The organism is Dubosiella muris (genome assembly GCF_004793885.1).
Classification (GTDB): domain Bacteria; phylum Bacillota_I; class Bacilli_A; order Erysipelotrichales; family Erysipelotrichaceae; genus Dubosiella; species Dubosiella muris.
In genome coordinates, this window is the sequence record NZ_SRYG01000020.1 from 1 (window position 1) to 52,897 (window position 52,897).

The window sequence follows — 52,897 nt, forward strand, 5'->3', positions numbered from 1 at the left end:
TTTTGTCTAAAGTTACATTCCGTGTGGTACACCTCGGAGTATGGAGATTTTTTATAAAAAACGATAACAAAAAGTAAAAAAAGGATTTCACGATGAAATCCCTTTTCAAGTTTATGAAGTTTATTTTTAGCCTTTGATTAACCAACTGTCCAAGGAACCGGAACAAATGGTTTATAAGTTCCAGACCAAATTCCAAAAATAGCCCCTACAATTCCCATCACAAGAATCAAACCGATACATTTAACCGGCGTCCAGCCTTTTTTCTTAATGAGGAAATACATCAGCAAAGTAATCAATAGCGGAAGCATGCAAGGAAGAATCATATTTAAATAGTCTTGAATGACAATCGGTGACTCCCCATTCGCAATCGTCATCCCTAACGTCGTTCCGCCGCCATAGTTAGCAATCAAGGCCCCGACCACAAATACGCCAAGAACTGCAGCCGCATGCGTAAACTCATCCGCATACTCCGTCATCATCGACACGGCCTTCATGCCTAAGTTATACGACCAATACATCAACCCATAGCGAAGCGCCATCTCGCATCCAAACAAAATAATGAAATAAAGGATCGGACCGAGTATTGAACCATTGATTGCCATATTGGCCGTCAAACCCGCGGTAATTGGAACTAGCGTATACCAGAACAAAGCGTCGCCAATTCCTCCAAGTGGCGCAGCCACAGAAATACGAACTGAACGAATCGTCTGTACATCCGTTTTCATCTGCTCCATCGAGAGCACGATCCCCATAACAAACGTAACCGCGAACGGGTGCGTGTTGATGAAGTCCAAGTTCTGAATCATAGACGTTGACAAGTCTTCCTTGTTCGTGTGTACTTCTTCCAATCCTGGCAACATAGCCCACAACCAGCCACCTGACTGCATTCGCTCATAGTTGAACGACGCCTGAAGCATAGTCGATAGCCAAACCATTTTATTCAATGTCTTTTTGCTGACACGTGGTGCCGGTGTCGTGTCGATATATCGCAACTCTTTATTATTAGATGCCATCACTAAAACCTCCTTCTTCGACTTGTTTCTTCAAACCATTTACCCGGAAATCATTGATTGCTACCGCCACACCAAGGAATGCGACAAGCAGCAGACAAGCCGAAGCCGTCGCCTCGATATTTCCAATGACGAGCGCGCAAACAAAACCAGCAAACAAATAACCCCACATATCGTTGGCCAGCATGATTTTCAATAAAATCGCGAAACCGACAAAGCGCATCATTCCTCCGGCCGCGCTCAATCCGCCCATGAACCAAGACGCCTTCTCGGAAAGTTGTTCCAATGTTCCAGACATGGCAACACCACCCACATAAGCGATCACAGCAATCAAGGCAAACAGCGAACCAAGAATCAAACAAGAAATCAAATTCACTTTCACAATTCCTGCCGGACTTGCTTTGATCGCCGCCTCGTCGGCTTTTGCCATCAATCCGGACATCACCGTAAATGTCAAAGTCACCACATATTGTCCAAATGTTGCGAAAATCATGCACGCCCCCAAAGCTGCGTCGATATTCATTCGCGCTTTGATGGCGAAGATCATCGCAACCACACTTCCCAGTACCGCGTTTGGCGGCTGCGCCCCGCCGACTGGCATATTACCAATCATCATCAATTCGTACGTTCCACCCACGACAAGTCCTGTATGCAAGTCGCCAAGAACAAGCCCGATAATCGGACAAGCGATAATTGGTCGATAAATGATTTCTGTCAAAGAGAACTGGTCGATTGCGAAAATAAATGTGACAACCGCCAAAAGAATAATCTCAACAATATTCATATTTTTCTCACCTTCCTATCCAAACAATTTATTGACATCTTCTGCCGCCAAATCCGGTACTCGCCGGATTTCTAATTCCACACCAAGATCCTGCAATTTTCTAAACGCGGCGACATCGTCATCGTCTACCGCAACAGAAGTTGCCACCTGCCGTTTTCCTTCCGACATGTGCATGTTTCCAATATTGACTTTTTGAATTGGAACTCCTCCTTCAACCAACTTCAGCACATCTTGGGGCGTTTCACAAATAATCGCGATCATTTGTCTTGGACTTGCCTTGTCGATGACCGCGATGGTCTTAGCCAAGCTAAAAAATCTCGTTTGAGCATAGCCTGGAGCGGCCATTTTTAATAATCCTTGCCGCATTTTATCTCCCGCGACCGCGTCGTTCGCAACCAAAAGTAAATTCGCTCCTACTGAGCCACACCACTGCGTGGCAACCTGCCCATGGATCAGACGATTGTCGATCCGGGTCAATACAATATTAGGCATCTTTTCCCTCCTTCTAAGCCTTCGCTTTTTGTAACATCATTCTAAATTTAAAAAGATTTAAAATCTTTGCATTTTTTGCGCTTGTGTTTATAACTTTTGACAGATTTTTAATAAAACATTTTTCATTTTTTTGTCATAATTGCTATAATGAAACCATACAAAAGGTTAAGGTGATCTTATATGTTTAATAAAACTTCCAGTGTCGATTTTTTAAAGTACGGTGAAGTCTTCAGTATTTTCTCGGAAAACAACGAAATCCACGACAACAATTACATTTTTACAATTCAAAACGATAAAATCGTTTATTTTTACGTCGCCAACACCGATATTTATTTAAAATCCACCGAAGGAATCTGCATGCTCGTCGTGGCAAATTCTCTGGATCAGGAAACTTTCGACCGATTCGTGATTCATCGCGTCGTGAAAATTAATCAAGGCGTATTGTTCAATTTTATTTCCCTAGGCAATGAAGCCAAAGTTGAAATCGCCTTTTCAAGGACAACCGTCCTTCAAAACCGCTTTATTCCCAATCCTTACGGCTATTCCCGCATCAAGCCCGCGGTCCGAATTAACGAATTGATTGCCTACTACTACAATGTTCGCTCATCCAACTATTTCTTTCCGGGTGAAAAAGATCAATATTGGGAAATCACTTTCGTTGACAGTGGCACACTCCATACGACCATAGAAGATCACAAATACCAGCTGACAAGCAATCAAATGATTTTATACGCTCCCGGACAGTTCCATCGGCAAAATACAACAAACGAAGCCTGTTCCTACTTGACCATCATCATTGACTTGGAAACAAATCTTGACAACCAGAAAAAGCTTGTCAACACCGTCTTTGAAATTGATCGCGATTCCCGGGCCGCTATAGAAACCTTTGTAAAATCCAACGATCAAAAGTCCGCTTATGATCGCGATCTCATGATCATCGCTTTGGAAAAGATCATCATCAATCTGCTGAAAAAAGGGGAGAAGTCACTCAGTAAAGTAGCCAGCACGCCGATGCAGCAGCGCTTTGAAAACGAACTGCTTAACGAAATTCTGCTCTATATCAATGAAAACATTTATACCGCTTTTAACATTGAGGAGCTTTGCGCGCAATTTGGGATTTCCCGCAGCTCACTTCAATCCCTATTCCGAAACAATCTATCCATCGCACCCAAAGAATACGTCAGCAGCTTAAAGCTAGAAAAAAGCAAACTACTGATCAAAGAAAGCAAATTCACTATTTCCGAAATCGCCACCATGCTCGGTTTTTCAACCATCCATTACTTTTCCCGCCGATTCAAGCAGGAATTTGGATTGACTCCGACAGAATACGCAAACAAGATTTTATAAAGGCAAAACGCAAAGATGTTTTGTCTTTTTAAATGCCGTCTTCCTCGATGATTTCTTCTTCTTCTTCGAATAAAACAGAAAAATCAAACCGCGTCATCATTTCTTTACCGGTTTGGATGGCTGTCGCTGCCAGCGTATCCAAATCCATTCCAAAATTTCTAGCCAGCACAACTTCCGCCAGCATTGGCATGTTCACACCCGCCAAAATTTCAATATCCGATCGGTTCATCGAAAGCTCGACGATCGTTTTAAATGGCGAGCCACCTTGCAAGTCGGTAAAAACAAGCACCCCTTCGCAATCCTGTAACTCGTTTAATGCTTTGGTCAAGTCTTGCTCCAGCTCTTTGACTTCCTTTTCAAAGTTTACGGCAATAAATTTCCGTTGTTCTCCGGCAATCACTTCAATTGCGCTTTTCAACCCTTGAGCAAACCGGCCATGACCCGTCACAATAATTCCAATCATAATTTCCTCCTTATTTTGTATATGGATAAATGTTTACACCCTTTACCACGCGGTTGACTTCCCCGCTCGGACACGGATTGTCCGGACCCAAATGGCAACGAAGCGATTTAAACAAAGCTAAGGTTTGCGCAAACGTAATGTATTCCAAACCAAGCAGTGCGTTAGGAATCGTTTGGGGATTGTCAAAAGAAAGAAAATAATCCACTTCCTTTTTTATCGCGTCTTCCCCGCCTGACAACACACAAATCTTGTTTCCTTTCCGCTGTTCACTCATTTCGCGAATCAAATCATATTCGTACTGACGCGTATACGGATCATCGCTCAAATAAACAATCGTTAAAGTTGAATCGTTAATCACCGATTTTGGTCCATGACGGAATCCAAGTGGTGAGTCGAAAACCGTATCAACCGTACCGCCTGTTAGCTCGCAAATCTTTAAAGCGGATTCTTGCGCAAAGCCTTTTAAGCTGTTGCTTCCTAAATAGACGATTCGATTAAAGTCGTAGGTATCCACGATTTCTTGGGCAAGCTCCCATTTTTGTTCAAAAAACAACTCGTCCATTTTCGCCGTCAAAGCGGCTTCAACTGACAGCGTTTCAAAATCTTTGCTAAAAGCAAGCAAAGTAGCCAAAACCATATTGGAAAAAGAAGACGTCATCGCAAAGCTTTGATCACATGTTTCCGGCGTTAAATTAATGACAAGACAATTCGCTTTTCCGATCGCGAATTTCGACAACGCTCCCTTTTCGTTGCATGTAATCATTAAATGCTGTATGGTTTCACAAACCGAGTTTGCAGCTTCTACCGCGCCCACCGACTCCGGTGAATTTCCACTTCTTCCATAACTCACTAAAAGCGTCGGTTTTGTTTTAGATAAATAACACTCTGGATCTGCCACGATATCCGTCGTCGCGTATGACTTTACTTTATGGTCGTACGTTTTTTCCAAAAAAGGGAAGACAGAATTGCCGACAAACTCGCTCGTTCCCGCCCCGGTTAAAATGATATCGTAATCCGCACAATTCGTAATTCGCGCGATAAAATCCATAATCGCCTTTTTTTCTTTTGCGATTTGAGCAATCGTTTTATTCCAAGTTTCCGGCTGCTGCCGAATTTCCGATGCTGTCCAAAAACCGTTCAATTGTTTCCAGTCGACCTGTTCTTTTTTTAAAAGCATATTCATCAAACCTCCTTCGTCCGGTTCACGGTTCTAATTATATTTTTGAAAGGCCTCATTTCAACACGACTGCTAAAATGTGAAAAAACATCGTTAATAAGTGGTAGGAAATAAATCGCGTTCTTTTTATAATAAATACGGAGGAATTTATATGAGAAATAACTTTGCAAACATATTGGCAAGCGGCTCCAATCTTTTTGAACAGTCCAATGGAACCTTGCTGTATTTCAACCCAAAAGCGAATGTTTCCTATACGATCAGTCCGGTTCACCGGAAAACATTCAATACCTTGCGAATGCGTGTTGTTCTAACCGTGATTTCTTTAATCTTTTTTTACTTGTTGTTTCAGCTGAATCTTTTTTTGTCGATCAGCTTAAGCGCCGTGATTTTCATCTTTTTGGAATATCGCTACCACAGCTTCTTAAAAAAAATGCCCAGAACCGTCGGTTTTCCGAAGAAAGCGCGTGCTACAGCCGTCAATGAAGAAATCAAAGTTTCCAAAGAAGGATTGATTCTTCGCTTGACGCTCTACTGCCTGCTGGCGATTTTACTTGTCGTCAATACATTTGTACCCGGAGCAGTTCATGGACATCCGGCTCTGGAAAGCGCAAGCTACTGCCTTGCCGTCTTTGCGTTGTACATGGCGTATCAATACGGAATGCTACTTGCGCATAAAGAAAAGAAAGGAAAAAGATAAGCATGCAGACGATTGCTGTTGTCGTTGTCACCGCTTTAATTCTTTATACATTAGTCGGTGGCATCAAACGCTCTATCTACAAACAACTCGTTACTTTTCTCCAAAACGGCCACTATGCGTCGTTTGACCAAAAAGTGGATGCACTGCTGGTAAAACTTTTGTTTTCGAAACAAAGCCTGCTGGATCTTCGCCTGAATGCCGCCATCCTTCAAAACCAGAAACGAAAAGCGCTACGATATTTGGAAGAGCTGGAAAGAATCCCAATGCCAAAAAGCGAAAAAGACACATACATGATGAAAGGATTCAATTATTTTATTGGGCTCAACGATGCTAAAAACGCCAAAAAGTATTTAACAAAAGTGGACTGCTCCAGCAACGAGCAAATGAAGCAGGAAGCCCATCGAGTCTACAACATTTACATTTTAAAAAACGACCACGACCTTCCTGCCCTTCTCGAAGAAATTGAAGGGATGGAAGACTCGCAGCGTGGCGTCCACGAATTTCTCATCTCGCGTATTTATAAAAACAAGAACGACTGGGAAAACGCACAAAAATACGAACACCTCAGCAAAACTCATTTTGCTTTCGTCGATCAACAAACAAGCCAAAAACTAAAAAAGCACGTATAAAAAAAGATCCAGATCAAAAGCCGATCTGGATCTTTTTTTAAAACAATTCTTTTTGATACGTCGCGTACAAATATTCGTCGATAGTATGCTGAATATAATTTAAAATCAGCTCCTTTGGTTCATTTTTTATCCGTCCCTCACGCACAGCCGTGTATTGTCTTGGCATAAACTGACTGAGAAGGTTCAAAGGAACCCCGTCTTTAAAATGCGCCAGCATCACCGTTTCCGCGGCCTGTACGCGCGCATCAGGCATATAATAGCGGCTCCGATCTGAAAACGAGTATTTACGCTGGATTCGCGTTTGTTCTGGCGTGCCGATATAATGCTTCTCCCAGTACTTCGAATCGTCAAGCATCGCCTGGTCAAGCACATCCATCCAGTGGCTGCCTTGCGCGCCAAACAACTCTTCTTCCGCGAACGCAAGCGCGAACAACGCTTCTCGCATCGCAAAAGTCAGGGCCGGCCCAACCTTTAAAATGGCGACACCATCTTCTACAAGTTCCCGCAGTTTGATTTTCGTCTGATAATCCGTCGAATGGCCTTCGAAAACGATTTGATCATACGCTTGAATCGCCTGGCAAAGCTTCTCGGCTTTCTTTCGATCATACTCCACACAGCCCGCGTCTTTTTCTTCGACGCCTGGCTGCACGACAATGCCGATCACATTGTTCCAAGCCTGATCCAATCCACGCTGTAAAAACGCGTTTTGAAAAGCTTTCAAAGTCGCTTGAAAGTCTTCTGGCTTCGTCACTTCCATTTCTGATGCCGCTTCCGTTCCTTGCTGCCCGCCAGGAATAGGGACTTCGCTTCCAATCACATACACCGGCTCTATCGCGTTAGGATGCGCCTGCTTGTATTCTTCAAACGCTTTTTCCGCCGCCTGCGCCAATATCGCGCCGCGACGGGCAATCGTTTCATCGCTTAAACGTGTATTCGGGTCATCATCTGCCACTTTCATACTCGTGTCGATATGGATTTTCGAAAACCCCGCCTTCACATACGCTTGAATAAGGTCTTTTGATTTTTTCATCGCTTCGGTCTCGTTTTCATTTGCGAACGTCAATGGTCCTAAATGATCCCCTCCCAAAAACAACTTTGAAGCGTCAAAACCAACTTCGTCCGCCTTTTTCAACACAAACTGCTTGAAATCGGCTGGAGTCATCCCGGTATATCCACCAAATTGATCTACCTGATTGGCTGTGCTCTCAATTAGAACGCACGAATCCTCTTCCTTCCCTTTTCTAAGTACCGCTTCTATCACATATTCATTCGCGCTACAACAAGAATAAATGCCAAGAGCCTTCCCCGCTTTTTGCGCTTTTACGATTTGTTTCAATGGATTTTTCATAGTATATCCTCCTGTTCGTTTGAATTATATTCATGGAACAAACAGGAAAAAATAGGGTTGCTATTTATTATAATATTCTCGCTAAAAAGTAAACCATAAAGAAAATCCGCTCTTTTTTACCACCTAATTTCAATCAAATGGCTTCTTGGAACCCCCTTTCAGGGATATAATAGAAATTACAAGAAAAGAGGAATACACATGAAACATAAAATCGTATTTATCGACATGGACGGCACTCTTTATCAAACCGAAAACGATGTCATTCAAGAATCGAGCATCGCGGCCATTCAATCCCTGAAAAACGCAGGATACATCGTTGCCGCCGCCACAGGCCGTCCTCTCAATCAAATGAAACTCATCCTGGAACGAGTGAAATTCGACTATTATGTCTTGATCAACGGAGGATACGTCCTCGATGCCGACTTCAATGAAATCGGCTCCGACCCAATCCAAAAAGAAACCGTCGAAGAACTCGTCGAGCTAGCCCGCGCCAATGAATACGGGCTGATGTTCCATTTCGGGGATGCGACGTACATCTACAACGACTTTTATCCGATGTACTATTTCTGCAAATACTGCAACGTCCTCGACTCTTTGTTCTACGATCCGAACCAGGCCTATCATAAACGTCACCGGGCGTTCAACGCCGTCGTGCTCACGAAAGACTCCACCAAGCTGCAAAGCTTCATGGACGAGCACCCCGATCTTCGCTCCGATCTAATCAATGTCAAAACCGAAGGCTTTTGCTACGATATTTTCAACGCCGACAACGACAAGGCGCACGGCATTGATATGATTCTGGAACGGGAAGGGCTGACCTGGGATGATGTAATCGCCTTTGGCGACAGCACCAACGACACGAAAATGCTTGAGCAGGCCCACATCGGCGTGGCGATGGGCAGCGCAAACGACTACGTCAAAAGCTTTGCCGACTTCTCCACCACCGACGTGTTCCACCACGGCTTATTCAACGGCTTGAAAAAGATCATGGCCGAAGAAGTCCAAGATTAAAACAACGCAAAAAAGAGGAAATTCCGTTCATTCCGTCGAATTTCCTCTTTTTCTATTCCTTTTTTTCTTCATGAATGTATACGATGGGATCCTCTCCCGCATCTTCTTTCTTTGAATACACATAAAACGGCTCCCCCTGCCATGTGCCTAAATGCAGGAAACCGTCAAGATACGCGAATTGCCGAATCGGCTTCCACCCATGAATCGCCTGCGCCCCTTCATCCACTTCAAACGAACAGCACTCAACCGGTACCAGCTGTCCTTTCCAAACATTGACACCCAAAAGCGACAGCGAAGAAGCCACATCGAGCGAGACGGGATGGCTTCGGATTTGCGAAGGTGCCCCTTCCTGAATCAGTTTTCCGTCCTGCATGACAAGAATGTGGTTTCCAAGCAAACCAGCTTCCTGAAAATCATGGCACACACTCACCAGTGTGATGTTCAACTCATCCACCCACGCCAGAACATCAAAAATAAGGGAGCGCTTCAATGCCGGATCCAAATGATTGAATGCTTCGTCCAGCAGCAAAACATCCGGGCCGGAAACAAGCGCGCGGGCAATCGCCACGCGCTGACGCTGGCCACCAGACAAAGCGCTTGCCTTTTGTGCCAAAGACGACTCGATTCGCGTCAAAGCCGCGATCCTTTTCACCCGTCTTTCAATTTCTTCTTCGGCAAACGCGTGATGATCCAAGCCAAATGCGATGTTGTCAAACACCGACAGATGAGAAAACAGCCGATCTTCCTGAAAAACCACCGAAACTTTGGATGCTTGGACTTCCACAACGCCCACTGTCGGTTTTTCCAAGCCGGCAATCAGAGATACAATCGTTGTTTTTCCAGAACCCGACGGTCCATATAGCACCACCCTTTCCCCAGGCGGCAAATGAAACGAAACGTTCCGAAGCGCGCAAACCCCGGAAGGGTACGTTTTATTGACATGACGAAACTGAATCATCCACATTCTCCTCCTGACCAAAGCCCAATGAATTGAAAAAAAAGTCCCGCAAAACAGGACTTTTGATTTTACTTGGTTCGATTACTTAATTTCAACAGTTGCGCCAGCAGCCATCAGTTTTTCTTTAATCTGATCTGCTTCTTCTGGAGCAATGTTTTCTTTGATTGCAGCTGGAGCGGAGTCAACCAGTTTCTTCGCGTCTACCAGTCCAAGACCAGTGATTTCACGAACGGCTTTGATGACAGCAACTTTCGTTCCACCAACAGAAGTCAACGTAACAGTTACTTCCGTAGGACCTGTTGCAGCTTCTTCAGCAGCGGCTGGAGCAGCTACGGCAGCAGCGGCTACAACACCGAATTTTTCTTCGATTGCGCTTACTAAATCATTAAGTTCTAAAATTGTCGCTTCTTCCAAGTAAGAAAGAATTTCTTCCTGAGTTAATTTAGCCATTTTCTTTTCCTCCTAATATTGTATTACGCGGCAGCTTCTTCAGCTGGGGCGCTTCCGTTTTCCTTTGCTTCCGCCAACGCTTTGATCGTCATTGCGAATTTAACAACCGGCGCGTTCAATACAGACGCAAATTTGGCGAGCATGCCTTCCTTGTTCGGCAATGCAGACAGTGTTTTGATCATTTCTTCATCGACCACGTCACCGTCAACGATACCAGTTTTCAAAATCAGTTTATCGTGTCCTTTCGCAAATTTTGCGAGTACACGAGCTGGAGCAACTGGATCCTTACCAAACGCCAATGCGTTCGGTCCTTTTAAAGTTTCTGCGAACTTTTCATATCCCAGATTTTCAGCCGCACGACGTGCTGTCGTGTTTTTGTACACTTTGAAATCCACGTCTTCCGCACGCAGAGCGCGACGAAGTTCCGTCAATTCCTTCACAGTCAATCCACGGTATTCCACCATGACGATCGAGCTGGAGCCCTCCATTTTTTCTGTAAGAGCTTTGACATCGGCTTCCTTTTGGGCAAGGATATCTTTGTTCATCCGATCCACCTCTTCTTTCTGTATATCGTTACAATATTCAAAAGAAAAGCCCGCACGAGGGCAGGCTTACACATCATTTTTATGTATGACCCCTCGGTAACATGATTAAGCAAAACTGCCGTTACTGTCTTTGGAATATTGATAACAATCTTATATTACTTTGAAATTCAAATTTGTCAATTACTTTTGACGCTCAACGTGGATTCCAGGACCCATAGTCGTGGAAAGCACGAGGTTTTTAATGTACGTTCCTTTTACTTTCGTAGGACGCGCTTTCGCGATCGTTTGATAAATCGCGCGGAAGTTCTCTACCAGTTTGTCATCATCAAAGCTGATTTTTCCGATCAATACGTTGATGTTTCCTTCTTTATCCACACGGTAAGTGATCTTTCCTTTTTTGACTTCGTTTATCGCGTTAGCGATATCCATCGTCACGGTTCCCGTTTTCGGGTTTGGCATCAAGCCTTTAGGTCCCAGTACACGACCAAGACGTCCCAGTTTTCCCATCATGTTCGGGGTTGCGATCAAAACGTCGAATCCAAACCATCCGCCCTGGATTTTCTGGATCAGCTCATCAGCACCAACAAAATCGGCGCCGGCAGCTTCCGCTTCTTTCGCTTTATCACCCTCGGCAACTACCGCAACCGTCTGCGTTTTTCCCGTTCCGTGCGGCAGTACCATCGCACCACGAATCTGCTGATCCGCATGACGAGGGTCTACATTCAAGTTGAAGCTTACTTCAACAGTTTCATCAAATTTTGCGGTTGCGGCTTTTTTCGCGAGCGCAACAGCTTCTTCCACTGAATAAAGACGATCACGATCGACTAATTTTTCAGCTTCCGCAAATCTTTTACTTACTTTTGCCATGGATCGTTCCTCCTTATTCCATTCCTTCGACTTTGATACCCATGTTACGGGCAGTTCCGGCAACGATCTTCATCGCTGCTTCGACGTCGTTTGCGTTCAAGTCCGGCATTTTGTATTCAGCGATCTCTCTTAACTGATCCACTGTGATCGTACCGGCCGTCTGCTTCTGGTCGCCGCTGGCTTTCGAGATACCTGCCGCTTTTTTCAGCATGTTGGCTGCTGGCGTCGTTTTCAATTCGAAATCGAACGATTTGTCTTCGTACGCCGTGATGATAACAGGTACGACATCGCCTTTGCGGTCTTTTGTCGCATCGTTGAACGCGTTACAGAACTGAGGCATGTTGATTCCGGCACTCGCCAAAGCTGGTCCCGGTTTTGCTCCGCCTGCCATGAACTGCAACTTACAAACTTTTGTTACTTTTTTCTTGCTCATAAGACGCTCCTCCTATAAATGGCCTTATGCAGTGGTTTGTGAACACGAGTGTTCTCCCACGCATGCTTATTAACTATAAGCAAAAAAAAGATAAAACGCAAGCTTTATCTTTTTTATTTCATTCTCTCCACGGTTTTCTCCACCAAACGCGCATGCTTTTCCAGCGCCGGTGTCCAATCCAGGCTTTCTTTCGCCTTCCGGATCCAATCCAAGGCCGCCAGAGGATCCTTTGCGACACCTTTTCCGTTCAAATACAGCATCGCCAGACCATCGTACGCCAGCGGATACTCTGCCTGCGCCGCCTTCTTCATAAAGTAGAACGCCTGCTCCATATTTTTCGGACAGCCGACACCATCCCGATTCATCATGGCGACGACATACATCGCTTTCGGGTCGCCATTCATCGCGCCTAAGCGCGCATATTCGTATCCGCTTTTCGGATCGTAACCAACACCACGCTCCTTTTCCAAAAACATCGCCATCAGTGTTTTCTGGCTCTCCAAATCGCCCCAGTTGGCAGCTTGCTTGAGCAGCGGCAACGCGTCCGCCGTTTGATCGCTTTCCAGCAGCCGGCTGATTTCGGCTTTTAAATCGTGCAACACTTCCTGATCCATCGCCAACACCGCCTTAGTCCCAGAAGTCGTAGTCCTCTTCAAAATCAAAATACGGCTCGTCGATCACGTTCCAGTCATCCGAATCAAAAGAATGACCCGCCGGATAGGAAAAGCGCATCATCTGCACCATATTGTAAACGCCTGTCCCAAAGGAATAAAACCCAAGCACGGCCGCGCAAATGCTCAAAATCAAAAGCGAAAGCATCTTCTTCGTCCACTCAAATTCCTTCCAAACCAGAACGAAGGCAATCACGCCGCACGCCAAAGCAAGAAAACCTAAAATAAATCCATGCCAAGCCGCAAATACGGCCAGAACGATCGAAACGAGCGCCAAAATAAGCGCCACGATCCAAAGCCGGCTTTCTTTGACCGGTCTTTCGGCGAATCCTGCGCCGGGTTTCGGGATTTGCGGAATATTTGGTTGTTTCATAATTTCACCTCGTTTGTTCAATTATACCATTCAAAAATGCTTTGTTCTAACTCCTTGCATGATATTATATGCCTATGAATCTGAATCAAATCAAACAATGGCTCGACCAACGCCTCGACAAGCCGTACACGCTAACGCCAACCAATCTTGGCATCAGCAACGAGTCGTATCGCCTGCAAACCCAAAACCACACCTACATCGTCCGAACGCCTCGATCCAGCCACGCTTGTCTGGATCTGCGCTTTCACGAAGAAGCGCGCGTGCTCGCGCTCGTAAAGGACCTTGATGTGCCGCTCGTCGATTTTGACACCCAAAACGGCATCAAGATCACGACCTACATTCCCGACACCTGCACGTACGCCCAGGCTCGCTCGCAAAACAAAGCGTGGCAAGTCGGCCGGACGCTCAAAGCGCTCCATCAAAAACCGGCCGTTTCCTTTGCTTTCGATCCCTTTCAAAAGCTTGAGCGCTACCGAAGCCGGATCGCGCATCCCCTCGTCCATTTTGAGCAAGCGGATGCCGTCATTGCCCGGGTGCAAAAGCTGTACCGGCCCGACACGCTTTGCCACAACGATGTGGTGGACGGCAATTTGCTGTTTACATCCAGACGGCTGTATTTGATCGACTACGAATACGCCAGCATGAACGACTACCGGTTTGATCTCGCGAGTTTTTTAAGCGAAAATCAAATCGAAGACGAAAAAGAACGTCTGCTTTTTTTCGAAGGGTATGGATTGGCCAACGATCTTCAAGCCCAGCAGGAAGTCCGCCTGTTCGAATGTTTCGAAGACATCTTGTGGGGCTATTGGGCCAATATGCTGTACGACTCCACCCACGACTCCGTCTATCAAACGATCGCCCTGGAAAAACAGGCCCACTACCACGCATGGCTCCACACTCTCGCGCTGTAATCAGCGCTTTTTATTTCGACAATGTAAAAAAAAGCCTTTAGATGCTTTACCTAAAGGCGTTATTGACAAATGGTGACGCGTACGGGATTCGAACCCGTGAATGCATGCGTGAAAGGCATGTGAGTTAACCGTTTCTCCAACGCGCCGTTAACTTTTAACTTATTTCCCAAGTGCTCACTTATAATATCATAAGCGATCATCCTGTGCAACATTTTTTTTCGATTTTTTTTAATCTTTTTTCATTCACTCGAAGCGCTCCCCAAACGAACAGTCATACTATACCGTATTCGAACTAAAAAGAAAAGCGGAAAACTCCGCTTTCTCAAAATTATTGTTGATAAATGATTTTTCCGGTTGAATTCATGTACGTATACAAATCGCTTCGATAGTAGCTAATCGTATACTCGATGATGTTGTCTTCTTCATCAAAAGAAATCCGCTTGCGGGCCAGAACCGGCAAAGATTTGGGAATGTTCAACGAATTGCGCACTTCGTCAGAAGGAATTTCCGCGCTGAACTCCTCTTCGATCCGCTTCGGTTTTCCGGTTCCAATTACTTCAAACTTCTCATACATGGACTCGGTTGAATTGTCTTCCCGAATCGGCAAATCCGTGTCCAGAGGAAAATAAGACACCATGTACACAAGCTTGACATCGTCCGCGGTCCGTACGCGGCGCAAACAATACATTTCCTCGCGGGGATCGAGGTTGAATATTTTTGCCGCCTTTTCCGCGACTTGTTCGCGGTCGATTGTGAAACTGCTTGTTCCCGGCACCCGGCCGTGCAGTTCCATTTCATGCGAGAAGCTTCGGATCTCCGATAACTTCTCCTTGATCGCCGGTTTCCAAATGACGAATGTCCCGCGGCCGCGGCCGCGATTGACCATGCCTTCCTTCTCCAGATCGAGAATGGCTTGTCTTGCCGTGATCCGCGATACGCCAAAACGTTTCTGGATCTCCATTTCGCTCTCGATCTTGTCGCCATGCTTCAATTCACCGCTCAAAATCTTTTCGCGGTAAATATCCTTGATTTGAATATAAAGCGCTTTGCCACCTTTTTTCGATTTCAATTTCTCCATATACCCTCACCTTGTTCATCGTCTATTTGTTTTCCCTTCGACGACGCTTTCTTTTTTCATCCAACTCGATCCACTCATCCAATGTCATCGGTTCGTAATCAGAATCTACGCAAAAGCAATTAATGATCTGGCACGGTACATTCTCAAGCTCGCCGCCAATCGAAACGTGTTTTCGTGTTGCCATAAAGTCGATAAACACATCCAAATCGTCCCGGTCCTGTGTATTATGAATGTGACCATGGAGCATGAACGTCTTTGGCTTTCCTTGTTCATCCCGACGATATTGACCGTTGTAAAACACGATCGGATAGTGGCTCAGCACCACCTTTCGACGATTATCGCTCAGTTCGGCATATTCCCTGACCCAGCCAAATACGGAACTGTCAAAATCCTTGTCGTCCAAAAAGCGGTCGTGATTGCCCCGGATCAAAAAGATCCGGCCATTCAACCGTTCGATGATTTCCGCCGTATCGCGGCCGTTTCCCCAGGAAAAATCGCCAAGAACGACGACCTCGTCCCGCTTTTTGACTTTTTTGTTCCATTGGCTGATCATGTACTCATTCATTTCCTCCACATCTTCAAACCCCCTGACATCCATCTTGTCATTGAGCGCCCGATGAAAAAAATGTAAATCCGCAATGTAGTATCTCAATCCCTGATCCCCCTTGCTTCCGATAAAAGAAAAGCGGGCCAATACCGCTTCTGAGTTATTGAACTGTACAAGAATACCCTTCCTTTTCGAGCTGTGTCTGCGTCTTCCCTAAACTGACATACTTCGTGTCCACTTCTCCTTCGTGAAGCAAACCCGCATCAATCAGCGCTTGAATGTCCGCTCTTCTGTAGTCGATCGTTACCGTCACCTTGACGCGATTATCCTCTAACGATCCGACCGCATCGACCCCCTGCAGCGCATCATAGGAGCGAGCCAGTGATGAATTGATCGCATTCATCATATCCTCGCTGCTCATCCCTTCGCCGATTCCCAGATCCGCAAACGACAAATAAAACGTCTGGATCTGCGACTCCACGTGATCTCCCTGCGCCTGTAAAGACACCGAGTCAGACTCTTTTGTGCAATCCAAAGTGTGTTGAACCGCTTCTTCTTCCTGCGCCATCGCAGGCTGCTTCGTGTCTTCTACATTTTTTGAAGCTTCATTTACACGCGTACAGCCACACAAGCCCGCGACAAAAAACAGAACCCATACTTTTCGCATCTCAACACCCCTTGTAAAGTTATAATATCATGTAAATTATATCTTTTTCAACGTTTCATTGAACCAAATTGAAAATTCAGTCAATCCGCTTTCAAACGCTTCCGGGTCGCGCCCCATCCCCAGCCGAAGATGCTGATCCACCTCAAAACACGATCCCGGCACAAAAAATACACCCCGCTCCCTCAGCGCCCGTTGGCAAAGGGCAGTCGAAGGAATGCCAGCCTCGTAGCGCAAAAAAGCCACCGGCGAAAGCGGATCCAGCACGACGGAAAACGACTCGTTGTCCGCCAGCCACGCCTTCAGTGTTTCCTGATTTTTCGCCAGCCGCCGCCGGTTGGCCTCCAAAATCGTTTCTTTGTGCCGCAACGCCGCCAGCGCCAGCCGATCTGTCAGCGGTCCCGTGGAAATGAACGTGTAGTCGCGCCGGACATTGAGCCGCTCAATCACTTCCCGATTCGCCTTCACCCAGCCTAGCCGAAGACCCGGCAAAGCGAAAATCTTCGACAAAGACGAAGTCGCGATACCGCGCTCATAACAATCCGAAACCGAAGGCGTTCGCTCCAAATCCAGCCCCCGATACACTTCGTCGCACAAAATGTAAATGCCACGCGGACGACAAAGTGCGACCAGCGCCAGCCAGTCAGCCGCGTCCAGCCGCGTCCCGGTCGGATTGGACGGACTCGCCAGCACGATCATCTTCGTGTTTGGCCGAATCGCCTCCTGGACTTTCTCAACCGGAAAACGCCATCCGTCTTCCTCGACGTACGCAACCGTCGTCACCTCGCAGCCCAGCGAACGCGGATACTCGTAAAACTGCTGGTATCCCGGCACAAACGCGATCACGTGGTCGCCCGCTTCCAGCAGCGCGTCCATCACGTGCTGATTGGCGCAAAGCGCCCCCGGCATACAGGTGATCTGTTCCACGCTGCCGGTACGATACAGTTTCAGGATTTCCCTTTTTAGCGCCTCATCCCCGGTAATGTCGCCATAATCCAAAACGACATCATCCAAGGCCGCCGGTTCCAAAGCCAGAAGAGCCGGAAACGACAGCGCCTGAAACGAAGTATCCGTCATATTGTAAACGGCCTGTTTTTCATAGGCCGTCATCCATTGCTCACATAAAAAGTCCTTGATTTTCATTCATAGAACACCTTGCTCAGGAAGTCCTTCGCCCGCTCGCTTTTCGGATTGGTAAAGAACGTTTCCGCATCGCTTTCCTCAATCACTTTGCCGGCTTCCAAAAACACGACCCGGCTGCCAACCTTGCGGGCGAACCCCATCTCATGCGTCACGACAATCATCGTCATGCCTTGATTGGCCAGCTCCTTCATAACTTCCAGAACTTCCTTGATCATCTCCGGGTCCAGCGCGCTTGTCGGCTCGTCAAACAGCATGATTTCCGGTTCCATACAAAGCGCCCGGGCAATCGCCACCCGCTGTTTTTGCCCACCCGACAACGCGTTGGGATACGAATCTTTTTTATCGAGCAAACCAACTTTCGTCAAATAATCAAGCGCGATCTTTTTCGCCTCGTCTTCCGAACGTTTCAGCACGGATACCTGCGCCAAAACACAGTTATCCAAAACGGTTTTATTCGGAAACAAGTTAAAATGCTGAAACACGAATCCCATCCGCGAACGCAGTTCCCGATATTTTTTCGGATCGGACGGGTCCATTCGCTCGCCATCCAAATACCGCGTGCCTTGATCCGGCACCTCCAAACCATGAATGCAGCGCAAAAATGTCGATTTGCCGGAACCTGACGGTCCAATCAGGCACACAACCTCCCCTTTTTTCACTTCCAGGGACACATCGTTGAGCGCGTGCAGCTTGCCAAAATTTTTTGATAAATGTTCCGCCTTAATCACTGACAGCCAACCTCTTTTCTATTTTCTTTCCAATCCACGACACACAAAGCGTCATGATCAAATACATGACCGCCGCGATCATCAGCGGATACAAATAATTGTAGTAGCGCGCGCCCAGCGCCTGCGTCCGGTACATCAACTCCGCCGTTCCAATAACCGAAGCCAGCGATGAATCCTTGATCAACGTGATAAACTCCGAAACGAGCGGCGGCACGATCCGCTTAAACGCCTGCGGTAAAATGACTTCCTTCATCATCGTCCAGTACGAAATGCCAAGCGTTTCGCACGCCTCCCACTGGCCCTTGTCCACGCCCTGAATACCCGAACGGATCAGTTCTGTCTGATATGCGCCCGAGTTGAGCGACAATGCGATAAGCGCCACGATATAAATGTTCATGCGTACCCGGGTTCCGGTAATCATGGAAATAATGACAGGCACGCCTAAATAAAAGAAATAAATTTGCAGCAGCATTGGCGTGCCCCGGAACAATTCAACATAGATGTTGGCAATCCAGTTAAACGCTTTGATCCGCGACAGTTTGCCGGCCGCGCCAATGACCCCTAAAACCGCTCCAATCACTAAAGCACCAAAGGCCAGCGCAATACTTACGCCGGCACCTTGGAGTAAAAATTGAAGATTTTCAGGGGTGAAGATCTTACTCACTCGCTTCTCCCGAAGCCGCGAACCACTTGTCTACCAACTCTTTGTATTCGCCGCTGTCTTTGAACGCCTTGATGGCCTCGTTCACATCGTCCATCAAATCCTGATGATCTTCCGTGGAATAAATGATGTTTTCCTCATCCAGCATCTTCTCGTCCAGAACTTTGTAGTCGCCATTGGCCGCGTAGTTGTCCGCTACAGCCTGGTCGATCACAACCGCATCCAATCCTTGCGCTTTCAGCGATTCCATCAACACCTTGACGTCCTGCATTGCCTGCACTTTGGCCCCTTCGATTCCATTAGCTACATCTTCGCCGGTCGCGCCTTGCTGGGCACCGACAAGCTTTCCGTTCAAATCCGCCGAAGACTGAATGTCGGAATCCTTGTCCACGACGATCACCTGCGCGGAATCGTAATACGAATCCGAGAAAATACCTTCTCTTTCCTCATCGTATGTGAAGCCCGAAATACCCAAGTCGATTTGTCCCGACTGCAACGCCGTAATGATCGTGTCAAAAGACAGTTCCTTGAACTCATACGTATAGTTGCGTCCGTTTTCATTCAAATAATCGAACAGCCATTTCGTCATGTCGATATCAAACCCTTCCAGCTGTCCTTTGGAATCCAGCCCCTCATAAGGCATATAATCCGGCGAAATACCAATGAGCACTTCGGTTGGTTTTTCGCTGTTTTCCTCTTTCGAGCCGGATGCGCATCCTGCCAAAGTGGCGATCGACAACAAAGCCGCCGCCCCGATTTTCAATAATTTGTTCATACTCTTTCTCCTCTTTTCCTCAGACCCTCCATAAAAAAAGCGTCCTTCCACAATGAAAGGACGCAATGATTACGCGGTACCACCTAACTTCCGTCCACAGGATATGGACGACACCTCATTCTTAACGCGAATTCACGGACGCTGCCTCCGCCGACGGCTTCGATAGCGCAACTCCAAGACACGTTCCAAACTTCCTGCTTCATGACTTGCACCAACCGTCATTTCTCTAAAAGCTGTTCCGTTTGTACTTCTTCTCTTCAATGTTTTTATGGAAGTATTATAAACATAGAAGTCCGCGAATGTAAACCTGTTTTTCGATTAATTCTTCAAAGCCTGTAAAGGCGCCGGGATCCGTCCGCCCCGATTCACAAAGACGGCATTGTTTTCCATATTGACCGGCATCACCGGTCCGTGGCCCAGCAAACCGCCAAAATCCAGTTCCTCGCCCACCGTCTTGCCAATCGCCGGAATGATTCGAACCGCCGTCGTTTTCGAGTTAACCATGCCAATGGCGGCCTCGTCGGCGATAATGCCCGAAATAATTGTGCTCGGCGTGTTTCCCGGAACGACAATCATATCCAGACCAACGGAGCAGACAGCTGTCATCGCTTCCAGCTTTTCGAGCGTCAGCACGCCGCTTTGCGCGGCCGCGATCATTCCCGCGTCTTCAGAAACCGGAATAAACGCGCCGGAAAGTCCGCCGACATTGGACGTCGCCATGACGCCGCCTTTTTTGACCGCGTCGTTGAGCATCGCCAGACAGGCGGTCGTTCCATAGGCGCCGCAAGTTTCCAGTCCCATTTCCTCTAAAATGTACGCTACGCTGTCGCCAATCGCCGGCGTTGGCGCCAGCGACAAGTCGACGATCCCAAACGGGATTCCCAGTTTTTGACTCGCCACGGTTCCAACCAGCTGTCCCATGCGCGTGATCTTGAACGCGGTCCGTTTGATCAAATCCGCCAGTTCATCCATCGTGGCATGCTTCGATGCTTTTGCCAGCGTCGCCCGCACGACACCAGGCCCGGACACGCCCACGTTAATGATCGCATCCGCTTCCCCGACGCCATGGAACGCGCCGGCCATAAACGGATTGTCTTCCGGGGCGTTGCAGAACACGACCAGCTTAGCCGCGCCCAGACAGTTGTTGTCCTGCGTCAGCTCGGCGCTTTTCGTAATCATTTCACCCATTTCCTTGACCGCGTCCATATTGATGCCCGCCTTCGTCGAGCCAATGTTCACGCTCGCGCATACGTGCTGGGTGCGCGCCAGCGCTTCCGGAATCGAGGCAATCAGCTTGCGGTCGCCTTTGGTGTAGCCTTTTTGGACAAGCGCCGAATAACCGCCAATAAAATCGACGCCCAGCCGGCACGCGCAGCGCTCCAGCGTCAAAGCGAATTCCACCGGATCGCCTTCGCAAGCGCCAGCCAGCAAGGCAATCGGCGTCACCGCGATTCGCTTGTTGACGATCGGGATCCCGTACGTGCGCGAGATTTCTTCCGCGACCGGCACGAGGTCTTTGGCTACGCGGCATATTTTTTCCTCCACCTTTTTGCAGGCGACCTGAATATCCGGGTCGATGCAGTCCAGCAGGGAAATTCCGATTGTGACCGTGCGAATATCCAAATATTCCTCGTCGATCATCTTAATCGTTTCCAAAATTTCATTCGTTTGCATGGTTTCCTCCTAGATCGTGTGCATCGCTTTGAAAATATCCTGATTCATCACCCGGACAATCAGACAATTTTCCTCGCCAAGCACTTCCATAAACTGGGCGAACGCCTCAAAGTCGCTGACCCCGGAACAATCCGTGATCATGGTCATCGTGAAGATCCCATCCACGATTGTTTGCGAAACATCCAGAACATTGACATTGTGCTTTGCGCACGCATTGGCGATCATGGCCAAAATGCCAACCCGATCGCTTCCTACCACTGTGATTACCGCTTTCATATTTTCCTCCTACATTTCCATAAAGCATTGTTCGAACTTCAGCAATTCGAACGGTTCATACGCGCTTTGCATCCCGCTGATGTTGACGTCGTACTCGCCGGGCATAAACTCGATTTCCGCTTGTTTTTTCAACGTTTCCTGAATCATCAAAGAATCTTTTTTCGTAAACGATTTCGAACGTTTCCAGCAAATATCGTTGTGTTGATCGACAAGCACCACTTCCACCGTGACCTGATCCGCATTCAAAAGCGCGTCTTTCCAGTCGCATTCCTGAATGTTGAAATAAAAGTCGCTGGAATCAATGTCGCCGCCTTCCAGCACAAAGATCGCCAGTCCGTTCGTATAACAAAACCCGATCCGCAAAGGATCCAGCATGCCGAGTTCCTCCTCGGTCCATTCCTTGTCTTTGAGCACGAGCATGAACCGGTTCTCCACATAGTCCATGACGGCTCCTTCCTCGATCTCATAAGGGAATTTTTCTTTTTCTTTCATGAAACTAGCATAACACAATTTCACGCAAGAAAAAACATCGTCTATTTCGACGATGTGTGCTTCAAAACGGTATGAATGCTATGCTCGTATCCTTCTTCCAGCTTTTGGGAAACAAATCCCTTCAAGTGCTGGCTCGTCTGCTTCATCTTTTCCAGACTTTGGCGCGCCTGCGTCAAGTATTCAGCCTTCAGCTTGTCGTTCGTTTCATGGAGCGCTTTTTGCAGGTGGGCATGGAGCGCCTCCAAAGCGTGGACATGCTCGTGCATTTCGAGCGTCGTCAAAACGACATCGCTCCAAAACACAACCGAGTACACCGCCTCGATGCCCAAAAGCCACGCGAACGGAATCCAAAGGACTAAATCGTGTACGAGCGGCTGCAGCCAAAACGTCACCGCGATTCCAGCCACGCCATACAGCGTGCTGTTCAGCAGGCAGACACGGCCATGAATGTTAAACGGCTTGTCCGAATAATTCCACCAAAGACGGTGATACTTTTTTTGCAAGTACCAGCTAGTCACGTATTCGAGCACGCTCGTAATCACAAACGTATTCAAAAATACGAGAAACGGATTCATGGAAATCGGGTCGATGACGTAAATGATCAGCAGGCACCCTACCCCGAAAATCGGCACATACGGGCCATGATAAAATCCCGTGTTTAAAAAGCGATGCTGTTTGTATCCGACATACAACCCTTGAACGACCCATCCCCCAAAGGCATAGACCATAAAGTAAAAATAGGCATACATCAGTTGTAAAACCAATTCATGATTCATAGTGTATCTCTCCTCGTTTTCATTGTATCGAAAAGCGAAACGCTTCCCTATTAGAACGCACAAAAAAGAACCGGCGAACCGGTTCGATCTTCTTCATTTACAAATTAAATACCAAGCGAGCGCTGCGCTGCCGTCACGATGGCCATTTTATAAATTTCCTCCCAGGTGCATCCACGGGACAAATCATTGATTGGCGCATTGAGGCCTTGCAGAACCGGACCAATCGCTTCCCAGCCGCCAAGACGGGCCGCGATCTTATACCCGATATTTCCGGAAGAAAGGTTCGGGAAAATAAACGTATTGGCATGGCCTGCCACTTTGGAATGCGGCGCTTTCAAAGACGCTACATCTTCGCTGACAGCGCAGTCAAACTGCATCTCGCCATCCACGTCAAAATCAATCGGCATCCGTTTCAAACGAACAGCGGCTTCCGCCATTTTCGCCACACAGTCTCCTTTTGCAGATCCCATCGTCGAGTAGGAAAGCAGTGCCACCTTCGGTTCCAAGCCAAATTGACGCGCCGTGTTGGCTGTCTGCATCGTGATCTCGACCAGATCATCCGCATTTGGATTGATGTTGATCGAGCAGTCGCCCATGACATATTCCTCTTCGCCTTTGACCAGAAGGAACGCCGAAGAAACGAGCGCGTTGCCCGGCGCCGCCTTGACAAGCTGCAATGCCGGACGAACCGTATCGGCGGTTGAGTACGTCGCGCCACCTAACAAGCCGTCAGCGTAGCCCATTTGTACGAGCATCGTTCCAAAATAGTTCGTGCTTTCCAGCGCTTTGCGGCAACGTTCCATATCCAGTTTACCACGACGAAGTTCAACCATTTTGATAGCCATTTTGTCCATGTCCGGAAATTCCGATGGAGCAATCGTTTCAATGTTCGTCAAATCAAAGCCGTGCTCTTTGGCGCAGCTCTCGATTTCATCTTTTTCGCCAAGCAAAATCGGATGCACGACATCTTTTTTCGCCAATTCGATGGCCGCCTGCTGCACGCGCGGATCCCATCCTTCCGTAAAGACGATCTTCGTGCCTTTCCCTCGGATTTTCTCTTCCAATTTATCAATAATCATAGTTTTATTTCCTCTTTTCATTTGTAGTATAAAACAGGAACGACGAATTTTCTATACGAAAGATTGTGAAGTTTTTAGCATACCTAAAAGAAGAAAGCGTTTTCGCAAACTGGCCGTAAAAACGCATTTACAAGCGTGTTTTCAAGGTCTATACTAGCCTTGTAGCAGAGTAAAGTTATGAACGTTAAGTGTCCGGAACACGGGGAGTTGGTTTCGGAACGAAAAGGCATCTTGCGATTCGTAGCTTGCATCCCGCTGTTGCCTAGAAAAACCAGATCAACCTCTTTTTTCTTCGCACAAAGGGAAAGGAGGTTTTTTTATGAATGATTACTTTGTTATGCTGAAAGACAACGTGCGCTCTCTTAAAAACACACGCGTCCTTGTTGGTGTCGCCCTGTTTTGCGGATTGCAGATCATCCTCAATTCGTTCAACATTTATTTAGGTCCGACGCTGCGGATCACATTCGGGTTTTTAGCGACAGCCGCCAGCTGTTATTTTTACGGACCGTATCCGAATATGCTGGCCGCCTTTGTCATGGATTTCATCGGCTACGCGATGCATCCCGACGGTCCGTATTTTCCCGGCTACGCGCTGAACGCCATGCTCATCGCGCTGATCTTTTCCTCGTTTTTTTATCAGCAAACCATTAAACTGTGGAAAATCGTCGTCGCCAGAGCTTTGATCGTCGTCTTCGTTTACATGATCCTCAATTCGCTTTGGCTTTCAATCATGTACGGGGACAGCTTCTTCGTTTTGCTTGGCGCTCGCGTCTTAAAAAACGTGATTTTATTCCCGGTCGATGTCGCACTGTTGTTTTCTATCTTAAAAATATGCGAACGCCTGCGGCCTTCCATTAAAATTTAAAAAGCCCTTCCGGGCTTTTTTAGTTGTTTTTGTTTGGCAACGTCTGCCAGCGCGCGAGCACATCGCCAACAAAATACAGCGAGCCGCACACGAGCGTGTCTTTTTCGGTGTTTTGCAGGCGGGTCATCAACGCCGTCACATCTATGCAGGGCAATCCGTAACGGGCTTGCAGCGCATCCAGATCGCAAAGACGCGTGCTGTCAAAATGCACCAGGGTGATTGGCTGCTCCAGACTCGCTAAAATTTGAAGCATCGCGTCTATTTCCTTTTCCTTCAACGCGGAAAAATAAATCTCGCCTTGAAAGACCGGCAGCGATCGAACAAGGGCCCGGATTCCCGGCACGTTGTGGGCTCCATCCACAATCAGCTTCGGCTGCTGGCGCAGCAACATGAAGCGACCGGCCCATTGATAGTCGTCGATGACCGGCTGGATCACGGCGGGCTTCAACAGCCGCAGCTGTTCCAGCGCGCTTAGTGCCAAAATCAAATTGTCCCGCTGATACGCCGCCAGTTTGGAAAGATCGAACCGGGAAACGTCGTAGTCGGCGACAAGCAGCGAAGTCCGGCGCGCCAGCGCTTCTTCCTCCATCACCGCAAAGCACGTCGTATCGTAAGCGATAGCCAGTGTGCCTTCTTTAAAAATTCCCGCTTTTTCCTTTGCGATAGCGTTTAAGCTGTTTCCTAAATACTCCATATGATCCATTCCGACATTGGTAATGAGCGTGGCCAGATAATCGAGCGCGGTGGTCGCATCCAGCCGGCCCCCCATGCCGACTTCGATGATCCCGTATTGGATATCCTGCTCTAAAAAATACGCAATCGCCATAAAAAGATCCATTTCAAACATAGTCAGTTTGTTTTCCTGAAAAAAAGCGGCATACCGGTCAAAGATTGTCTCCCATGCTTCCAGTGAAATCGGCGTGCGGCCCACGCGGATCCGCTCCGTATGCGAGATCAAATGCGGACTCGTAAACACTCCGGTTCGATAGCCGGCTTTCTCGAGCAGGCTGCTCAGCCACTGGCATGTGCTCCCTTTGCCATTGGTGCCGCCGACTTGAATGAGCTTGAGTTGACGATGGCGGGGAAGCGCCTTGTCAAGCCAGGCCCGAAAAACAGGAAGCGGATGGTTTTTCCCTCGTTGATTTTCCATCCAGTAAATTTTTTCTTGAACTGTCATGGATTCATTTTATAAGATTGAAGGAGAAAAACCAATGGAAACGAGGAAGAAAACATGATTCATAACGAATGGAACTTTATTTTGGAGCAAGAATGCGCCAAACCGTATATGCAGGCGCTCAAAAAACTGCTGGCGGCCGAATACAAAACCACAACCGTTTATCCCCCCAAAGATCAAATCTTTTCGGCTCTTGAACTGACCTCCCCGTCGCAAGTCAAAGTCGTCATTCTCGGACAGGACCCTTATCATGGCCCCCGGCAGGCGCACGGTCTGGCCTTTTCCGTCAATCCGGAAATTCCGCTGCCGCCTTCTCTCAAAAACATTTATAAAGAGCTGGAAGCGGAATATCATACTTCTGTCCAACGCACCGGGGATTTGCGGGACTGGGCCCGGCAAGGCGTCCTGCTGCTCAATCCGATTTTAACGGTTCGGGAACACCAGCCGTTGTCGCATCAAAAAATCGGCTGGCAGCTGTTCACCAATGAAATTTTAAAGGCGCTCAACGATTTGCCGCAGCCGATCGTCTTCATCTTGTGGGGTGCCAAAGCACGAGAAGCGAAAAAATTTCTCACCAATCCGAACCATTTGATTTTGGAGTCCGCCCACCCTTCGCCGTTGTCGGCTTCCCGCGGTTTTTTTGGCAGCAACTGCTTTAAAAAAGCCAACGAATATCTGGAAGCGCATCACGAAACCCCAATTCGCTGGACCGAGTCCAATCAATAAAAAAAGCGCGGAATTTGCATAGTGGATTGCTTTCCGCGCTTTTTTTTCGTTTTTTAGTCCTGCAACTCGAGAATCATATCCCGCAGCTGGGCAGCCCGTTCGAAATCGAGCTCCTTGGCCGCTTCCTTCATCTCGGCTGTCAAATCGGTAATCATCTTTTCCTTTTCCTTGGCACTGATTTTCTTTCGTTTCAAGTATTTTTTCGTTGCCTCTTTCGTTTCTTTGGAACGCACGACATCGTGAATCGGCTTGACGATCGTTTTTGGCACGATATGATGCTTCTCGTTGTACTCCATCTGGATTGCCCGGCGTCTGGCCGTTTCCTTGATGGCCTCGTCCATGCTTTCAGTGATCTTATCCGCATACATAATGACTTTTCCTTGCGCATTGCGGGCCGCCCGGCCAATGATCTGGATGAGCGAACGGCGCGAACGCAAAAAGCCTTCCTTATCCGCGTCCAAAATCGCGATCAGCGACACTTCCGGAATGTCCAGTCCTTCCCGCAGCAAGTTGATCCCGACGAGAACATCGTATTTTCCTTCCCGCAAATCGTGGATGATTTCTGTTCGCTCAATCGTCGTCACTTCATGGTGCAGCCACGCCACTTTCAAATCCATGTTTTTCAAATACGACGTCAAGTCTTCCGCCATCCGAACCGTTAATGTCGTCACCAGCGTTCTTTCATGCCGCGCAATCCGTTCTTTGATTTCATCCACCAAATCGTCGATTTGGCCTTCGATTGGACGAACCTCCACGACGGGATCCAGCAATCCGGTTGGCCGGATAATTTGCTCTACGACATGGCCGTCGGTGCGTTCCAGCTCGTAATCACCCGGCGTAGCCGAAACGAAAATCGACTGCGGCGTAATGGATTCAAATTCGTCAAATTTCAGCGGCCGGTTGTCCAAAGCGCTTGGCAGCCGGAATCCGTAATCAACCAAAGTTTGCTTGCGGGCCTTGTCGCCGTTGAACATGCCGCGAATTTGCGGCAGCGATACGTGGCTTTCATCGACTACCAGCAAGTAATCGTCCGGAAAGTAGTCAAACAGCGTATACGGGCGCTCGCCTTCCTTGCGGCCGTCAATGTGCCGGGAATAGTTTTCAATGCCCGGGCATACGCCAAATTCGCGAAGGGCCTCGATATCGTACCGGCACCGCTGCTCGAGCCGTTCTTTTTCCAAAGGCTTGCCCATCGAATCGAAGTATTCCAGTCGTTCTTCTAGCTCCTGTTCGATTTTGGAGGCCGCCTTTTTCATAATGTCCATGCTCGTCGCGTAGCCGTTGGCCGGATAAATGTTGTACATCTGGTAGGCGGCGTTGAGCTTGCCGGTTAGCGGATCGACTTCGCAAATGCGCTCAATTTCATCACCAAACATTTCGATGCGGATCAAATACGCGTCGGTGTGGCCCGGCGTGATTTCGATCGTGTCGCCGCGAACCCGAAACGTGCCGCGCGCCGGATCCATGTCGTTGCGCTTGTATTGCTGGCCGACGAGCTTAAGCATGAGTTCATTGCGTTCGATCACGTCGCCGACATGAATCGTTTCAATCATGTCTTTGTATTGATTCGGATTGCTGGCGCCGTAAATCGAAGCGACACTGGCAACAATGATCGTGTCGCGATGATGAAGCGCGGCGTTGACGGCCGCCATGCGCAGCATGTCGAGTTCCTCGTTGGTTTTGGTGTTTTTGTCAATGTACGTGTCAGTTTTGGGCATGTACGCTTCCGGCTGATAATAATCGAAATAGGATACAAAGTACTCTACGTGGTTGTTTGGAAAAAACTCTTTGAATTCCGAATACAGCTGGGAAGCGAGCGTTTTATTGTGGACAAACACCAGCGTTGGCTTGTTGACTTGTTCAATCACATTGGAAATCGTAAACGTTTTTCCGGTTCCGGTCGCGCCCAGAAGCACTTGCGCTTTTTTTCCTTCGCGAATGCCTTCCACCAGCTCCTGAATCGCTTCGGGCTGATCGCCGCTTGGTTTGTATTCAGACACCAATTCAAAATGATCCATGTCTTCCCTCCTTTTAAATGTTGTTTTCTACTAAAAACTTCCGGGCGCTTCGATACGCCTGAAATGCGGTTGGATACGCGGTTTTCTGATCCGTTGGCAAAGCGTCGTATCCATAAATTTTCAAATTTTTATTTTTATCCATAATGAGCAGCCAAATATCGCTCGTGTTGTTGCCGGTCTTGACGAAAAGCACCGTGTAGGCCGTTTTGGTTTCCGGATCGTAGTTCCACGTTTCCGGCCGGTACGTCAGCGAATCGGTTTTGGCGGTTCTTTTTTTATTTTCCGTTTTCGCTTTCCGATCCGTCTGATGCTCCGACACCGACCAGGAGTCGATTTTCCCGACGGTTTCTTCATCGACCATGACTACATTGCCGATATCCAAAATCGAACCGCTCGAAATATCGAACGCGATTCTCGTTTTGGGCAGCGTGATAATCGTTTTGCTTGAATCCGCGGCCGGAAACCGGTCTTGTCCGGTAATGGTCATCGTGTAGACGCATGGCGCCTGCAAATCGGATAAATAGTTGGAGTGCTCCTCGATCTGGATTGTCATCATGTACGTGATGATCCCGAAAACGAGCGAGAACGCGGCGATAAAAATCGAAATATACGTACTGTATGTTCCGACAGACTGTAAAAAAGAATGGGTGAGCGAAGTCTTGTTCACCCTTTTTTTTGATTGACGCATGCAATCGCCCCCTTAATTGTTTTTGCGGTTTACTCCTGCGTGATCATTTCGATGGCTTTTTGCCGTTGGGTATCGTCTTTGGCTTCGTTTTTATTGATTTCAAGAAGAACGTTGTCTTCCAGCGCCTTCCATGTCGCTTCGTCGCTGCGGCCGGTGACGTTAAGATCGTGATCGCGCTGGAACTGCTTCAGCGCTTCCGAAGACGCCTGGGAAAAATAGTTGTCGGTTCGATCGACCGCGTACCCTAAATACGCCAAATACATTTGGAGCGCCTGGGCGTTGGCGGCCACTTCATCCGGACCAAATTCCAAATCCTTATTCTCGGTGGAATAGTACACGGAACGAATTTCCTGATCCGCCACTTCCACGTCCGGCGCAAAGCCGACTTGATTGATGGAAGTTCCATTCGGCGTGATCCATTCGGTTTCCGTATATTTTAACGACGTTCCATCCTCAAATGGAATGAGCACTTGTTTCGTTCCTTTCCCATATGTGTTGACGCCAACGGTTTTTACTTTGTCCCCTAAATTGTCCTTGAGCGCCCCGATGAGCACTTCCGAAGCGCTGGCGGTGTTGCCGTTTTGAAGAATGACGATTTGATCGAAATCCGCCGGATCGTATTCTTTGGAAACGAGAGTTTCTTCGATTTTCCCGTTTTTTTGTTTTTCCTGGAACACGACGCTGTTTTCCGGCAGCAGCGAGGAAGCGATCGTTTGCGCCGCGTCCAAATAACCGCCGGTGTTGTCGCGTAAATCAATCACAAGCTTTTTCAATCCGGCTTTCTCGATTTGCTGGATGGCTTCATGGAAGTCCTTTCCGCTGTTTTCCGAAAAACTGGATAAAATGATTTCCCCGTAATCGTCAAAGAGCCGGCAAATGACCGTCGAATCGTATTCGCCAGGCGTGACGGTCGTTTGGTTAGACTTGCCATCGCGTTCATACTCGATTTCCAGTTTTTGATCCGCGTGGTTTTTAATGGTGTCAATGATTTCGTCGCTGGTGGCCTGCGCGCAGTTCAAATTTCCGACTTTCGTAATGATATCGCCTTCCGTTAAACCAGCCTGGTCGGCCGCCGAGCCGATGTACACGCTGCGCACGACCATGTTGCCCGCCTCGTTGCGGAAAAAGCCGACGCCGATGCCGACGTTGGAGCCTGACAGCGCGTCGGAAAACCGCTTGGCCTGGTCAAGCCCCATATACGTCGTATGGGGATCTATTTCATTGGTTGTCATGCCATCAATGGCTTGCTCGACCAGCGTATCCTGCACATCGTCGATTTCATTGGCGTAATACCACTTGTTCGTCATTAAATCGTAAATCGTTTCGAGCTTTTCAAACTGGCCGGTGTCCTTTCTTTGGGCTTTTTCCATCAAAAGGGGGACCGAAACGCCGGCTCCAAAGCAGACGACGCACAATCCGACGATAAGCCCCTTTTCTTTCGTTGTCAATTTCTCACTTGGCTTCTTGGTTTTTTTCACTCCGGTCCCTCCTGCTATGCCATAAAACGATAGGAGCACTCCTATCGTTTTTCTTTTAAATATTTGCTCACGGCTAGAAAACTCGCGAAGATCCCGATTAGAATCGCTGTGCCGAGCAGCAGCGCCGCGCACCATCCAAGGATTGCGTTTGGCGCGACGAGTTCGAACACACTCGCAAACAGCCTTCCATTCATACTGTCATAAAACTTCGGATATCCCCATGCGATGAGCAAAAACGGAATGAGCGCCCCGCAAAGCGAGATCATCAGCCCTTCCATTTCGAACGGCCGTTTTACAAACGAGTTTTCCGCGCCGACTTGCCGCATAATTATAATGTCATCCGAACGCGAATATATCGTAGTACGGATCGTATTATAAATCAAATAGAACGAAAGGAGAAGAAGCAGGAGGATTCCCGCTCCGGCAATCACGCGCACTTGCGCCAGCAAATCGACAAGCGAGCGCACGCTTCCGCCGCCATACGCGACGGAGGCGACACCGGGAATCATGTCGATTTGCGAACTGACGGCGGCCAGATCGTCCCCCTGGTTGGCATAGACGAAAAACGCGTCCCCCAGCGGATTTTCGTCGCCTTCGTACATGGAAAACGCTTCGCCTTTTTCTTTGACCATGAGGGCGAGCTCGTCCGCCCGGCTTGAAAACACGATCGTTTTGACACCGGGAATGTCTTTGATTTTCGTTTCGATGTCGTCGATTTGGGCCGTGTCGCGGATTTGCGGATCCAGCACGACATGAATCGACAAATCGCCTTCGACCCGGCTTGAAAAATGTTCAATGTGTAGCCCGACGATTAAAAACACCCCAACGAGCAGCAGCGTGATGGTGACTGCGGAGAGCGCGGAAACCGACAACAGAAAGTGCCGGCGCAAGCCGAGCCAGGCGTATTTCAGCTCGTATCCGAGCAACGTCAGCTGTCGTTTCATAAGCTCTTGTATCCACCCGCGCTCGAATCGTGGATCACATAGCCGCCATCCAAAATAATCGTGCGCTTCCGAAAGCGGTCCACGAGTTCTTTGTCGTGCGTCACCATCACGATCGTCGTGCCGAAGTTGTGATTGATTTTTTCAAGCAGCCGGATGATTTCCAGACTTTTTTCCGGATCCAGATTTCCGGTTGGCTCGTCGGCGATCAGGATTTTCGGCCGATTGGCAATCGCCCGGCCGATCGTGACACGCTGCTGCTGGCCGCCCGATAACTCGTCCGGGTAGCTGCGGGCTTTGTCGCGCAAATCCACTAAATCCAAAATTTCGCGAACCCGCGTCTTGATGGCTTTTTTCGGCATGCCAATGACTTCCAGCGCGAACGCGATGTTTTCCTGCACCGTCAGCTTGGGCAGCAGACGATAGTCTTGAAAAATACAGCCAATGTTTCTTCGGTAGGCTGGAACCTTGCGGTGTTTGAGTGCCCCGACATCGACTCCGTTGACAATCACGGTTCCTTCATCGGCGACTTCCTCGCCATTGAGCAGCTTGATCAGCGTGCTTTTCCCGGATCCCGTGGCGCCAATCACGTAAACGAACTCCCCGTCTTCGATGGATAGATCCACGTGATTGAGCGCGTGGACCCCGTTCGGATACGCTTTGGTGACATTTTTCAATTCGATCATGGTTGAAACCTTTCTAGGAGAAAAATTTCTCCGGTCTTTCGCGACATGGTGTGGCGCCGCCGGTTGCCTCGCACGACGTGGAGGTTGTGTTCCAGCCAGTGCCCCACGCAAAGTCCGCGCCGGCCGCAAATCGCTGCACGGCTTGTTCGACGCTCATATTTCCTAAATTGTATACTTCGATGTGGCAATGCGGACCGGATGTGTTGCCGGAATTGCCCGTGGCCGCAATGACCTGCCCCTGGCTGACCATTTGGCCGGCGCTGACCGCCATGCCCTCTTGCGAAAGATGGGCAAACGAGATAGCGTATAGCGTCCCGTTGACGTTGCACAGCATTTCGACGGTGTTTCCGCCGCCGATCGGATAGCCCGACCAGTTGCCTAAATAGCCGGAATTGCTCGGGACCGGGTTGGCGGCGTACAAAATCAGGCCGTCGGCCGGTGCCACGACGGGCGTTCCGATCGGAACAGCCCAATCCAGACCGAGATGCAACCCGCCGGACGGATACGCCCACGTTCCGGCGGACTTGCCGCCGCCCGAAATCGGGAGGACAAAGCCGGGCACGCTGGAGAGCACGGTGCCGGCCATGGCGGTCGTGATAGTGAATGGACGTATGGCGTCCATGTCGGCTTGCGCGGCGCGTTTTTGCGCTTGCAGCTCGGCAATTTGCTGCTCGTATTGCGCGACGAGCGCGTTGTAGCTTTCTTCGAGCGCTTTGGCTTCCGCCTTTTGGTTTTCGAGCTGCTGGCGGTGCGCTTCCTGTTCCTCTTTGAGGCGGACGACTTCGGCGCGCTGCACTTCCAGCTCCGCTTTGAGTTTGTTGAGCTGCTCGATTTGGTCTTGATCGTTTTCGGTGATGCGCTCGATCCCGCTAATGCGTCGAAGCATGTCGTTGAGATCTTTGCTGCCCATCACCAGGTCGATGACCATGTTGGTGCCAAGACTGGATTGCTCCTGGCGCATCCGGTCTTTGATTTGCGCGTCCCACATTTCGATCTCGGCTTGCTTGGCCTGGATTTCATTTTCAAGCTGCCGGATGTTCGTGTCGAGCATAGCGATCGCGTTTTCCGTTTCGGCGATTTGAGCCGACAGCTGCTCGGCGAGCGCTTTTTGTTCCTGCGCAAGCGAAGCGACCCGTTCCACATCGTTTTCCAGCGTCGCGATGGATTCGTTAAAATTGTTTATGCTGCTGGAGAGCTGCTGCCTTTTTTCGTTTTGGTATTGCTGAAACCCTTCACAGGCTTTCACATCGCTTTCGCTTGTTTGCGGCTTCGTACACTTTGTGTACCATTCTTCGGTATTGGAGTAGTCTTCGGCGTAAACCGGCAGCAAACAAGCTGCGCCGACGCAAACCGCCCAGACCAGGCCAAAAATCTTTCGAGTTGTCTTCATCGTATCCACCTTACATACTTTCTAACCGCCAGGAAGGAGCCGATCATTCCGGTTCCCAATCCAATGGCGAACAAACCAAGCACGATCCATACGACAAAAGGAAACGGGGCGAGCAGCTGGAACAAATCGGAAATGAACACGCCATGCATGCCCTGGTAAAAGAGCGGATAGCCGATGCCGACAAGTAGCGCGGGAATCAGCGCGCCCCAGGCGCCGATGACCATGCCTTCGAGTACGAATGGCGTCGTAATGTACCAGTTGTAGGCGCCGACCTGGCGCATGATCGCGATTTCATCTTTTCGCACATGAATCGTCATTTTAATTGTGTTTCGAATCAGGAAGATGGCGAGCAAAATCATAAACAAGACGAGCACGCTGCCGTATCGGCGCAAAACCTGGAAAATCGACACGAGTTTCGTAATGGCGCCACCGCCGTAATTCACCGCGTTGATGCCCGGGATTTCTTCGACGGCTGCGGAAATCTCGTCAATGTGTTCAGGGTCCCGCACTTCGATGATGTAAATATCGTACAGCGGATTTCGGCCTTCTTCGGCGTAGCGGGAAAAGACATCGCCATTTTCCTGAATGAGCTTGTCCAGCTCTTCTTCTTTGGAAGAAAACTGAACGGACTCGATTCCGTCTATTTGCGCGATTTGTTCACGCAAGCTTTCTTTGGAGCTTTCGGCTAAAGTCGGGGAAATGGAAGCCTGAATGACGAGTTCTTCTTCGATTGAATTGGTAAAACGATTGATATTGGCGGCCACGACAACGAGCAGCATCGCAATGAGCAAAGCGATTCCAATCGACAAGGCCGAGGAAAACGCCATTGGAAAATGACGGCTGAGATCTTTGCGTGCGCTTCGATAAAGTCGCGGGATACTTTTCAAAAATAAGAGCATAAAGTCCCTCCGGTTTTTCCTATTATACCATACGGTTTGTTTTCCCATCGGTTTCTTTTTATTTTCCATAATCTTAGGAAAACTCACATTTTTTCCCAAAAAAAGATTATTGTTAAAACACAAAAAAGCCGTATCTTATAGGTGTGTTAAGAGAGCACAATAAAATTCTCTTCTATAATCTCTCTCCTAAAAATAATTATTTAAAACTCAAAAATGCAAAGGCGGGTCGATCTCGCCTTTGTTTTTTTTGTGCCCTGAAAAAAAGCACTCCTTTCGGAGTGCCGGAGATTTCACGCTTCCATCACAATTTTGTTACGTACGATCACAGCAAGATCTCGTGCGCAAAACCTCCGTCTAAAAGTATATAAAATCTATCCCCTGCCGTGAAGAGTATGTATTGACCCTTTTGTAACAAATCAGGCAAAAAAAAGTTCCCATCCGAAGATGAGAACGTTCATTTCAATATGGTGGAGCGTAGGAGGATCGAACTCCTGACCCCCTGCGTGCAAAACAGGTGCTCTCCCAGCTGAGCTAACACCCCACATCATAATTCAGCAAATGGTGGGCCTGAATGGACTTGAACCAACGACCTCACCCTTATCAGGGGTGCGCTCTAACCACCTGAGCTACAGGCCCATTCGCTGAATGCTCCATCATAATACCTTGGGAGCGATCCAATGTCAACAAAAAAAATCAAATTTTCTCAAATTTTAAATTCTTATCCCATTGAACGGGTTGTTAAATATTGTTATAATAGTGATATAGAATAAAACAATATAAACAAAGCTATGCCGAAGGCCTCAAAAGAAAGGAAAAACGAAAACTCATGTCAAGTCCGGCTCAAATCCGTGCTAGCAACAAATACAATAAGAAGAACACCGTCCTCAAAGGCATTCGATTTAACAAGAATACCGAAAAAGAAATGATCGAGTGGCTCTCTGACAAAGCGTTCGGCCCGTATGTCAAAGCCCTGATCGCCGCGGATATGCGTTCGCAGGAGGATGCTTCGAATCAAGATCGTTGCCAGTAACAAAAAAGGTGATTCCATTTGGAAGAATCACCTTTTTTGCTGGCAGCCTCGGCACCTACGATTACGGACAGGGTTGTTATAAAAAAAGTTCCCATCCGAAGATGAGAACATTCATTTCAATATGGTGGAGCGTAGGAGGATCGAACTCCTGACCCCCTGCGTGCAAAACAGGTGCTCTCCCAGCTGAGCTAACACCCCACATCATAATTCAGCAAATGGTGGGCCTGAATGGACTTGAACCAACGACCTCACCCTTATCAGGGGTGCGCTCTAACCACCTGAGCTACAGGCCCATTCGCTGAATACTTAGTTATAATACCCCGTAAATGCGGGTTTGTCAAACTTTTTTTTAAAATTGTTACTTTGTCTGTTCGCTTTCGATTTGCGACAACGCGGCCATCGGCTCATACGCTGTCGATACAAGCGTCATGACATGCTCGCTCATAAAGCGATCGGCCAGCATTCCATTGAGCAAAGAAAGCAGCGAATCGTAATACCCGTTGGTACTCAAAATCACAAGCGGCTTATGGTTTTGGTCGAGCTGCTTCAACGTCAGGATTTCAAAAAACTCCTCGTACGTTCCGATACCGCCTGGCATCATAATAAAGGCGTCGGCCAAATCCTCCATTTTCTGTTTGCGCTCCCGCATCGTATTCGTAAAAATAAACTGGGTGCAATCCTTCGCCAAAATGCCGGGCTGGTCAAAAAATTTAGGAGCCACGCCAATCGACGTTCCGCCATTTTCAAGCACGCCGCGATTGACAGCGCCCATGATTCCCGTGGCGCCTCCGCCAAACACCAGTTCGATTTTCTTTTCCGCCATTTGTTTTCCAAGTTCGTATCCTGCATTCAAATACGCTTGATCAATGTCGTTGCTGCTTGCGCCATATACACAAATTCGCATTGCATGATCCTCCTTTTTATCCTCTCTAGTGTAGCACGCCTGTCTTCCCAAACGCCATTTTACGCATCCCTCACCTTTGCGTTTCCGCTTTGGATTGTCCCCTTAAGCAAATATTTTGACGGTTTCCGCCATTCCATTTACCATAAAACCAGAAAGGAAGGTGTACCTCAATGTATATCACAATCAACGGACTCGCCTTCTTCATTCTTATTGTCGTCGCCGTTCTCATCGGAATCGGTGTCGGATTTTTTCTAGGAAGAAGATAGGCCATTCCATTCTTGATCCATCCAAAAGGGATAGTAAGCCGCTATCCCTTTTTTGATTCCACCCAACTCTCGAAAACACAAAAAGCTGCCGGCATTGACTCGCCAGCAGCCTGAAAAGAAGGCTCTTATTTTTCCAATCCATTGCGCATCGAAACCTTCCGATACCATGTTCCCGATCGTTTCATCGTTCGCCTTTGATCGCTCAAATCGACTTCAATCAAACCGTACCGGTTGCGGTACGCGTTGTTCCAGCTCCAGCAGTCCAGCGCCGCCCACACATGAAACCCGAAACAATCGGCTCCCTCCTGTATCGCTTGATGCAGCCATTCGAGATGCTCCTCAAAAAACGCGATCCGGTACGCATCGTCGATCACGCCCTCCGGATCCCGAAAGCGCTCCTCGTCGTGCACCCCTATGCCGCACTCCGAAACAAACCACGGCGTATCGGGATACAACGTTTTCATCGCCATCGCCACATCGTACAACGCGCGAGGAAAGATTTCCCAGTTTTTCGACGCATTGACTCGCTTTTGCGGCCAGTCGTAATGCGCGTAGTACCGGTCCGGCAGCCAGCCCGTTTCCGTGATCGAATCCGGGGCCTGCACCCGGGTCGGATGATAATAGTTGATGCCCGCAAAGTCGATCCGGTTCGCCATCAAAAGCGCTTCGTCTTCCTCCTTCGCGTTCCACAACACCCCATCACGACGCAAAACATCCACCAGCTCTTCGGGGAAACGTCCAAGAATACTAACATCCAGAAACGACCGCCAATGAAACCAGTCAAAGAACCGCGCCGCGTTTTGGTCCGCCTCGCCGTTTGATTTCGAATACGCCGGTGTCACATTCACGATCAAGCCGATTTTTCCCTTCAAGCCCAGCTTTCGATATTGCTCCACCGCCATCGCGCTCGCCAGACAAAGATGGTATAAAACCTGCACGCCGCGGCGGCCTTCGCCTTTCAAACCCGGATAGTGGTAGCCATACAAGTATCCTCCATCCACAATGACCATCGGCTCGTTGAACGTCGTCCAGAAACGTACATCGTTTCCAAAGCATTCAAACGCCGTTTTCGCGAACTTCGCGAACAGCTCCACGACGTGCCGGCTTTCCCAGCCGCCATACCGCTCAAACAAAATCGTCGGCATGTCGAAGTGGTGCAAATTAAGCACGAGCTCGATCCCGTTTTTCTTCGCCGCCTCGATCATCGAGCGGTAAAACGCCACGCCCTGCGCGTCCGGCTTTCCGGTTTCAAAATCGGCAATCAGCCTTGTCCATTGCACGCTTGTGCGAAACGAGTGGATCCCCGCCTCTTTCATCCGCCGGAAATCCTCCTCGAACCGGTGGAAAAAATCACTCGTCACGTCAGGCCCCACGCCGTCGAAGAAATCCTCCCTTCGCGTCCGATACCACGTGTCCATGATGTTTTCGTATCGTTTTCCGGCCCAGCCTTCGCTTTGCGGGCCGCTCATCGCCGCGCCCCACCAAAAGCCATCCGGGAATTTTAAAAACGTCTTCATCGCCCGTCTTCTCCCTTTTCCAGGTCAGCGCCGAACAAAAATCGCCCTTCAGCACCGCCATCTCGCCGTTGGCTCCATTAAAGCGTAGCGGCACCCGCAAGCCGCCCGCTTTGAGCACCGCGCCGTCGATCGAACAGCCTTCGATCGTATATTTCGCGTTCGCCTCCACCCCCGGAACGCACACCCGCTCGTTTCGGGAAACCCGCAAATCAGCCACCGTGCTGTAAAATCCCGTCAAATACGTCGCCTTGTTTCGGGCGATGGCCGTCCACGCCCGCCATCCTTCGTGTTTCGGATGGACATACAACGTGCCATTCAAAATCAGCGGCTGCATCGCTTTATATTCCGCGATCGCCCTTTTCAGCTGCTCCTTTTCTTTTGGTGCGCACTGGCAAAGATCCAGTTCCAAGCCGAGGATCCCGAACACCGCCACATGCTCCCGCATCGTCAAACTCGTTTTTCGAAACGTCTGGTGGTTGGGCACCGCCGAAATATGGTTTGACATGCACGCCATCGGGTACGCCAGCGCGCATCCCGCCTGAATGTCCAAACGGGCGAAGGCGTCGGTATTGTCGCTCGTCCAGATTTGCGGCGCGTAATACAGGATGCCCGCATCAAACCGGCCCCCGCCCGACGCGCACCCTTCCACAAGCACATGCGGAAAATCGTTCGCGATTTTTTCATGTAGCGCGTAAACCCCCTGGATATACCGGTGATAAAATTCCTTTTGCGAGCGCCCCTGCGACGCGAGATACGGGGAATACGCCTCCGTCACATCGCGGTTCATGTCCCACTTGATGTAGTCGAGCTTCGTCTGCTCGATGATTGTTTTCATTTGCGCGTACACCGCGTCCACGCACGCCGGATTGGCAAAATCAAGCACGAGCTGCCCCCGGCCGTAGCTGTACCGGCCTTGCGGCGGACGGACGACAAATGCCGGATGCGCGGCATAAAACGCGGCGTCCTCGTTGACCATTTCCGGCTCGAACCACAAGCCAAACTGCATTCCCGCTGCGTGGATCTTCCTGGCGAACGCGCCAAGCCCTTCCGGAAATTTTTTCCGGTCCGTATGCCAGTCGCCAAGCGACGACCGGTCGTTGTCCCGATGGCCGAACCAGCCGTCATCGACGACAAAGCAGTCCACCCCGAGGGCGCGTGCCTCTTCGGCAAGCCGCAGCAGTTTTTTTTCGTTCAAATCAAAATACATCGCTTCCCAGCTGTTCAAAACGACCGGACGCGAAGGGAGGATTTCTTCGACGGCGTGACGCCTTCCAGGCCAAATGTAGCGGGCAGGTATTGAATGATGATGGCGATGGACGCGAACATCGTCGCCGGGAAAGCGACCATGAAACCATCGCGCAGCGAGCAAAGATATTTGTTGGTGGAAACCATTTCGGCAAACGGGCCGATTTTTTCCATCAATTTGTCTGTCAATCGGTTCATTGTGTATTTCTCCTTCTGTTTTATGATGTCGACAGCACCATTATAAAGATGAAAGCGCAACCATCCTATAGATGGTTGTGATATAATTATGGAAAAATGTGACTTTGGAAAGGAGAACTTATGCGCATCACGACCAATTCGACGGATTTTTACTTTAACGCCGAGGCGATGGTGTACACGCAAGGCTACGAGGAGTGCGAACCGGGGCATTCGTATGGTCCGGCGGTGCGAAAAAGCTTTATGATCCACTACGTGACCCAGGGAAAAGGAATTTTCAAGGTGAACGGGCAAACGTATCGTCTGTCGCGCGGCGATTTGTTTTTTATCGTGCCGGGACAGGAAATTTATTACGAGGCCGACAAAGACGACCCCTGGGGATATGGATGGATCGGCATGACGGGCGCGCACATCGACATCGAGTCGTATTTGCGAAGAACTTCCTTTTTCGACTCGCCCATCGCACACTACGCGCAAAACTACGATTTATCGCTGCTTTTTATTGAAATGCAGCGGGCGTACGTGTCGCCTTTTGAAATCCGCGATCTCGCGCTGAATCACGTGTTGTACAAGTTTCTGGCGTTTCTGGTGCTTCATTTTCCAAACCAGAACAAGGAAGCGAAAAGAAGTTCCAAAGACTACATCAAGGAGATCATGACGTATTGTTTGAGCCACGTCGACGTTCCGATCCGGGTGCAGGATGTCGCCGACTATACCGGGCTGCACCGCTCCTATCTTTCCCGCCTGTTCAAGCAGGAAACGAACCTTTCCTTGAAAGAGTATATTTGGAAAACGAAAGAGGAGGAGGCGTGCCGGCTGCTCATTCAAACCGAACTGCCGATCCATGTCATCGCCCGTTCGGTCGGGTTTGAGGACTCGCTTCACTTTACAAAAATATTTACCCAGAAAATCGGATCGTCTCCGAAAAAATACCGTCAAATGAAATCCGGTCCGGGAAAGGAGGATAACGATGAGCCTGCATGAAAAACGGGAAGCTCGCACCGACGCCCTCATTCAAATTAGTCAAATGCTTGCCAACGGCAAAGAAAACTTTTATCAATTTCTCGAAACAGAGGAAGGAAAAAGGCTATACAAGCTGGCTATGACCGAAGTCGTCGCGGAAATCGAGATCTCGATTGCGCAAGGAGAAATCACATTCGACTTCGACGAAGGCGATTATTTGCTCAACGAATACAATGAAAACGACCGGCGCGAAATCGGCCAGATCCTGACGCGCCATCTCGGGCGCGCCCTTCAGGACATTGTCGATGTGCTCAACAAGCCGAAGATCCAGTCATAAAAAAAAACTGTCCGCAGACAGTTTCGCTCTATATTTTCGCTCGGCTCTTCCAAAACAAACCCTATCCACGACCTGGCCGATCGTGAACGCGCAAAAGCAGGAAGCTTGCTTCATAAAAGGCCCTTTTCTACGCAGAAAACGGCTTTTTTTCGTTGTGTATCGCGGTTTGCCAGGCTCGATGAAAAGCGGCGATCGTCGAATACCGTTTGTCTGGAGCCGGATCGACGGCCCGGCAAACGACAGCGTACGCTTGTTCGTTCAGCGACCATTGAGCAAGCGCGCAAGGCACAACGCGGCAGTCTTTGTATCGGCGCTTCACTTCCTCTTTCGTGTACGTCCCGAAAAAATCGAGTAGCAGCGCGCCGAGCGTAAACACGTTGGTTCGCTCGTCGATTACGGCCCCTTTCTCGTATTCCTCGGGCGCTTTCAACCGTTTCGTTCCCCAGTAGTCAGCACCGATTTCGTTGGTGAGCGGTCCTTTTTGAAAGAGGTCGATGTCGCAAATCATGATCTGGTCTTTCGCAAAATCATACAGGAGGCTTCCATCATAAAAGTCGACCGCCACATACCCTTTTTTGACCACGGTTTCCAAAAAGGAAAACATCGCGTCCACCACAGCGAGTTTTTGAAGGGCCGGTAATTGTTTGAATCGTTCTCTCGGATCCGTCTGTCCGTTTTTATAGCGGTCAAAATTCCAGTGTTCAAACAAACAGTCCCCTTCGCACCAGTCGAACACGGCCGCATAACCGTCTTCGACCGGATACGCGTCAAGCAGTGTGATCAAATACGGATGTTTTAGCTCTTCATACAATTTCACCGCGTGTTTCAACGTTTCGATGGACTGACCGGGTGAAATTTCCGCCTCGACGGTATCCATGCCCGCCACTTTGACGAAGCGTTTTTTCTGTCCGTCGTCCATTCCGAAGCATACGCATCCGGAGCCGGTCGCGTCGATGACGGAAAACACCTCCCCGTAGCGTTTGAGCCATGCAAAATCGTGTTTCGTGTTGAGATGGAAGCGAAGCCCGTCCACCTCGTGTACGATTGGATCTTTTTTCTTTTCGTTCAAATACATTCTCCCTTTCGTTTCATATACAAAAGCGGATACGGACCGCCCTGCTCATCGCATTCCGTTCTTTTGTACACTTCAAAGCCCATCTTCTCGTAAAATCCTTTCGCCAGCGGATTTTGCTCGTTTACCGCCAAATCGTGAATCGCGTATTGATCCATTCCGTATTGAAGCAGCGCTTTGCCAAATCCTTTTCCGCGTTGTTCCTGCGCAATAAACAGCATTTCCAGATGCTGGTTCGCGATCCCCATAAAGCCAACCGGGACTTGTTTTTTGTTTTCGATCAAAACCAAACAAGGAACATCCCGCAACGCCTGCGGTACATATTCCTTGATCATTTGAATTTCCTCTTCGGACAGGAATAGATGCGTCGCGCGCACCGAGCTTTCCCATACAGCCAGCAGCTGGTTCACCAATGCATCCGGCCGTTCTTTCACTTCTATGATTTTCAAACGATATTCTCCTTCCTATGGTCTAAGGAAAAGGGGTAGTATTACCTACCCTTATGTTTGTTTTTCCTTTTTTGCCGTTTCAATTCAAACTGCCGCTTTTTCTTTGTTTTTCGTTGCTCTCCGCTTAAAGTCCTACGCTCGATTTTCAACTGCTCCCGCTGTAATTTCAAAGCCTGCTGTGATTTTGTCCCCATTCCGATATTTTGCGTCTGTTTCCGCACTTCACGCTGTACCCGTTTCGGATTGCAGCTTAATTCTTTTCCATCCGTTGCCACAGCCGGACTAAATCGTAGCCGCTGATAATTTTTCAGAACAAAATCATAAACCTCATAGTCTTTAGGTTCCGCCCCAAACGTAACCTTACAAACGGATAGCTTGCCTTCGGCGACACGTTCAAACACACCTACCCAAAAAGGGTCTTCAAAAAATACTGTTAACTTTCCCGAAATTTTGTTCACGACAATTCCTCCTTAAAATGATTGTGATGAACAAAGAACGGACGACCCTAAGGAGGGAGGGTTACTTACACCTAAATAGTGTGACTGGACTACCTACCAGTTCTACAAGTTAGACTTGCGTTGTGTTTTTATCTTTGTGCCTATACATTACCTCACTGCTTCTTCTTTTTCTAGATAAAATGTTTATCTTCTCACATAAAAACGACAGGCGATTCATTATATACTGCCTGTCGCTCAAATCATTTCTATAAACTTTTATTCAATATCAACCATCAATTAATTTTGTTTAGAGATGATAGGTTACCATATTCGTTTTTTTAATTCTTCGATTTATCCCTATTATTCTACCTTTATAACAGTGAATAATAAACAATAAACTCGGATTCAGTTTATAAGCCATTTTGTTTGGAAAATCAACGGTTTGTTTCCACGTCTTCAATAAGATTTTTCTTGAGTGCTTCAATCGTATTTTGACTCTTTTTAAGCAACTCTAATTGCCTGTATGCTTTTTCCCTTAATATTTTCAACCTTTCAACGTAAGTCCCACCATATCAGCCAGTTTTTGATATGATACCGCTTGCGTCTGTTGCTTTTATCCCATGCTAAGGCGTAAACGCATTATCCCTCGATTCTGCTTTAAACCTATCGAATTCGATAGGTTTAAAATCGGGATTGTAGATTTTTCCCACAAGCCCAAAAATGAGATTGTCAAATTTTATCACAAAACACAAACAGTTTATACTTGCCAAATAAAAAGCGACAAACAACTTTCATTGCCTGTCGCTCAAATCATTTCAGTAAAACCCTATTCAAACTCAATCGTTCCAGGAGGCTTGCTCGTAATGTCCACCAGCACGCGGTTGACATGATCCACCTCGTTGACGATGCGCGTTGAAATCGTATCCAGCACGTCGTACGGGATCTTCGCCCAATCCGCCGTCATGCCGTCGATGCTCGTCACCGCCCGAATGGCCACCGCGTAGTCGTATGTGCGCTGGTCGCCCATGACACCGACGCTGCGCATGTTCGTCAACGCCGTAAAGTACTGCCAGATCTCGCGATCCAGTCCCGCTTTCGCGATCTCCTCACGCAAGATATAGTCGCTGTCCCGAACGATCTTCAGCTTCTCTTCCGTCACATCGCCCAAAATGCGGATACCAAGACCAGGTCCCGGGAACGGCTGACGCCAAACCATTTCGTCCGGCAGGCCAAGCTCGGTTCCAAGCGCGCGCACCTCGTCTTTAAACAAAGTGTTCAACGGCTCAATCAGCTGGAACTGCATATCCTTTGGCAAACCGCCGACATTGTGATGCGACTTGATCGTCTGGGCCGTTTTTGTACCCGACTCGATGACATCCGTATACAGCGTGCCTTGCGCCAGCCACTTGATGTCCTCGCCTTCCGTCAGCTTCTTCACTTCCTCGTCAAACGTGTATACGAACTCGTTGCCAATGATCTTGCGCTTCTGCTCCGGATCCGACACGCCCTTCAGCTTGTCCATGAACCGCTTCTTCGCGTCGATTTTCACAAGGTTGATATTCATGTTTTTGCCAAACGTTTCCATAACGGATTCCGCCTCGCCTTTGCGCAGCAGGCCATGGTCGATGAACATACAAATCAGCTGGTCGCCGATCGCCTCGTGCAAAAGGGCCGCCACGACGCTCGAATCCACGCCGCCGCTCAAACCAAGCAGCACTTTGTCCGTACCGACCTTTTCACGAATGAGCGCCTTCTCCGTCGCGATAAAATCCTTCATCGACCAGTTCGGTTTCGCCTTCGCGATCTCGAACACGAAGTTTTTCAAAATCGCGTTTCCATATTCCGTATGGCGCACTTCCGGATGAAACTGCAAGGTGTACATATTCTTGTCCACGTTTTGCGCCGCCGCGAACGGACAGTTCTCGCTTTTCGCCACCATCTCGAAACCAGGCGCCAGCTCGGTCACCTTGTCGCCATGCGACATCCAAACGATCTCATCCGCCGGCAGATCGTGAAAAAGCAGGCTTTCCCGCTCTACCTGGATCCGGGTTCTTCCATATTCCGAACTGTCTCCCGGTTCGACTTTTCCACCCATTTCAAGCTGAACGAGCTGCATCCCGTAACAGATGCCCAACAAAGGAATTCCCGACGTTAAAATAGCCGGATCGCATTTGGGCGCGTCCTCGGCATAGACGCTGTTCGGTCCACCCGAAAACACGATTCCTTTGACATCCCCTAACGCGAGGATCTCATCCAACGTCATTTCGTTGGAGTGCAGTTCCGAATACACACCGAACTCTCGAATACGGCGCGCAATCAACTGGTTGTATTGGCTTCCAAAATCCAGCACTACGATTTTATCTGGCATGATTTACTCTCCTTCACATTCCTTTGTATCATAACACACTTCCCGTGTTTTCTAAATATTCGATTACTTGCGAAAGATCGGCGCACGTGTGCCAAAGCACCTTGCGCATCTCGTCGTCCGGCACGATTTGATCCGGGATAAAAATCGACTGCATCTTTGCACGATGCGCGGCCAAAATGCCGTTTTTACTATCTTCCAGCACAAGACAGTTCGCCGGATCAGCGCCCAGCGCGTTGGCCGCCGCCAAAAAAATATCCGGCTCAGGCTTGGACCGGTAGCCATCCTTTCCCGATAAAACCGCTTTGGGATGCATCGCGAACCCCGCGTAGTCGCAAAACCGTTCAATATGATGGCGGAACGAACTCGAAGCGATCGCGTACGGAATTTGTTTTTGATCCAAATAGCCCATCAAGCGCCGCAAGCCTTTTTTATTCGCCGATCCGGGCGTTGGAAAAAAGCGAAAAAAATAATCCGCCCGCTCTTCCTGACAGCGCCGCATCACATCACCAATGCCCGGAAACCGATCCTCAAACAAAGCGATCCGCCGCGAATCGCAGCCAATCATCGCCTCGATGACCGTATCCGGCACCTGCGCCAGCCCGTTTTGATCCAGCGCCTTGCGAAACTGTCGTTTAAACATGCGCTCCGTATCAAACATCAATCCATCCATATCAAAAATAACCGCTTCAACCATCTCATTCACCATTTTCCTCTTCCACTTTCAACAAAAGCCCCAGTGGCGCCCCTTCCGTGCGCGTCTTCATATTTTCCTGAAAATTCCGTTTAAAATACAAGCTGTACAGCACATCCAAAATAAACGTGATCGACACGTTGCTTGAAAACCGGCCAATCCGCTCCGAGGCCGTCGACTCTTGCGAAGCAATCACAAGATGGTAGTCGCAGTACTTCTTAAACGTGTTGTCCCACAACGAGGAAATCAGCACGACGACATGCCCGTGCTTTCGCAAATACCGCAAAACCGGTTTCACCTCGCGAATCCGGCCTGCGTAGGTGATCACGATCGACATCGTTTCCTCGCGCGTCTGCAACGCCGCAAGCTCCTGGTCGTACACTTCCGTCAGCACGTGGACCCGCTTTCGCAGCTGCGCCATGTTTTGCTTGAAATTCAGAGCCAGATTGCGATGCTTCGTCGACGTGTACAAGTTGATATCCTGCGCGATTTCCATTCGATTGACAATCAGACGCAGCGTATTCAAATCCATAAAAGACGCCGTTTCGTCAATCGTGTCTTTTTCCAGGTTCGCCAGCGTCTGGATGACTTCATAATCCGTGCTTTGCTCGCCAAACGGCGCGTCGTAATCCGAAATCGTCTGCCGCTTGTTGGGAAGCTCCTGCATGATCTGAAAACGCAAATCCGCATACCCGCCAATTTCCAGTTTCTCGCACACCCGGTAAATCGTCGACAGCGACGTGTTCGCCTTTTGCGCCAGCTGGCGGCTCGTCAATTCGACCGCGTTGGCCGGATCTTCCAAAATCAAAGCCACGATTTGTTTTTCGGCCTGCGTCCAGCCCTGCATATATTCGAGTTTTGTAAAAATCGACATCTCGCCACCCCTTCCCCTTTTTTGTCAATCCGATCGTTTCGCCTCCAACGCGATCACTTCCGAAAACGGGATCCACCGCTTCGGATCGGCGTTCAGCTCTTTGCGATACCAGACGACGCCATGCCATCCGCCATGCTTGTGACCGCAAGCCGGCAGCGCGCCGCTCCAAACAAAGCCGCGCGCCTCGTGAAAGCGCAAGCTCGCCTCGTTTGTTTCCGTAATGCAGGCGACAATCCACCGGCATCCTTGCACGATCAAAAAGCGCTCCAGCGCCTCGTAAAGCGGGCCGGCCAAGCCAAAATGGTCGCCCGGCATAAAATAAATCGAAAGCTCCATACAAAACTGGTACGCGTCTTTGGAAAACGCCGGATGCGCCGCCGCGTAGCCGATGACGCTCCCGTCCCGTTCCGCCACGACCGCCGGATACATCGCAAGCTGCTGCTTCCACATCCTTTGAAACGCCTCGAATGGCTGGGGGCGCAAATCGAAAAGCGCCTCGCCATGCTCCACATAAAAACAATAAATCTCGTAAATCGCCGGAATGTCTTCCACTTGCGCGATTCGAATCATCTTATTCGATCTCCCAGCTGCAATCCGCCGTCAATCCCGCATCCGCGCGCCGGCCCGCCTCGTAGGCGATTTGGCCCGCGATCGCGATCATGCTCGCGTTATCGGTACAGCAGTACATCGGCGGCACCGTGAATTCAACGGCCGGGTATTTGTCTTGCAGCGCTTCCACTTTTTCACGCAGCCGCGAGTTCGCCGAAACGCCGCCGCCAACGACAAAATGCCGGATTTCCGGGTAATCGTCGAGCACGCGTTCCACCCGGGAGAAAATCTCGTTGAGCGCGGTTTCCTGAAAGCTGGCCGCCAGATCCGCCATCTCGAACGTCTGGCCGTTGCGCTCCATCCGCTTTACAAATTGCAGTACCCCCGACTTCAATCCCGAAAAAGAGAAATCGTACCGGCCTTCCGTTTTGGGCTGCGGCAGCGTGTACACCGGCTTGCCTTCTTTAGCCAGCTTGTCGATTTTCGGACCGCCCGGATAGCCAAGACCGAGCACGCGAGCCACCTTGTCGTACGCTTCGCCGATGGCGTCGTCTTGCGTTTCCCCTAAAATCTCGAAACTATGCTCGTCTTTCATATACACCAGTTCGGAATTGCCGCCGCTCACAATTAAGGCCAGCACCGGATACTTTAAGTCGACAACGAGCTCGTTGGCGTAAATGTGCCCGGCCAAATGATGCACCGGCACAAGCGGCTTATGATAGGCGAAAGCCAGCGTTTTGGCGGCTTGCACACCGACATGCAGGCAGCCAATGAGTCCCGGCCCTTTCGTGACGGCGACCGCGTCGATTTCCGCCATCGTCAGGCCGGCTTCCTGAAGCGCTTTTTCGATGCAAATCGAAATATTTTCCACATGGATGCGGCTCGCGACTTCCGGCACGACCCCGCCAAACTCCTTATGGGCGTCGATTTGTGTCGCCACAATGGACGACAATACGTCTTTTTTGTCTTTTACGATCGCAACCGCGGTTTCATCGCAGCTGCTTTCAATTCCCAATACGATCATTTTAGTCCAGCCCTCCTACCGGTTTGGTCATGATGACAGCGTCTTCTCCATCCGGATAATATTTTTTCGAAACATTGATTGGAATGAATCCATTTTTTTCATAAAGCTTTCTTCCCGCGTCGTTGGAGCTGCGCACTTCCAGCGTCACGACTTCGCAGCCCGCCAGTGCCGCTCTTCGCTCCAGCGCTTTCAGCAGCGTGTCCGCGTGGTGAAGCCGGCGTCTGGCCGGATGCACGCCGATGCGGGCCAGCTGCGCCGTTTCAAAGGTTTCCCATAAAAAAGCGTACGCGTGAATGCAGCCATCCTGCTCCAGGATCCAGCCATGCGAGAAAGGATTGCCCTCGATTTCGTATCGCACGTTGTCAATGCCCCACGGCTCTTTGAAACATTCTTTTTCCAGTTCGACAACTTGCGCGATGTCGTCGATTCCCATTTCCCGAATCATACTTTGTACGCGTCGCTTTCCTTCAAATATTGCGGGGCGAGCGTGTGCTTGTTTTCAATTTGGCGGTACAACGGCTCCAGCTCGATAAAGTTTTTCAAAAAATCCGCTTTTTCGCCGGCTTGTCCAATGAGGTGGGCATCCCCGTACAACGTCCCCGGATTTTCCTCGACAAACGTTTTCACGTCTTCCAGCGGCAAAATCGACGTTTCCCCGATGATTTCGCCATCTTCCAAATGGGCCACGTACGCCCGATTCGAGCGGGCATCCAAAATCACATTCGCCTTTCCTTGGGCGCCGCCATACAGCTGCATCGTGGACACGCAGCAGAGCGACTGCCCCATTTGCGTGCTCAGCACTTTCGCGATGGTCATCGCGATCCGGATGCCGGTGTAGCTGCCCGGCCCGTCCGTAATGACGATTCGGTCAATATCCGCATAGTCCACCCCGTTATTTTTTAAAAGCTTTTCCAATTCGATAAAAATCGTCTCACTTTGTTTTTTGAACGCCTCAAACGCCACGCCATCCAGCAAGCGGCCGTCCTCATACAAGCCCAAAACAAGGTTTTTATACGCGCTATCCATGCATAATGTGATCATGTTCATACTCCTCCACAATGGTTTTCGACTGCTCGCCCAGTCCGGTCATCTCAATGGAACGCTCTTCCCCGATTCCTTCCAGGATCCGGATTTCGATATGGTCGTCCGGAATCTGGTTGTCGATGAAATGCGACCACTCCACGACGCAAATCCCCTCGTCAAAGCATTCCTCGAAGCCAAGATCCTGGTCGATGCCTTCCAGACGATACGCGTCGATGTGGTAAAACGGCTTCCCGTCGCCTTGCCGATACGCTTTCATAATATTAAACGTGGGCGAGTTGATGACTTTTTTAACGCCAAGCGCTTTTCCAAACGTCTGGGTCCACGTCGTTTTTCCGGCACCCAGATCCCCGCTAAGACAAACCACGAGATCGTGGCCCTGGATTCGCGCGGCCATCGCCTGGGCAAAATTTTTCGTTTCCTGTAATGAATGGATTTCAAATTTCATGATTTCCTCCTGATTTGGGCATAATGATCCTTGATCGCCTTGATTTGCTCAAGGCGCCGTTTTACTTTAATTTCCGACCCCTGATCGCCTGGGGTGTAGTAGTGCCGGTCTTTGAGCGCGTCCGGCAGGCACTGCATATCCGTCATGTGGTACGCGAAATCGTGCGAGTACTCGTAGTTTTTTCCATACCCCAGATCTTCCATGAGCCGGGTCGGCGCGTTTCGGATTTGCATTGGAACCGGTTCGTTCAGCGTTTTTAGCGCGTCCGCCTTCGCGGCGTTGTACGCGGTTTCCAGCGCGTTTGATTTCGGAGCCAGACACAAATACACGACCGCGTGAGTCAAATGGACATTGCATTCGGGCATCCCCAAATAATGGGCCGCGTCGTAAGCCGCCACGCAAATTTCCAGCGCTCTGGAATCCGCCATGCCAATGTCTTCGCTCGCCATGCGAACGAGGCGGCGGGCGACATACAGCGGGTCTTCTCCGCCTTCCAGCATGCGGGCCAGCCAGTAGATCGCGGCGTCGACATCGGAATTTCGAACGCTTTTATGGAGCGCGGAAATGATATTGTAGTGTTCCTCGCCTTTTTTATCGTAAAGCAGCGAGCGGCGCTGCAAACACTGCTTTAAAATGTCTTTGGAAACGTGAATGCCGTAAACGTCGCTGGGGGAATTGTATACGACCATTTCCAGGGTGTTCAAACAAAAGCGGGCGTCCCCGTTGGAAAAGGCGGCGATCGCCGCGATGTCCTCTTCCTCGATTTCAATCGTAGTCGCGCCAAAGCCTTTGGGGGAATCAAGCGCCGTGTGAATGAGCTGGATCAAATCCTGGGTGTCCAGCGAGTTGAGCACGAACGTTCGACAGCGGGAAAGAAGTGCGGAATTGATTTCAAAGCTCGGGTTTTCCGTCGTCGCGCCAATCAAAATAATACTGCCTTTTTCCACGTATGGCAAAAAGGCGTCCTGCTGGGCTTTGTTGAAGCGATGAATCTCGTCGACAAAAACGATCGTCTTCTCTTTTGCCATCCGGTTTTGCTCGGCTTTTTTCATCACTTCCTTGATTTCGCGGATTCCGCTTTGCACTGCGGAAAAATCAATAAAATGCGACTGGGTCTGTTTGGCGATAATCCGCGCCAGCGTCGTCTTGCCTACACCGGGCGGTCCCCAAAAAATCATGGACGTGATTTGATCGTTTTCAATCATCCGCCAAAGCAAATTGCCTTGGGCGACAAGCTGCTTTTGCCCGACGTATTCTTCCAGCGTTTCCGGCCGCATCCGGTCGGCCAGGGGCTGAAAGACTTCGCCAGGTTTTTCACGCTCGTTATCCTCATCAAATAAAGAAGTTTGTATGGTTTCCATCATTGTATTCTCCGGGTTCTATTATAACACGGTTTGGGAAGCCGTTTCCATCAGGCACTAGCGGCGAAAAGCCGGGAATGTTTCACAAAAAAAGTCCTTTCCCAATGGATCGGACCTAAACGGAAAACGCACGCTACAAAATCGTTTCCATTCCGATTTTGTATGGCTTCATTCCCAGACTTTCGTAAAACGCCTGCGCGCCCGGATTGAGCGACCACACATTGAGCGTTACGTTGTAGCAGCCGCGTTCGCGAGCGTATGCCAGCACAAAATCGTACAGCGCCTTGCCAATGTGCTGGTGACGCGCCTGTTCATCCACGCAAATATCGTCGATATACAACGTTTCGATGTCGGCGAAGAGCCGGTCGCCGGCATGCCGCTGATGAACGCAAAACGCATACCCTTGGACCTCGTCGTTTTCGCAGCAAACAAAAACCGGCGTTTGGGGATTGTCCAAAATCGCCCCAAGTTCCTGTTCGTCGTATTTTGTCGTGTCCGGCCGGAACAAGTCGGGGCGTCCCTGGGCGTGAATCGAGTTGACTTGATGAAGCAGGCGGATCAAAGCGGGAATGTCCGCCTTTTGCGCTTTTCGCAAAGTTCGCATCAATACATTTCCTCCTTTGTGTTCAAACGAATTTCCTTCTTTTTTTCTTTTTTATTATAATACGGAGTGAGGTGAAGAATATGAAAACAATTCAAAAGAAATGGATAAACCTTTCTATCCTCTACGCGATTCTCGGTTTGGCCTCGGGCGTCTTTTACCGTGAATTCACAAAATGGAATGGTTTTACAGGAATTTCCTCCTTACGGGTGATGCATGTCCACTACATCGTGCTGGGCGCGTTGATGTTTTTGCTTTTGATTACCCTCGAGCAATCGTTTGGTTTCTCAAGCCAAAAAAGAAGCGGCCTTGTTCTTGCGCTGTATCAAATCGGATTAAACTGGACCGAGCTTTTGTTTCTTGTCCGCGGCATTTGCACCGTCAAAGCGATGAATCTGAGTTCGGCAGCTAACGCCGCGATTTCGGGAATTGCCGGGATCGGCCATATTTTGCTGGCGATTGGGTTGGTCTGGCTGCTGTTTCTTATAAAAAAGTCGATTGCGAAAGCGTAAGCGATCGACTTTTTCTTTTTGATTAAAACAGCACAAAAAAACCTCGCCAGCGGCAAGGTGGTCGTTCGATCTCTCAAAACCAGAAACAC

The 52,897-nt window shown here is 49.1% G+C and carries 61 protein-coding genes, 5 tRNA genes, 1 riboswitch and 2 other annotated features; of the genes, 10 read left to right on the top strand and 56 right to left on the bottom strand.

Features of this window, described 5'->3' with window-relative positions; translation table 11 throughout:
* Positions 1–137 precede the first annotated feature (137 nt).
* Genes E5336_RS09365 through agaV form a run of 3 tightly spaced genes read right to left on the bottom strand, consistent with a single transcriptional unit; the run spans position 138 to position 2,286 of the window.
* Positions 138–1,013, bottom strand: a complete 876-nt coding sequence (locus E5336_RS09365) for a PTS system mannose/fructose/sorbose family transporter subunit IID (RefSeq protein ID WP_135980862.1) — start codon at positions 1,011–1,013, stop codon at positions 138–140.
* Positions 1,003–1,794: a PTS mannose/fructose/sorbose/N-acetylgalactosamine transporter subunit IIC gene (locus E5336_RS09370; RefSeq protein WP_135980863.1), complete on the bottom strand. Its 792-nt coding sequence runs from the start codon at positions 1,792–1,794 to the stop codon at positions 1,003–1,005. Before E5336_RS09370 ends, E5336_RS09365 begins: the two co-directional genes overlap by 11 nt.
* Positions 1,795–1,809: 15 nt before the next feature.
* Positions 1,810–2,286 (bottom strand): PTS N-acetylgalactosamine transporter subunit IIB, encoded by a 477-nt coding sequence (gene agaV / locus E5336_RS09375; RefSeq protein ID WP_135980864.1) that lies wholly within the window; start codon positions 2,284–2,286, stop codon positions 1,810–1,812.
* Positions 2,287–2,706: 420 nt separating this feature from the next.
* On the opposite strand from agaV, the gene E5336_RS09380 reads away from it, so the two are divergent.
* Positions 2,707–3,633, top strand: a complete 927-nt coding sequence (locus tag E5336_RS09380; protein WP_168353630.1) for an AraC family transcriptional regulator — start codon at positions 2,707–2,709, stop codon at positions 3,631–3,633.
* A 28-nt stretch (positions 3,634–3,661) separates the two neighbouring features.
* Here E5336_RS09380 and agaF read toward each other — a convergent pair whose 3' ends face one another.
* Together agaF and E5336_RS09390 are read right to left on the bottom strand one after the other, a co-directional pair.
* Entirely contained in the window at positions 3,662–4,096 is a 435-nt protein-coding gene (agaF, locus tag E5336_RS09385; RefSeq protein WP_135980866.1) for a PTS galactosamine/N-acetylgalactosamine transporter subunit IIA, read from the bottom strand.
* A gap of 10 nt (positions 4,097–4,106) precedes the next feature.
* Positions 4,107–5,273: an SIS domain-containing protein gene (locus E5336_RS09390; protein WP_135980917.1), complete on the bottom strand. Its 1,167-nt coding sequence runs from the start codon at positions 5,271–5,273 to the stop codon at positions 4,107–4,109.
* Between the two features lie 100 nt (positions 5,274–5,373).
* On the opposite strand from E5336_RS09390, the gene E5336_RS09395 reads away from it, so the two are divergent.
* Together E5336_RS09395 and E5336_RS09400 are read left to right on the top strand one after the other, a co-directional pair.
* Entirely contained in the window at positions 5,374–5,970 is a 597-nt protein-coding gene (locus E5336_RS09395) for a hypothetical protein (protein ID WP_135980867.1), read from the top strand.
* Between the two features lie 2 nt (positions 5,971–5,972).
* Positions 5,973–6,599, top strand: a complete 627-nt coding sequence (locus tag E5336_RS09400) for a hypothetical protein (protein ID WP_135980868.1) — start codon at positions 5,973–5,975, stop codon at positions 6,597–6,599.
* Positions 6,600–6,636: 37 nt separating this feature from the next.
* On the opposite strand, the gene E5336_RS09405 is transcribed toward E5336_RS09400, so the two are convergent.
* Positions 6,637–7,947, bottom strand: coding sequence for a class II D-tagatose-bisphosphate aldolase, non-catalytic subunit (locus E5336_RS09405; protein ID WP_135980869.1), 1,311 nt, complete (start codon positions 7,945–7,947; stop codon positions 6,637–6,639).
* A gap of 198 nt (positions 7,948–8,145) precedes the next feature.
* Here E5336_RS09405 and E5336_RS09410 point away from each other — a divergent pair, with 198 nt between their 5' ends.
* Positions 8,146–8,958 (top strand): HAD family hydrolase, encoded by an 813-nt coding sequence (locus E5336_RS09410; protein WP_135980870.1) that lies wholly within the window; start codon positions 8,146–8,148, stop codon positions 8,956–8,958.
* A gap of 52 nt (positions 8,959–9,010) precedes the next feature.
* Here the strand turns inward: E5336_RS09410 and E5336_RS09415 are convergent, their stop codons facing one another.
* From E5336_RS09415 to E5336_RS09445, 7 genes are all read right to left on the bottom strand, one after another.
* Positions 9,011–9,916, bottom strand: a complete 906-nt coding sequence (locus E5336_RS09415; RefSeq protein ID WP_168353631.1) for an ABC transporter ATP-binding protein — start codon at positions 9,914–9,916, stop codon at positions 9,011–9,013.
* A gap of 81 nt (positions 9,917–9,997) precedes the next feature.
* Positions 9,998–10,366 (bottom strand): 50S ribosomal protein L7/L12, encoded by a 369-nt coding sequence (gene rplL, locus E5336_RS09420; RefSeq protein WP_135980872.1) that lies wholly within the window; start codon positions 10,364–10,366, stop codon positions 9,998–10,000.
* A 23-nt stretch (positions 10,367–10,389) separates the two neighbouring features.
* Positions 10,390–10,911 carry a 50S ribosomal protein L10 gene (gene rplJ, locus E5336_RS09425; RefSeq protein WP_135980873.1) on the bottom strand — a complete coding sequence of 174 codons (522 nt, stop codon included), beginning with the start codon at positions 10,909–10,911 and terminating at the stop codon, positions 10,390–10,392.
* Positions 10,912–10,944: 33 nt separating this feature from the next.
* Positions 10,945–11,063, bottom strand: a sequence feature (ribosomal protein L10 leader region).
* Between the two features lie 28 nt (positions 11,064–11,091).
* On the bottom strand, positions 11,092–11,778 hold the full coding sequence (gene rplA / locus E5336_RS09430) for a 50S ribosomal protein L1 (RefSeq protein WP_135980874.1): 687 nt from the start codon (positions 11,776–11,778) through the stop codon (positions 11,092–11,094).
* Positions 11,779–11,791: 13 nt separating this feature from the next.
* Positions 11,792–12,211 (bottom strand): 50S ribosomal protein L11, encoded by a 420-nt coding sequence (rplK, locus tag E5336_RS09435; protein WP_016320225.1) that lies wholly within the window; start codon positions 12,209–12,211, stop codon positions 11,792–11,794.
* A gap of 113 nt (positions 12,212–12,324) precedes the next feature.
* Complete coding sequence (locus E5336_RS09440; RefSeq protein ID WP_135980875.1) at positions 12,325–12,825, bottom strand: tetratricopeptide repeat protein; 501 nt, start codon at positions 12,823–12,825, stop codon at positions 12,325–12,327.
* A gap of 13 nt (positions 12,826–12,838) precedes the next feature.
* A complete protein-coding gene (locus tag E5336_RS09445; protein ID WP_135980876.1) occupies positions 12,839–13,255 on the bottom strand; it encodes an energy-coupling factor transporter transmembrane component T family protein in 417 nt (138 codons plus the stop codon).
* Positions 13,256–13,329: 74 nt separating this feature from the next.
* Between E5336_RS09445 and E5336_RS09450 the strand changes: the two genes are divergently transcribed.
* On the top strand, positions 13,330–14,166 hold the full coding sequence (locus E5336_RS09450; RefSeq protein WP_168353632.1) for a choline/ethanolamine kinase family protein: 837 nt from the start codon (positions 13,330–13,332) through the stop codon (positions 14,164–14,166).
* Between the two features lie 70 nt (positions 14,167–14,236).
* On the opposite strand, the gene E5336_RS09455 is transcribed toward E5336_RS09450, so the two are convergent.
* The 13 genes from E5336_RS09455 to pta all read right to left on the bottom strand — a co-directional run bounded on the left by E5336_RS09455 (position 14,237) and on the right by pta (position 24,059).
* A tRNA-Glu gene (locus tag E5336_RS09455) sits at positions 14,237–14,312 on the bottom strand.
* 182 nt (positions 14,313–14,494) lie between these two features.
* Positions 14,495–15,244, bottom strand: a complete 750-nt coding sequence (locus E5336_RS09460; RefSeq protein WP_135980878.1) for a GntR family transcriptional regulator — start codon at positions 15,242–15,244, stop codon at positions 14,495–14,497.
* A gap of 22 nt (positions 15,245–15,266) precedes the next feature.
* Positions 15,267–15,896, bottom strand: coding sequence for a metallophosphoesterase (locus E5336_RS09465; RefSeq protein ID WP_135980879.1), 630 nt, complete (start codon positions 15,894–15,896; stop codon positions 15,267–15,269).
* A 55-nt stretch (positions 15,897–15,951) separates the two neighbouring features.
* Positions 15,952–16,458: a DUF1307 domain-containing protein gene (locus E5336_RS09470; protein ID WP_135980880.1), complete on the bottom strand. Its 507-nt coding sequence runs from the start codon at positions 16,456–16,458 to the stop codon at positions 15,952–15,954.
* A gap of 36 nt (positions 16,459–16,494) precedes the next feature.
* Positions 16,495–17,598 carry an aminotransferase class I/II-fold pyridoxal phosphate-dependent enzyme gene (locus tag E5336_RS09475; RefSeq protein ID WP_135980881.1) on the bottom strand — a complete coding sequence of 368 codons (1,104 nt, stop codon included), beginning with the start codon at positions 17,596–17,598 and terminating at the stop codon, positions 16,495–16,497.
* Positions 17,595–18,326: an amino acid ABC transporter ATP-binding protein gene (locus E5336_RS09480; RefSeq protein ID WP_135980882.1), complete on the bottom strand. Its 732-nt coding sequence runs from the start codon at positions 18,324–18,326 to the stop codon at positions 17,595–17,597. The genes E5336_RS09475 and E5336_RS09480 overlap by 4 nt, the downstream gene beginning before the upstream one ends.
* The gene (locus E5336_RS09485; RefSeq protein ID WP_135980883.1) at positions 18,319–18,990 is read right to left on the bottom strand and encodes an amino acid ABC transporter permease; all 672 of its coding nucleotides are present in this window, start codon (positions 18,988–18,990) and stop codon (positions 18,319–18,321) included. Before E5336_RS09485 ends, E5336_RS09480 begins: the two co-directional genes overlap by 8 nt.
* Positions 18,983–19,762: a transporter substrate-binding domain-containing protein gene (locus E5336_RS09490; RefSeq protein ID WP_135980884.1), complete on the bottom strand. Its 780-nt coding sequence runs from the start codon at positions 19,760–19,762 to the stop codon at positions 18,983–18,985. The genes E5336_RS09485 and E5336_RS09490 overlap by 8 nt, the downstream gene beginning before the upstream one ends.
* A gap of 53 nt (positions 19,763–19,815) precedes the next feature.
* Positions 19,816–20,032 (bottom strand) — a binding site (T-box leader).
* Between the two features lie 48 nt (positions 20,033–20,080).
* The gene (locus tag E5336_RS09495) at positions 20,081–21,436 is read right to left on the bottom strand and encodes a PFL family protein (RefSeq protein ID WP_135980885.1); all 1,356 of its coding nucleotides are present in this window, start codon (positions 21,434–21,436) and stop codon (positions 20,081–20,083) included.
* A gap of 9 nt (positions 21,437–21,445) precedes the next feature.
* A complete protein-coding gene (locus E5336_RS09500; RefSeq protein ID WP_135980886.1) occupies positions 21,446–21,712 on the bottom strand; it encodes an ACT domain-containing protein in 267 nt (88 codons plus the stop codon).
* Positions 21,713–21,721: 9 nt separating this feature from the next.
* Positions 21,722–22,204, bottom strand: coding sequence for a hypothetical protein (locus E5336_RS09505; RefSeq protein WP_135980887.1), 483 nt, complete (start codon positions 22,202–22,204; stop codon positions 21,722–21,724).
* Between the two features lie 41 nt (positions 22,205–22,245).
* Positions 22,246–22,980 (bottom strand): putative ABC transporter permease, encoded by a 735-nt coding sequence (locus E5336_RS09510; RefSeq protein WP_135980888.1) that lies wholly within the window; start codon positions 22,978–22,980, stop codon positions 22,246–22,248.
* A gap of 104 nt (positions 22,981–23,084) precedes the next feature.
* Positions 23,085–24,059, bottom strand: coding sequence for a phosphate acetyltransferase (gene pta / locus E5336_RS09515; protein WP_277820841.1), 975 nt, complete (start codon positions 24,057–24,059; stop codon positions 23,085–23,087).
* 163 nt (positions 24,060–24,222) lie between these two features.
* Positions 24,223–24,319, top strand: a riboswitch (THF riboswitch).
* A gap of 59 nt (positions 24,320–24,378) precedes the next feature.
* Here pta and E5336_RS09520 point away from each other — a divergent pair.
* Positions 24,379–24,924, top strand: coding sequence for a folate family ECF transporter S component (locus E5336_RS09520; RefSeq protein ID WP_135980889.1), 546 nt, complete (start codon positions 24,379–24,381; stop codon positions 24,922–24,924).
* A 19-nt stretch (positions 24,925–24,943) separates the two neighbouring features.
* Here the strand turns inward: E5336_RS09520 and E5336_RS09525 are convergent, their stop codons facing one another.
* Positions 24,944–26,101, bottom strand: coding sequence for a bifunctional folylpolyglutamate synthase/dihydrofolate synthase (locus E5336_RS09525; RefSeq protein WP_135980890.1), 1,158 nt, complete (start codon positions 26,099–26,101; stop codon positions 24,944–24,946).
* A gap of 54 nt (positions 26,102–26,155) precedes the next feature.
* Here E5336_RS09525 and E5336_RS09530 point away from each other — a divergent pair, with 54 nt between their 5' ends.
* A complete protein-coding gene (locus E5336_RS09530) occupies positions 26,156–26,824 on the top strand; it encodes a uracil-DNA glycosylase (RefSeq protein ID WP_135980891.1) in 669 nt (222 codons plus the stop codon).
* Between the two features lie 53 nt (positions 26,825–26,877).
* Here the strand turns inward: E5336_RS09530 and uvrB are convergent, their stop codons facing one another.
* From uvrB to E5336_RS09610, 16 genes are all read right to left on the bottom strand, one after another.
* Entirely contained in the window at positions 26,878–28,842 is a 1,965-nt protein-coding gene (gene uvrB / locus E5336_RS09535) for an excinuclease ABC subunit UvrB (protein ID WP_135980892.1), read from the bottom strand.
* 13 nt (positions 28,843–28,855) lie between these two features.
* On the bottom strand, positions 28,856–29,530 hold the full coding sequence (locus tag E5336_RS09540) for a hypothetical protein (RefSeq protein WP_135980893.1): 675 nt from the start codon (positions 29,528–29,530) through the stop codon (positions 28,856–28,858).
* Positions 29,531–29,559: 29 nt separating this feature from the next.
* Complete coding sequence (locus E5336_RS09545; protein ID WP_277820842.1) at positions 29,560–31,008, bottom strand: S41 family peptidase; 1,449 nt, start codon at positions 31,006–31,008, stop codon at positions 29,560–29,562.
* Positions 31,009–31,049: 41 nt separating this feature from the next.
* A complete protein-coding gene (gene ftsX, locus E5336_RS09550) occupies positions 31,050–31,952 on the bottom strand; it encodes a permease-like cell division protein FtsX (RefSeq protein ID WP_135980894.1) in 903 nt (300 codons plus the stop codon).
* Positions 31,949–32,635: a cell division ATP-binding protein FtsE gene (gene ftsE / locus E5336_RS09555; RefSeq protein ID WP_135980895.1), complete on the bottom strand. Its 687-nt coding sequence runs from the start codon at positions 32,633–32,635 to the stop codon at positions 31,949–31,951. Before ftsE ends, ftsX (E5336_RS09550) begins: the two co-directional genes overlap by 4 nt.
* Positions 32,636–32,648: 13 nt before the next feature.
* Positions 32,649–34,025 carry a murein hydrolase activator EnvC family protein gene (locus E5336_RS09560; RefSeq protein WP_135980896.1) on the bottom strand — a complete coding sequence of 459 codons (1,377 nt, stop codon included), beginning with the start codon at positions 34,023–34,025 and terminating at the stop codon, positions 32,649–32,651.
* The gene (gene ftsX / locus E5336_RS09565) at positions 34,022–34,993 is read right to left on the bottom strand and encodes a permease-like cell division protein FtsX (RefSeq protein ID WP_135980897.1); all 972 of its coding nucleotides are present in this window, start codon (positions 34,991–34,993) and stop codon (positions 34,022–34,024) included. The genes E5336_RS09560 and ftsX (E5336_RS09565) overlap by 4 nt, the downstream gene beginning before the upstream one ends.
* Positions 34,994–35,389: 396 nt before the next feature.
* Positions 35,390–35,465: transfer RNA gene (locus E5336_RS09570), tRNA-Ala, on the bottom strand.
* Between the two features lie 18 nt (positions 35,466–35,483).
* Positions 35,484–35,560 (bottom strand) — tRNA-Ile (locus tag E5336_RS09575).
* A gap of 193 nt (positions 35,561–35,753) precedes the next feature.
* Positions 35,754–35,972 carry a hypothetical protein gene (locus E5336_RS09580; RefSeq protein ID WP_135980898.1) on the bottom strand — a complete coding sequence of 73 codons (219 nt, stop codon included), beginning with the start codon at positions 35,970–35,972 and terminating at the stop codon, positions 35,754–35,756.
* 104 nt (positions 35,973–36,076) lie between these two features.
* Positions 36,077–36,152, bottom strand: a tRNA-Ala gene (locus tag E5336_RS09585).
* 18 nt (positions 36,153–36,170) lie between these two features.
* A tRNA-Ile gene (locus tag E5336_RS09590) sits at positions 36,171–36,247 on the bottom strand.
* A 65-nt stretch (positions 36,248–36,312) separates the two neighbouring features.
* Positions 36,313–36,858 (bottom strand): LOG family protein, encoded by a 546-nt coding sequence (locus tag E5336_RS09595; protein WP_135980899.1) that lies wholly within the window; start codon positions 36,856–36,858, stop codon positions 36,313–36,315.
* A 391-nt stretch (positions 36,859–37,249) separates the two neighbouring features.
* Positions 37,250–38,593, bottom strand: coding sequence for a glycoside hydrolase family 1 protein (locus E5336_RS09600; RefSeq protein WP_277820846.1), 1,344 nt, complete (start codon positions 38,591–38,593; stop codon positions 37,250–37,252).
* Complete coding sequence (locus E5336_RS12615; RefSeq protein ID WP_135980901.1) at positions 38,487–39,866, bottom strand: alpha-galactosidase; 1,380 nt, start codon at positions 39,864–39,866, stop codon at positions 38,487–38,489. Before E5336_RS12615 ends, E5336_RS09600 begins: the two co-directional genes overlap by 107 nt.
* Positions 39,863–40,084, bottom strand: a complete 222-nt coding sequence (locus E5336_RS09610; RefSeq protein WP_277820844.1) for a hypothetical protein — start codon at positions 40,082–40,084, stop codon at positions 39,863–39,865. The genes E5336_RS12615 and E5336_RS09610 overlap by 4 nt, the downstream gene beginning before the upstream one ends.
* Positions 40,085–40,204: 120 nt before the next feature.
* Here E5336_RS09610 and E5336_RS09615 point away from each other — a divergent pair, with 120 nt between their 5' ends.
* Complete coding sequence (locus E5336_RS09615) at positions 40,205–41,065, top strand: AraC family transcriptional regulator (RefSeq protein WP_135980902.1); 861 nt, start codon at positions 40,205–40,207, stop codon at positions 41,063–41,065.
* Complete coding sequence (locus tag E5336_RS09620) at positions 41,052–41,381, top strand: hypothetical protein (RefSeq protein ID WP_135980903.1); 330 nt, start codon at positions 41,052–41,054, stop codon at positions 41,379–41,381. The genes E5336_RS09615 and E5336_RS09620 overlap by 14 nt, the downstream gene beginning before the upstream one ends.
* 127 nt (positions 41,382–41,508) lie before the next feature.
* Here the strand turns inward: E5336_RS09620 and E5336_RS09625 are convergent, their stop codons facing one another.
* From E5336_RS09625 to E5336_RS09690, 13 genes are all read right to left on the bottom strand, one after another.
* Complete coding sequence (locus E5336_RS09625) at positions 41,509–42,450, bottom strand: protein kinase family protein (protein WP_277820845.1); 942 nt, start codon at positions 42,448–42,450, stop codon at positions 41,509–41,511.
* On the bottom strand, positions 42,447–42,902 hold the full coding sequence (locus tag E5336_RS09630; RefSeq protein WP_135980905.1) for a GNAT family N-acetyltransferase: 456 nt from the start codon (positions 42,900–42,902) through the stop codon (positions 42,447–42,449). The genes E5336_RS09625 and E5336_RS09630 overlap by 4 nt, the downstream gene beginning before the upstream one ends.
* 41 nt (positions 42,903–42,943) lie before the next feature.
* Positions 42,944–43,360, bottom strand: a complete 417-nt coding sequence (locus E5336_RS09635) for a YjdF family protein (protein WP_135980906.1) — start codon at positions 43,358–43,360, stop codon at positions 42,944–42,946.
* A gap of 805 nt (positions 43,361–44,165) precedes the next feature.
* On the bottom strand, positions 44,166–45,707 hold the full coding sequence (gene guaA, locus E5336_RS09645) for a glutamine-hydrolyzing GMP synthase (protein WP_135980907.1): 1,542 nt from the start codon (positions 45,705–45,707) through the stop codon (positions 44,166–44,168).
* A gap of 28 nt (positions 45,708–45,735) precedes the next feature.
* Positions 45,736–46,413: an HAD family hydrolase gene (locus E5336_RS09650; protein WP_135980908.1), complete on the bottom strand. Its 678-nt coding sequence runs from the start codon at positions 46,411–46,413 to the stop codon at positions 45,736–45,738.
* Positions 46,403–47,272: a MurR/RpiR family transcriptional regulator gene (locus E5336_RS09655; RefSeq protein WP_135980909.1), complete on the bottom strand. Its 870-nt coding sequence runs from the start codon at positions 47,270–47,272 to the stop codon at positions 46,403–46,405. Before E5336_RS09655 ends, E5336_RS09650 begins: the two co-directional genes overlap by 11 nt.
* A gap of 24 nt (positions 47,273–47,296) precedes the next feature.
* Positions 47,297–47,842: a GNAT family N-acetyltransferase gene (locus E5336_RS09660; RefSeq protein ID WP_135980910.1), complete on the bottom strand. Its 546-nt coding sequence runs from the start codon at positions 47,840–47,842 to the stop codon at positions 47,297–47,299.
* Between the two features lies 1 nt (position 47,843).
* The gene (tsaD, locus tag E5336_RS09665; RefSeq protein WP_135980911.1) at positions 47,844–48,845 is read right to left on the bottom strand and encodes a tRNA (adenosine(37)-N6)-threonylcarbamoyltransferase complex transferase subunit TsaD; all 1,002 of its coding nucleotides are present in this window, start codon (positions 48,843–48,845) and stop codon (positions 47,844–47,846) included.
* 1 nt (position 48,846) lies between these two features.
* A complete protein-coding gene (rimI, locus tag E5336_RS09670) occupies positions 48,847–49,290 on the bottom strand; it encodes a ribosomal protein S18-alanine N-acetyltransferase (protein ID WP_135980912.1) in 444 nt (147 codons plus the stop codon).
* Complete coding sequence (tsaB, locus tag E5336_RS09675) at positions 49,287–49,886, bottom strand: tRNA (adenosine(37)-N6)-threonylcarbamoyltransferase complex dimerization subunit type 1 TsaB (protein WP_135980913.1); 600 nt, start codon at positions 49,884–49,886, stop codon at positions 49,287–49,289. Before tsaB ends, rimI begins: the two co-directional genes overlap by 4 nt.
* Complete coding sequence (gene tsaE / locus E5336_RS09680; protein WP_135980914.1) at positions 49,864–50,334, bottom strand: tRNA (adenosine(37)-N6)-threonylcarbamoyltransferase complex ATPase subunit type 1 TsaE; 471 nt, start codon at positions 50,332–50,334, stop codon at positions 49,864–49,866. Before tsaE ends, tsaB begins: the two co-directional genes overlap by 23 nt.
* Entirely contained in the window at positions 50,331–51,698 is a 1,368-nt protein-coding gene (locus E5336_RS09685) for a replication-associated recombination protein A (RefSeq protein WP_370278754.1), read from the bottom strand. Before E5336_RS09685 ends, tsaE begins: the two co-directional genes overlap by 4 nt.
* 130 nt (positions 51,699–51,828) lie before the next feature.
* On the bottom strand, positions 51,829–52,299 hold the full coding sequence (locus E5336_RS09690; protein ID WP_135980915.1) for a GNAT family N-acetyltransferase: 471 nt from the start codon (positions 52,297–52,299) through the stop codon (positions 51,829–51,831).
* Between the two features lie 80 nt (positions 52,300–52,379).
* Between E5336_RS09690 and E5336_RS09695 the strand changes: the two genes are divergently transcribed.
* Positions 52,380–52,808 (top strand): DUF2871 domain-containing protein, encoded by a 429-nt coding sequence (locus E5336_RS09695; RefSeq protein ID WP_135980916.1) that lies wholly within the window; start codon positions 52,380–52,382, stop codon positions 52,806–52,808.
* Positions 52,809–52,897: the final 89 nt, after the last annotated feature.

What these genes read in the sequence shown, in the direction of transcription:
- E5336_RS09365 (WP_135980862.1), bottom strand. Translation starts at nt 1,013, where the DNA reads ATGGCATCTAATAATAAAGAGTTGCGATATATCGACACGACACCGGCA.
- E5336_RS09370 (WP_135980863.1), bottom strand. Translation starts at nt 1,794, where the DNA reads ATGAATATTGTTGAGATTATTCTTTTGGCGGTTGTCACATTTATTTTC.
- agaV (WP_135980864.1), bottom strand. Translation starts at nt 2,286, where the DNA reads ATGCCTAATATTGTATTGACCCGGATCGACAATCGTCTGATCCATGGG.
- agaF (WP_135980866.1), bottom strand. Translation starts at nt 4,096, where the DNA reads ATGATTGGAATTATTGTGACGGGTCATGGCCGGTTTGCTCAAGGGTTG.
- E5336_RS09390 (WP_135980917.1), bottom strand. Translation starts at nt 5,273, where the DNA reads ATGCTTTTAAAAAAAGAACAGGTCGACTGGAAACAATTGAACGGTTTT.
- E5336_RS09400 (WP_135980868.1), top strand. Translation starts at nt 5,973, where the DNA reads ATGCAGACGATTGCTGTTGTCGTTGTCACCGCTTTAATTCTTTATACA.
- E5336_RS09405 (WP_135980869.1), bottom strand. Translation starts at nt 7,947, where the DNA reads ATGAAAAATCCATTGAAACAAATCGTAAAAGCGCAAAAAGCGGGGAAG.
- E5336_RS09410 (WP_135980870.1), top strand. Translation starts at nt 8,146, where the DNA reads ATGAAACATAAAATCGTATTTATCGACATGGACGGCACTCTTTATCAA.
- E5336_RS09415 (WP_168353631.1), bottom strand. Translation starts at nt 9,916, where the DNA reads ATGATTCAGTTTCGTCATGTCAATAAAACGTACCCTTCCGGGGTTTGC.
- rplL (WP_135980872.1), bottom strand. Translation starts at nt 10,366, where the DNA reads ATGGCTAAATTAACTCAGGAAGAAATTCTTTCTTACTTGGAAGAAGCG.
- rplJ (WP_135980873.1), bottom strand. Translation starts at nt 10,911, where the DNA reads ATGAACAAAGATATCCTTGCCCAAAAGGAAGCCGATGTCAAAGCTCTT.
- rplA (WP_135980874.1), bottom strand. Translation starts at nt 11,778, where the DNA reads ATGGCAAAAGTAAGTAAAAGATTTGCGGAAGCTGAAAAATTAGTCGAT.
- rplK (WP_016320225.1), bottom strand. Translation starts at nt 12,211, where the DNA reads ATGAGCAAGAAAAAAGTAACAAAAGTTTGTAAGTTGCAGTTCATGGCA.
- E5336_RS09440 (WP_135980875.1), bottom strand. Translation starts at nt 12,825, where the DNA reads ATGGATCAGGAAGTGTTGCACGATTTAAAAGCCGAAATCAGCCGGCTG.
- E5336_RS09445 (WP_135980876.1), bottom strand. Translation starts at nt 13,255, where the DNA reads ATGAAACAACCAAATATTCCGCAAATCCCGAAACCCGGCGCAGGATTC.
- E5336_RS09450 (WP_168353632.1), top strand. Translation starts at nt 13,330, where the DNA reads ATGAATCTGAATCAAATCAAACAATGGCTCGACCAACGCCTCGACAAG.
- E5336_RS09460 (WP_135980878.1), bottom strand. Translation starts at nt 15,244, where the DNA reads ATGGAGAAATTGAAATCGAAAAAAGGTGGCAAAGCGCTTTATATTCAA.
- E5336_RS09470 (WP_135980880.1), bottom strand. Translation starts at nt 16,458, where the DNA reads ATGCGAAAAGTATGGGTTCTGTTTTTTGTCGCGGGCTTGTGTGGCTGT.
- E5336_RS09475 (WP_135980881.1), bottom strand. Translation starts at nt 17,598, where the DNA reads ATGAAAATCAAGGACTTTTTATGTGAGCAATGGATGACGGCCTATGAA.
- E5336_RS09490 (WP_135980884.1), bottom strand. Translation starts at nt 19,762, where the DNA reads ATGAACAAATTATTGAAAATCGGGGCGGCGGCTTTGTTGTCGATCGCC.
- E5336_RS09495 (WP_135980885.1), bottom strand. Translation starts at nt 21,436, where the DNA reads ATGCAAACGAATGAAATTTTGGAAACGATTAAGATGATCGACGAGGAA.
- E5336_RS09500 (WP_135980886.1), bottom strand. Translation starts at nt 21,712, where the DNA reads ATGAAAGCGGTAATCACAGTGGTAGGAAGCGATCGGGTTGGCATTTTG.
- E5336_RS09505 (WP_135980887.1), bottom strand. Translation starts at nt 22,204, where the DNA reads ATGAAAGAAAAAGAAAAATTCCCTTATGAGATCGAGGAAGGAGCCGTC.
- E5336_RS09510 (WP_135980888.1), bottom strand. Translation starts at nt 22,980, where the DNA reads ATGAATCATGAATTGGTTTTACAACTGATGTATGCCTATTTTTACTTT.
- pta (WP_277820841.1), bottom strand. Translation starts at nt 24,059, where the DNA reads ATGATTATTGATAAATTGGAAGAGAAAATCCGAGGGAAAGGCACGAAG.
- E5336_RS09520 (WP_135980889.1), top strand. Translation starts at nt 24,379, where the DNA reads ATGAATGATTACTTTGTTATGCTGAAAGACAACGTGCGCTCTCTTAAA.
- E5336_RS09525 (WP_135980890.1), bottom strand. Translation starts at nt 26,101, where the DNA reads ATGACAGTTCAAGAAAAAATTTACTGGATGGAAAATCAACGAGGGAAA.
- E5336_RS09530 (WP_135980891.1), top strand. Translation starts at nt 26,156, where the DNA reads ATGATTCATAACGAATGGAACTTTATTTTGGAGCAAGAATGCGCCAAA.
- uvrB (WP_135980892.1), bottom strand. Translation starts at nt 28,842, where the DNA reads ATGGATCATTTTGAATTGGTGTCTGAATACAAACCAAGCGGCGATCAG.
- E5336_RS09540 (WP_135980893.1), bottom strand. Translation starts at nt 29,530, where the DNA reads ATGCGTCAATCAAAAAAAAGGGTGAACAAGACTTCGCTCACCCATTCT.
- ftsX (WP_135980894.1), bottom strand. Translation starts at nt 31,952, where the DNA reads ATGAAACGACAGCTGACGTTGCTCGGATACGAGCTGAAATACGCCTGG.
- ftsE (WP_135980895.1), bottom strand. Translation starts at nt 32,635, where the DNA reads ATGATCGAATTGAAAAATGTCACCAAAGCGTATCCGAACGGGGTCCAC.
- E5336_RS09560 (WP_135980896.1), bottom strand. Translation starts at nt 34,025, where the DNA reads ATGAAGACAACTCGAAAGATTTTTGGCCTGGTCTGGGCGGTTTGCGTC.
- ftsX (WP_135980897.1), bottom strand. Translation starts at nt 34,993, where the DNA reads ATGGAAAATAAAAAGAAACCGATGGGAAAACAAACCGTATGGTATAAT.
- E5336_RS09580 (WP_135980898.1), bottom strand. Translation starts at nt 35,972, where the DNA reads ATGGAATCACCTTTTTTGTTACTGGCAACGATCTTGATTCGAAGCATC.
- E5336_RS09595 (WP_135980899.1), bottom strand. Translation starts at nt 36,858, where the DNA reads ATGCGAATTTGTGTATATGGCGCAAGCAGCAACGACATTGATCAAGCG.
- E5336_RS09600 (WP_277820846.1), bottom strand. Translation starts at nt 38,593, where the DNA reads ATGAGCGGCCCGCAAAGCGAAGGCTGGGCCGGAAAACGATACGAAAAC.
- E5336_RS09610 (WP_277820844.1), bottom strand. Translation starts at nt 40,084, where the DNA reads ATGAACCGATTGACAGACAAATTGATGGAAAAAATCGGCCCGTTTGCC.
- E5336_RS09615 (WP_135980902.1), top strand. Translation starts at nt 40,205, where the DNA reads ATGCGCATCACGACCAATTCGACGGATTTTTACTTTAACGCCGAGGCG.
- E5336_RS09620 (WP_135980903.1), top strand. Translation starts at nt 41,052, where the DNA reads ATGAGCCTGCATGAAAAACGGGAAGCTCGCACCGACGCCCTCATTCAA.
- guaA (WP_135980907.1), bottom strand. Translation starts at nt 45,707, where the DNA reads ATGCCAGATAAAATCGTAGTGCTGGATTTTGGAAGCCAATACAACCAG.
- E5336_RS09650 (WP_135980908.1), bottom strand. Translation starts at nt 46,413, where the DNA reads ATGGTGAATGAGATGGTTGAAGCGGTTATTTTTGATATGGATGGATTG.
- E5336_RS09655 (WP_135980909.1), bottom strand. Translation starts at nt 47,272, where the DNA reads ATGTCGATTTTTACAAAACTCGAATATATGCAGGGCTGGACGCAGGCC.
- E5336_RS09660 (WP_135980910.1), bottom strand. Translation starts at nt 47,842, where the DNA reads ATGATTCGAATCGCGCAAGTGGAAGACATTCCGGCGATTTACGAGATT.
- tsaD (WP_135980911.1), bottom strand. Translation starts at nt 48,845, where the DNA reads ATGATCGTATTGGGAATTGAAAGCAGCTGCGATGAAACCGCGGTTGCG.
- rimI (WP_135980912.1), bottom strand. Translation starts at nt 49,290, where the DNA reads ATGATTCGGGAAATGGGAATCGACGACATCGCGCAAGTTGTCGAACTG.
- tsaB (WP_135980913.1), bottom strand. Translation starts at nt 49,886, where the DNA reads ATGATCACATTATGCATGGATAGCGCGTATAAAAACCTTGTTTTGGGC.
- tsaE (WP_135980914.1), bottom strand. Translation starts at nt 50,334, where the DNA reads ATGAAATTTGAAATCCATTCATTACAGGAAACGAAAAATTTTGCCCAG.
- E5336_RS09685 (WP_370278754.1), bottom strand. Translation starts at nt 51,698, where the DNA reads ATGATGGAAACCATACAAACTTCTTTATTTGATGAGGATAACGAGCGT.
- E5336_RS09690 (WP_135980915.1), bottom strand. Translation starts at nt 52,299, where the DNA reads ATGCGAACTTTGCGAAAAGCGCAAAAGGCGGACATTCCCGCTTTGATC.
- E5336_RS09695 (WP_135980916.1), top strand. Translation starts at nt 52,380, where the DNA reads ATGAAAACAATTCAAAAGAAATGGATAAACCTTTCTATCCTCTACGCG.